The sequence below is a fragment of the Cryobacterium frigoriphilum genome (assembly GCF_004403305.1).
Lineage (GTDB): Bacteria > Actinomycetota > Actinomycetes > Actinomycetales > Microbacteriaceae > Cryobacterium > Cryobacterium frigoriphilum.
In genome coordinates, this window is record NZ_SOHE01000051.1 from 1 (window position 1) to 44,637 (window position 44,637).

The 44,637-nt window shown below is 67.8% G+C and carries 39 protein-coding genes; 13 read left to right on the top strand and 26 right to left on the bottom strand.

Going from position 1 to position 44,637, the window contains the following annotated elements:
• Positions 1 to 678: 678 nt before the first annotated feature.
• Both E3T55_RS11625 and E3T55_RS11630 read right to left on the bottom strand, forming a co-directional pair.
• Positions 679 to 1,071, bottom strand: a complete 393-nt coding sequence (locus E3T55_RS11625) for a DUF1761 domain-containing protein (RefSeq protein ID WP_134519740.1) — start codon at positions 1,069 to 1,071, stop codon at positions 679 to 681.
• 315 nt (positions 1,072 to 1,386) lie between these two features.
• Positions 1,387 to 2,604, bottom strand: coding sequence for an NADP-dependent isocitrate dehydrogenase (locus E3T55_RS11630; protein WP_134519741.1), 1,218 nt, complete (start codon positions 2,602 to 2,604; stop codon positions 1,387 to 1,389).
• 167 nt (positions 2,605 to 2,771) lie between these two features.
• Between E3T55_RS11630 and E3T55_RS11635 the strand changes: the two genes are divergently transcribed.
• Positions 2,772 to 3,224, top strand: a complete 453-nt coding sequence (locus E3T55_RS11635; RefSeq protein WP_134519742.1) for a GNAT family N-acetyltransferase — start codon at positions 2,772 to 2,774, stop codon at positions 3,222 to 3,224.
• Positions 3,225 to 3,245: 21 nt separating this feature from the next.
• A complete protein-coding gene (locus E3T55_RS11640; protein ID WP_134519743.1) occupies positions 3,246 to 3,593 on the top strand; it encodes an MGMT family protein in 348 nt (115 codons plus the stop codon).
• A 137-nt stretch (positions 3,594 to 3,730) separates the two neighbouring features.
• On the opposite strand, the gene E3T55_RS11645 is transcribed toward E3T55_RS11640, so the two are convergent.
• From E3T55_RS11645 to E3T55_RS11660, 4 genes are all read right to left on the bottom strand, one after another.
• Entirely contained in the window at positions 3,731 to 5,536 is a 1,806-nt protein-coding gene (locus E3T55_RS11645; protein WP_134519744.1) for an ABC transporter ATP-binding protein, read from the bottom strand.
• Positions 5,533 to 7,374, bottom strand: coding sequence for an ABC transporter ATP-binding protein (locus tag E3T55_RS11650; protein WP_134519745.1), 1,842 nt, complete (start codon positions 7,372 to 7,374; stop codon positions 5,533 to 5,535). The genes E3T55_RS11645 and E3T55_RS11650 overlap by 4 nt, the downstream gene beginning before the upstream one ends.
• Before the next feature lie 810 nt (positions 7,375 to 8,184).
• Positions 8,185 to 9,264 carry a Glu/Leu/Phe/Val dehydrogenase dimerization domain-containing protein gene (locus E3T55_RS11655; protein ID WP_134519746.1) on the bottom strand — a complete coding sequence of 360 codons (1,080 nt, stop codon included), beginning with the start codon at positions 9,262 to 9,264 and terminating at the stop codon, positions 8,185 to 8,187.
• 78 nt (positions 9,265 to 9,342) lie between these two features.
• Positions 9,343 to 10,581 (bottom strand): mechanosensitive ion channel family protein, encoded by a 1,239-nt coding sequence (locus E3T55_RS11660; RefSeq protein ID WP_241993022.1) that lies wholly within the window; start codon positions 10,579 to 10,581, stop codon positions 9,343 to 9,345.
• A gap of 108 nt (positions 10,582 to 10,689) precedes the next feature.
• Between E3T55_RS11660 and E3T55_RS11665 the strand changes: the two genes are divergently transcribed.
• From E3T55_RS11665 to E3T55_RS11675, 3 genes are all read left to right on the top strand, one after another.
• On the top strand, positions 10,690 to 11,544 hold the full coding sequence (locus tag E3T55_RS11665) for a hypothetical protein (protein WP_134519747.1): 855 nt from the start codon (positions 10,690 to 10,692) through the stop codon (positions 11,542 to 11,544).
• A complete protein-coding gene (locus tag E3T55_RS11670; protein ID WP_134519748.1) occupies positions 11,535 to 12,674 on the top strand; it encodes a hypothetical protein in 1,140 nt (379 codons plus the stop codon). Before E3T55_RS11665 ends, E3T55_RS11670 begins: the two co-directional genes overlap by 10 nt.
• Positions 12,675 to 12,778: 104 nt before the next feature.
• The gene (locus tag E3T55_RS11675; RefSeq protein WP_134519749.1) at positions 12,779 to 13,393 is read left to right on the top strand and encodes a hypothetical protein; all 615 of its coding nucleotides are present in this window, start codon (positions 12,779 to 12,781) and stop codon (positions 13,391 to 13,393) included.
• 70 nt (positions 13,394 to 13,463) lie between these two features.
• On the opposite strand, the gene purH is transcribed toward E3T55_RS11675, so the two are convergent.
• The 5 genes from purH to sucC form a co-directional block, all read right to left on the bottom strand.
• Complete coding sequence (gene purH / locus E3T55_RS11680) at positions 13,464 to 15,233, bottom strand: bifunctional phosphoribosylaminoimidazolecarboxamide formyltransferase/IMP cyclohydrolase (RefSeq protein ID WP_134519750.1); 1,770 nt, start codon at positions 15,231 to 15,233, stop codon at positions 13,464 to 13,466.
• Positions 15,230 to 15,823, bottom strand: coding sequence for a phosphoribosylglycinamide formyltransferase (gene purN / locus E3T55_RS11685; protein WP_134519751.1), 594 nt, complete (start codon positions 15,821 to 15,823; stop codon positions 15,230 to 15,232). The genes purH and purN overlap by 4 nt, the downstream gene beginning before the upstream one ends.
• A gap of 9 nt (positions 15,824 to 15,832) precedes the next feature.
• The gene (locus E3T55_RS11690) at positions 15,833 to 17,401 is read right to left on the bottom strand and encodes a cell division protein PerM (RefSeq protein ID WP_174775464.1); all 1,569 of its coding nucleotides are present in this window, start codon (positions 17,399 to 17,401) and stop codon (positions 15,833 to 15,835) included.
• Between the two features lie 471 nt (positions 17,402 to 17,872).
• The gene (gene sucD / locus E3T55_RS11695) at positions 17,873 to 18,772 is read right to left on the bottom strand and encodes a succinate--CoA ligase subunit alpha (protein WP_134519752.1); all 900 of its coding nucleotides are present in this window, start codon (positions 18,770 to 18,772) and stop codon (positions 17,873 to 17,875) included.
• Between the two features lie 35 nt (positions 18,773 to 18,807).
• Positions 18,808 to 19,977 carry an ADP-forming succinate--CoA ligase subunit beta gene (sucC, locus tag E3T55_RS11700; RefSeq protein WP_134519753.1) on the bottom strand — a complete coding sequence of 390 codons (1,170 nt, stop codon included), beginning with the start codon at positions 19,975 to 19,977 and terminating at the stop codon, positions 18,808 to 18,810.
• Positions 19,978 to 20,175: 198 nt separating this feature from the next.
• Here sucC and E3T55_RS11705 point away from each other — a divergent pair, with 198 nt between their 5' ends.
• From E3T55_RS11705 to E3T55_RS11715, 3 genes are all read left to right on the top strand, one after another.
• Positions 20,176 to 20,898: a VIT1/CCC1 transporter family protein gene (locus tag E3T55_RS11705; RefSeq protein ID WP_134519754.1), complete on the top strand. Its 723-nt coding sequence runs from the start codon at positions 20,176 to 20,178 to the stop codon at positions 20,896 to 20,898.
• 25 nt (positions 20,899 to 20,923) lie between these two features.
• Positions 20,924 to 21,334 (top strand): DUF3054 domain-containing protein, encoded by a 411-nt coding sequence (locus E3T55_RS11710; protein ID WP_134519755.1) that lies wholly within the window; start codon positions 20,924 to 20,926, stop codon positions 21,332 to 21,334.
• Between the two features lie 78 nt (positions 21,335 to 21,412).
• Complete coding sequence (locus E3T55_RS11715) at positions 21,413 to 24,556, top strand: hypothetical protein (protein ID WP_134519756.1); 3,144 nt, start codon at positions 21,413 to 21,415, stop codon at positions 24,554 to 24,556.
• Positions 24,557 to 24,588: 32 nt separating this feature from the next.
• Here E3T55_RS11715 and E3T55_RS11720 read toward each other — a convergent pair whose 3' ends face one another.
• Positions 24,589 to 25,245: an NADPH-dependent F420 reductase gene (locus E3T55_RS11720; RefSeq protein ID WP_134519757.1), complete on the bottom strand. Its 657-nt coding sequence runs from the start codon at positions 25,243 to 25,245 to the stop codon at positions 24,589 to 24,591.
• 92 nt (positions 25,246 to 25,337) lie between these two features.
• On the opposite strand from E3T55_RS11720, the gene E3T55_RS11725 reads away from it, so the two are divergent.
• Positions 25,338 to 25,844 carry a MarR family winged helix-turn-helix transcriptional regulator gene (locus E3T55_RS11725; protein ID WP_134519758.1) on the top strand — a complete coding sequence of 169 codons (507 nt, stop codon included), beginning with the start codon at positions 25,338 to 25,340 and terminating at the stop codon, positions 25,842 to 25,844.
• A gap of 22 nt (positions 25,845 to 25,866) precedes the next feature.
• On the opposite strand, the gene E3T55_RS11730 is transcribed toward E3T55_RS11725, so the two are convergent.
• From E3T55_RS11730 to E3T55_RS11765, 8 genes are all read right to left on the bottom strand, one after another.
• Positions 25,867 to 26,079 carry a hypothetical protein gene (locus tag E3T55_RS11730; RefSeq protein ID WP_134519759.1) on the bottom strand — a complete coding sequence of 71 codons (213 nt, stop codon included), beginning with the start codon at positions 26,077 to 26,079 and terminating at the stop codon, positions 25,867 to 25,869.
• Positions 26,080 to 26,207: 128 nt separating this feature from the next.
• On the bottom strand, positions 26,208 to 27,041 hold the full coding sequence (locus E3T55_RS11735) for an FAD:protein FMN transferase (RefSeq protein WP_241993023.1): 834 nt from the start codon (positions 27,039 to 27,041) through the stop codon (positions 26,208 to 26,210).
• Entirely contained in the window at positions 27,041 to 27,679 is a 639-nt protein-coding gene (locus E3T55_RS11740) for an FMN-binding protein (protein ID WP_134519760.1), read from the bottom strand. The genes E3T55_RS11735 and E3T55_RS11740 overlap by 1 nt, the downstream gene beginning before the upstream one ends.
• Positions 27,676 to 29,100, bottom strand: a complete 1,425-nt coding sequence (locus E3T55_RS11745) for a ferredoxin reductase family protein (RefSeq protein ID WP_241993024.1) — start codon at positions 29,098 to 29,100, stop codon at positions 27,676 to 27,678. The genes E3T55_RS11740 and E3T55_RS11745 overlap by 4 nt, the downstream gene beginning before the upstream one ends.
• Before the next feature lie 142 nt (positions 29,101 to 29,242).
• Positions 29,243 to 30,346 carry an FUSC family protein gene (locus E3T55_RS11750; protein ID WP_241993025.1) on the bottom strand — a complete coding sequence of 368 codons (1,104 nt, stop codon included), beginning with the start codon at positions 30,344 to 30,346 and terminating at the stop codon, positions 29,243 to 29,245.
• A 1-nt stretch (position 30,347) separates the two neighbouring features.
• Entirely contained in the window at positions 30,348 to 32,885 is a 2,538-nt protein-coding gene (locus E3T55_RS11755; RefSeq protein WP_134519761.1) for an ATP-dependent helicase, read from the bottom strand.
• A gap of 49 nt (positions 32,886 to 32,934) precedes the next feature.
• Positions 32,935 to 33,966, bottom strand: coding sequence for a glycerophosphodiester phosphodiesterase family protein (locus E3T55_RS11760; RefSeq protein WP_134519762.1), 1,032 nt, complete (start codon positions 33,964 to 33,966; stop codon positions 32,935 to 32,937).
• 9 nt (positions 33,967 to 33,975) lie between these two features.
• Positions 33,976 to 34,536, bottom strand: a complete 561-nt coding sequence (locus tag E3T55_RS11765; RefSeq protein WP_134519763.1) for an STM3941 family protein — start codon at positions 34,534 to 34,536, stop codon at positions 33,976 to 33,978.
• 196 nt (positions 34,537 to 34,732) lie between these two features.
• Between E3T55_RS11765 and E3T55_RS11770 the strand changes: the two genes are divergently transcribed.
• The 3 genes from E3T55_RS11770 (at position 34,733) to E3T55_RS20290 (ending at position 37,688) form a co-directional block, all read left to right on the top strand.
• The gene (locus tag E3T55_RS11770) at positions 34,733 to 35,506 is read left to right on the top strand and encodes a Bax inhibitor-1/YccA family protein (protein WP_134519764.1); all 774 of its coding nucleotides are present in this window, start codon (positions 34,733 to 34,735) and stop codon (positions 35,504 to 35,506) included.
• A 90-nt stretch (positions 35,507 to 35,596) separates the two neighbouring features.
• The gene (locus E3T55_RS11775) at positions 35,597 to 37,471 is read left to right on the top strand and encodes a pyruvate kinase (protein ID WP_134519765.1); all 1,875 of its coding nucleotides are present in this window, start codon (positions 35,597 to 35,599) and stop codon (positions 37,469 to 37,471) included.
• A gap of 49 nt (positions 37,472 to 37,520) precedes the next feature.
• Complete coding sequence (locus E3T55_RS20290; protein WP_166791769.1) at positions 37,521 to 37,688, top strand: hypothetical protein; 168 nt, start codon at positions 37,521 to 37,523, stop codon at positions 37,686 to 37,688.
• A 378-nt stretch (positions 37,689 to 38,066) separates the two neighbouring features.
• Here E3T55_RS20290 and guaA read toward each other — a convergent pair whose 3' ends face one another.
• The 5 genes from guaA to E3T55_RS11800 are packed head-to-tail and all read right to left on the bottom strand — an operon-like array spanning position 38,067 to position 43,062.
• Positions 38,067 to 39,701, bottom strand: coding sequence for a glutamine-hydrolyzing GMP synthase (guaA, locus tag E3T55_RS11780; RefSeq protein ID WP_134519766.1), 1,635 nt, complete (start codon positions 39,699 to 39,701; stop codon positions 38,067 to 38,069).
• Positions 39,698 to 40,147 (bottom strand): DUF3817 domain-containing protein, encoded by a 450-nt coding sequence (locus tag E3T55_RS11785; protein ID WP_134519767.1) that lies wholly within the window; start codon positions 40,145 to 40,147, stop codon positions 39,698 to 39,700. Before E3T55_RS11785 ends, guaA begins: the two co-directional genes overlap by 4 nt.
• 9 nt (positions 40,148 to 40,156) lie before the next feature.
• Positions 40,157 to 41,008 (bottom strand): SURF1 family cytochrome oxidase biogenesis protein, encoded by an 852-nt coding sequence (locus E3T55_RS11790; RefSeq protein WP_241993026.1) that lies wholly within the window; start codon positions 41,006 to 41,008, stop codon positions 40,157 to 40,159.
• A gap of 5 nt (positions 41,009 to 41,013) precedes the next feature.
• Positions 41,014 to 42,531, bottom strand: coding sequence for a cation:proton antiporter (locus E3T55_RS11795; RefSeq protein ID WP_134519769.1), 1,518 nt, complete (start codon positions 42,529 to 42,531; stop codon positions 41,014 to 41,016).
• Between the two features lie 3 nt (positions 42,532 to 42,534).
• Positions 42,535 to 43,062: a cation:proton antiporter regulatory subunit gene (locus E3T55_RS11800; protein ID WP_134519770.1), complete on the bottom strand. Its 528-nt coding sequence runs from the start codon at positions 43,060 to 43,062 to the stop codon at positions 42,535 to 42,537.
• 274 nt (positions 43,063 to 43,336) lie between these two features.
• Between E3T55_RS11800 and E3T55_RS11805 the strand changes: the two genes are divergently transcribed.
• Positions 43,337 to 44,317, top strand: a complete 981-nt coding sequence (locus tag E3T55_RS11805) for a type IV toxin-antitoxin system AbiEi family antitoxin domain-containing protein (RefSeq protein WP_134519771.1) — start codon at positions 43,337 to 43,339, stop codon at positions 44,315 to 44,317.
• Between the two features lie 132 nt (positions 44,318 to 44,449).
• Here E3T55_RS11805 and E3T55_RS20295 read toward each other — a convergent pair.
• On the bottom strand, positions 44,450 to 44,637 hold a 188-nt coding region (locus E3T55_RS20295), incomplete at its 5' end, for a hypothetical protein (RefSeq protein ID WP_166791770.1).

A 44,637-nucleotide genomic window follows, 5' to 3' on the forward strand; every position in this document is an offset into this window, starting at 1 on the left:
GCCGATCTGTTCAAGACCATCGAGAAGTGCGAGCGATTCATCATCGGCGACCAGCGGGAAGACGAGTCCCTCGAGAGCGTTGGCGAGGAGTTCGTTGATTTGAGCGAGGCGTGAAACCGGATCGTGGTCGGCATCTGTGTCCGACGGGAGTGTCTGTGACATATACTCATTTTACTCCTGAATGGACAAAAATACCAGAGAAACTCAAGAACTTTTTCTGAGTCTGGTATTTATCGACACCCCGAGTAGCGGCCTGTTCGGCTGGCTGAGCGTGCTGCAGAAGCTCCCGCACTCGGAGTCTGAAACGCATCTTTTCAACCCGAGCCTCTCACCACCCACCGACACTCCACACCCATGCTCTGCACTCGACACGTCGCACCTGGCACCCCGCACCCCACACCCCACACCCCACACCCCACACCCCACAACCGGCACCTCGGCAGCCGGTACCCCGGCGGCCAGCGCCGCGGCACGACCGCGCGTTGCTGCATCGCTCACGAAAACCGAGACGGCGGCGACTGCCCACTGCCAGTCATTGAGGCCGCCGAAAAACCGGTTGGTGGCCGCTTCTCGCCATCGGATATCGTGCCTGCCGACACCGGTCTTCGTGTGCGCAAGACGACACGACCAGGAGTCAAGAAACACACCACGGGGCGGCCGAGAACACGCCGCGCGATTTTACTGCAGCAGGCCGATGATCGTGCCCATCACCGTGAACGACACGAGGGAGTACGAGCCATTGATGTAAAACAGCGTGAGGCTGCGCCGCTCGAAGAGGTAGTTCACCCCGAAGGCCGCCGCCACGAACGTGGTGCCGGTCGTAATTCCGGCGAAGACGCCAAACCCGAGGCCACCGTCCCCGATGAATGCCGCGAGGCTCGCCGCCATCACGAACGCGAGCGCGAATGCCGCCCCGAAGATGCGGAAGGCGCCGGTTTGCAGTTGTTCGTCGGTGACTCCGGCCTCGCGCTGCCACGACTTGGCGAACAGCGTCGAATACCAGAGCGCGCCGATAGAAAAGTTGGACAGCGCTGCGATCAGCACCGCGAGCCAGTTGATCGACACGTCCATGACGACTCCTTCGGGTGAGACTCACGCATCGTGCAGCATGCGCACAGAGTAGTCCCGCCGGGTCTTCAGCGCTGCAACCGGGACGCGCACGCGCGGCACCCACACCCGACCATCGCTGCGCTCACGCTCCGACGAGGGTACCCGTCACCACGCGAAGCGTCGCGGATGCCCCCTGCCCCACTTCACTCCCCCCTGGCGCGTTAATCCGCGAAAGCGGGTGAAGCGTCGGTTAGCGAGTGCCTAACTGACGGTTCACCCGCTTTCGCGAGCAGGTGCAGAGCAGGTGCAGAGCAGATGCAGATGCAGGTGGTGTGGCTACTTACCCAGGCGCGCCTGCAGGTTCTCGGCGAGCGAGGCGAGGAACTCCTCGGTCGTCTGGTACGCCTGCTGCGGGCCGACCAGCAGCGCGAGGTCCTTGGTCATCTTGCCGCTCTCGACGGTCTTGATGACGACATCTTCGAGGGTCAGCGCGAACTCGGCCAGGGCCGGGTTGTTGTCGAGCTTGGCGCGGTGGGAGAGGCCCCGGGTCCAGGCGTAGATCGACGCGATCGGGTTCGTCGAGGTGGGCTTGCCGAGCTGGTGCTGGCGGTAGTGACGCGTCACGGTGCCGTGGGCGGCCTCTGCCTCGACGATCTTGCCGTCGGGCGTGGAGAGCACGCTCGTCATCAGGCCGAGCGAGCCGAAGCCCTGCGCGACGGTATCGGACTGCACGTCACCGTCGTAGTTCTTGCAGGCCCACAGGTAGCCACCCTCCCACTTCATGGCCGACGCGACCATGTCGTCGATCAGGCGGTGCTCATAGGTGAGGCCGGCCGCTTCGTAGCCGGCCTTGAACTCGGTGTCGAAGATGTCCTGGAAGATGTCCTTAAAACGACCGTCATAGGCCTTCAGGATGGTGTTCTTGGTCGACAGGTACACCGGAACGTTGCGCTCGAGGCCGTAGGCCAGGGTGGCGCGCGCGAAGTCGGTGATCGACGAGTCGAGGTTGTACATGCCCATTGCGACGCCGTCGCCGGGCGCGTTGAAGACCTCGAAGGTCGACGCCTTGCTGCCGTCTTCCGGGGTGAAGGTCATGCTGAGCGTGCCCTTGCCCTGAAAACGGAAGTTGGTGGCCTTGTACTGGTCGCCGTAGGCGTGGCGGCTGATGATGATCGGCTTGTTCCAGCCGGGCACGAGGCGCGGGATGTTGCTGATGACGATCGGTTCGCGGAAGATGGTGCCGCCGAGAATGTTGCGGATCGTGCCGTTGGGCGAGAGCCACATCTTCTTGAGGCCGAATTCTTCGACGCGGGCCTCGTCGGGGGTGATGGTTGCGCACTTGACGCCGACCCCGTGCTTCTCGATGGCGTGAGCCGCATCGATGGTGATCTGGTCGTTGGTCTCGTCGCGCTTCTGGATCGAGAGGTCGTAATACTCGAGGTCAATGTCGAGGTAGGGGTGGATGAGCGTGTCCTTGATGGCATGCCAAATGATGCGCGTCATCTCGTCGCCGTCAAGTTCAACGACCGTTCCTTCAACCTTAATCTTCGACAATGGCTTCTCCTCCGGGGTTCGACGGCCCACTATGGCCATCTGCAAGCCTACTAGAGAGTAAGAACTATCTTGACATCGAGATACATTCCCCCTTTCGGGGTGGTTCCGACCCCCGGAAGCGCTCCGATCGGGTACCGGCGACCCCGAGCGCGCAGTAGCCTGAACACATGGGTGAGCTGAGACTGGAAGAACTGTCCGCACGTAACATCGTTGCCGCCAACAACCTGAGCCTGAAACCGGGACAGGAAGCGTTCGTGGCGCCCGTCTCCTACTCAGTGGCCGCATCCGTCATTAATCCCGCAACCGCGTGGCAGCGTGTCGTGCTGCTCGACGGCCAGGTCGCCGGATTCATTCACGGCAATTTCGACCCCGAATCCGAGCACGAAGAGTTTCGGGCCTGCATCTGGCGCATCAACGTGGATGCCGGCCTGCAGGGCCAGGGAGTGGGCAAGTTCGCCTCCGACGCCCTCGCCGAAGAGGCCCGCGCCCGTGGCTTCGACCACATCAACGTCATCTGGGAGCCCGGAGAAGACGGCCCCGGCGCCTTCTTCCACCGCATCGGCTTTGTCGACGTGGGCGAGACCCAGTACGGCGAAACCATCGGCGCCCTGCAGCTCTAACCGTTTCGAGAGCGGATGCCCATGGCCGGGTCTTCGGACGTCACCGAGCCGCCGCGCGGCGAGGCCTTCGCCGAGCACGTGCTCGCGATCGTCGAGTCGATCCCGCCCGGGCGAGTGATGACCTACGGCGACATCGCCGCGGTACTGGGCAGCCGTGCGGCACGCACGGTCGGCCAGATCCTCGCTCACAGCGGCGGCAGCGTGCCGTGGTGGCGCGTGGTGCGGCACGGCGGACATCCGCCGCCCGGCCTCGACGGGCGGGCCCGCGCACACTACGGCGCCGAGGGCACTCCTCTCGTCGATGCGACGACGGATGCCGGCTTCCGCGTCGACTACGCCGCCGCCCGTTGGTCCCCCGACCGGTCCTGACCGACTCGCGGCACTCCTGAGCTCTCGCGGCACTCCTTCAGCTCTCGCGGCACTCCTCAGGCTCTCGCGGCACTCGTTCGAACGAGTGCCGGCTCGCGCAACGAGTGCCGCGACGCACCCGCCGGGATTCGAGCGGCCTAGACCAGGGAGTCCCGCCAGGCGGCGTGCAGCTGCGCGAACCGCCCGGTACCGGCGATGAGCTCGTTCGGGGTGCCGTCTTCGACGATCTTGCCGTGTTCCATGACGAGCACCCGATCGGCGATCGCGACCGTCGACAGCCGGTGCGCGATGATCACCGCGGTGCGGTCGCTCAACAGCGTCTGCAGCGCCTCTTGCACGAGCCGTTCGCTGGGAATATCGAGCGACGAGGTGGCCTCGTCGAGGATGAGCACGGCAGGGTCGGCGAGAAAGGCTCGCGCGAACGAGATCAGTTGGCGCTGCCCGGCCGAGACCCGCCCGCCGCGTTTGTTCACGTCGGTGTCGTAGCCGCCCGGCAGCTGCGAGATGAAACCGTCGGCGCCCACGGCACGCGCGGCCGCCCTGATTTCGTCGCGCGAGGCATCCGGTTTGCCGATCGCGATGTTCTCTGCGACGCTGCCGCTGAACAGGTACGCCTCCTGGGTGACCATGACGATCGCCCGGCGCAGGTCTTTGGGGTGCAGGTCGCGCAGGTCGACGCCATCGAGCAGCACGCAGCCCTCGCTCGGGTCGTAGAAACGGCTCATGAGCTTGGCGAGCGTGGACTTACCGGCGCCCGTCGACCCCACCAGAGCGATGGTCTGCCCCGAGGGAATCTCGAGGTCGAAGTGCGGCAGCACCACTCGATCGGTCTTGTAGGCGAACTGCACGTTCTCGAAGGACACCGTGCCCTTCGCCTTCCACAGGTCGACGGGGGTGGTCGGGTCGGGCACGCCCGGGCGCTCTTCGAGCACACCGGAGATCTTCTCGAGCGCGGCCGCGGCCGACTGGTAGGAGTTGTAGAACATCGCCATCTCTTCGACCGGGTCGAAGAAGCGGCGTGTGTAGAGCAGCGTCGCGAGCAGGGCACCGATCAACAGGTCGCCCTCGACCACGCGGAAGCCGCCGACGAGAAGCACAGCGGCGACGGTGACGTTGCCGATCAGCACGAGACCAGGGTCGAAGACACCGAACAGCTGGATCACCCGGGCGTTCACGTCGCGGTAGCTCTCGACGAGGCCCCCGAACTGCTTCTCGTTGCGTTTCTCCTTGCGGAACGCCTTCACGGCGCGGATGCCGGTCATCGTCTCGACGAAGTGCACGATCAGGCTCGCCGAGGCGACCCGCGACTGCCGGAACAGGGTCTGCGAGCGCACCTGGAACCAGCGTGTGAGCACGGCGAGCGGAATCAGCGCGCCGAACAGCACGAGCCCGCTCGTGCCGTCAACGAGAAAGAGCGCGATCGCGGTGAAGAGCATGTAGAGCACGCCCTGCACGAGCTGATTGATGCCCGAGTCGAGCAGCTCACGGATGGCGTCAAGATCGCTGGTCTGCCGGGAGATGATGCGCCCGGAGGTGTAGGACTCGTGAAACTCGAGGCTGAGCTTCTGGGTGTGTAGAAACACCCGTTTGCGCAGGTCGATGAGCACGCTCTGGCTGACCCGCGCGGCGAGCACGGTGTACCAGGCGATCAAAAGCGCACCACAGACACCGGTGACGAGGTAGACCGCGCCGGCCGCGCCGAGCGGAACCCAGTCGTTGTTCAGCAGTGCGGGCAGCCCGCGGTCGATGCCCAGCGCGATGAGCGCCGGGCCGGCGACCTGGGCGGCAGTCGAGACGACCACGACGAGCATCGCGAGGATGACCTGCCCACGCACCGGGCGCAGCAGGGATCCGAGCAGGCGCAGCGAGCGCGCACGAATCTGGCGGCTCTCGGCCTTGGTGAAATCGTGGCGTTCCTCGCCGGCTACTCCGGTGACGCTCACAGCGCCTCCTCCGCTCGTTGGGCCTCGCGTTTGACTTCGTCTTCGAGGCTCGAGATGACGAAGCTGTAGTGCTCGTTGCTGGCCAGCAGCTCGGAGTGGGTTCCGACCGCGGTGATGCGGCCGTTTTCGAGCAGCGCGACCCGGTCGGCGAGCATCACCGTACTGGGTCGGTGCGCCACAATGAGGGTCGTGGTGGACACGAGCACCTCGCGCAGCGCCGCCTCGACCAGCGATTCGGTGTTCACGTCGAGCGCGCTCAGCGGGTCGTCGAGAATCAGCACTGCGGGTTGGGCTGCCACCGCGCGCGCCAACGCGATGCGCTGGCGCTGCCCGCCTGAGAGACTCATGCCCTCCTCACCGACCAGGGTGTCGACGCCATCGGGAAGGTCGTGCACGAAGCCCGCCTGGGCGATGGTCAGCGCGGAAGCGAGTGCGGCATCCGCTGCCTCGCTGGGTTCGCTGATGCCGCTCGCGTCACCGTATTCGGTGCGGCCGAGCAGCACATTGTCGCGCACGGAGGCCGAGAACAGGGTGGCGTCTTCGAAGGCCATCGCGAGGTGGCTGCGCAGTTCTTCTCGGCCGAGGCTGCGCACGTCGACACCGTCGAGGGTGACGGCGCCGCCGGTGACGTCGTAGAGGCGAGTCGTGAGGGCGGTGAGGGTGCTCTTACCGGAACCGGTCAGGCCCACGAGGGCCATGGTCTCGCCCGGTTCGAGCACGAGGTCGATGCCGTCGAGCAGGTCGGGAAAGCGCTCGGGTGAGTCCGCATAGCGAAAGTGCACGTTCTCGAACGCGAGGCGGCCGCGCGGCTGGCTCAGGGTCACCGCGTTCTCGGGGTCGACGATCTCGTTCGGGGTGTCCAAGATGTCGAAGAATCGGTCTGTCGCGGTGCGCGCGTCGAACGTCATCGACAGCAAGAATCCGATGGACTCCACCGGAAACCGCAGCACGGTCGCGGTCGCGAAGAAGGCGGCCAGTTCACCCACGCTGAGGTCACCCTGCGCGGTCAGCCAGACGCCGACAATGAGGCAGATCGCGAACGCCACGTCGGGTACCAGCAGCAGCCAGAGCCAGATCCCGGCGATCGCGCGGGCCTTCTCGATCTCGGTGCCTCGCAGGTCTTCGGCCTGGGTGGCGAAGTTCTTCAGCGCGAAGGAGCCACGACCGAAGGCTTTCAGCACGCGGATGCCGTGCACCGACTCCTCGACGGCCGTCGCGAGGTCGCCGGCCTGGTCCTGGCTGCGCCGCGCGATCACGGAGTACTTCTCTTCGAAGACATAACCGTAGATCCAGATCGGAATCGAGCAGACGATGAAGATGAGGCCGAGCAGCCAGTTCATCGAGAACAGAATCACGACACCGACGATGATGGTGACGAAGTTCACGACGAGCAGCACGAGCCCGAACGACACCCAGCGGCGAATCAGGTTCAGGTCGCTCACGGCGCGGCTGAGCAGCTGGCCGCTCGGCCAGCGGTCGTGGAACGTGACGGGCAGGTCCTGCAGGCGAGCGTAGAGCCCGTTGCGCATGCGCGCCTCGATGTGGGTGCCCGGGGTCAGCACGAACCAGCGGCGCAGGGCGATCATGATGGCCTCGAGGATGCCGAGGCCGAGCACGATCCAGACGGCCGGCCAGATCTCGCTCGGGTCGTTGTTGCCGGTGTTTATTGAACTGAGCGGGCCGTCGACGAGGCCCGCGAGAACCTGCGGGATGGCGAGGGCCACGAGCCCGGCGAGCAGGGCGGCGAGTGCGCCGAGCGCGAGCCGTGGCAGTGCCGGGCGGGCATAGGGATAGAGACGAAGCAGGGTGCGGAACGTATTCCGCCGAGTGCTGGGCATGGTGTGTCCTGAACGACGGCGTTGTGCGGCCCGGTCAGGCAGCCTTTCAGACTATGGCCGAACGGGGCTAGACCGCAAATCCCCCGGGTGCATGCCCGGTTGTCGCCGGTCCCCGATATCTCGGCGCTGTGGATCCACGGCGTGCCGAGGCACCGAACGCCAACAAGCCTTGGCGCAGGCACCGCGCAGCGGCGGAAGTACCGCGCAGCGGCGCAGCTACCGCGCAGCGCACCCTCAGGAGCCTCCCGCGACGGGGGCGGCCGAGCTACGCGGTAGAACCGCCGCTACGCGGTAGGCGTGCCTGCAGCGCAACGGCGCAGGTACCGCGCGGCGCGAGAACGCGGCATCCGCTCACCGCACACCCTGGCGCAGGCACCGCGCAGCGGCGGAAGTACCGCGCAGCGGCGCAGCTACCGCGCAGCGCACCCTCAGGAGCCTCCCGCGACGGGGGCGGCCGAGCTACGCGGTAGAACCGCCGCTACGCGGTAGGCGTGCCTGCAGCGCAACGGCGCAGGTACCGCGCGGCGCGAGAACGCGGCATCCGCTCACCGCACACCCTGGCGCAGGCACCGCGCAGCGGCGGAAGTACCGCGCAGCGGCGCAGCTACCGCGCAGCGCACCCTCAGGAGCCTCCCGCGACGGGGGCGGCCGAGCTACGCGGTAGAACCGCCGCTACGCGGTAGGCGTGCCTGCAGCGCAACGGCGCAGGTACCGCGCGGCGCGAGAACGCGGCATAGGCACCGCGCAGCACCCGCGCAGCACCCGAGCAACAGCAGCGGGCGAGCGGATGCAGCGGGCCGGGCCTGCGGGCTAGGCTGCGGCGTCGAGGCGGGCCGCGGCCAGGCGTTCGGCGGCGGCGAGCGTCGTGATGCCCTCGGTGTGGGCATCCGTGAAGATCTGCCCGAGCACGTCGCCGATGGCGGCGACCCGGGTCGCGATCGCGGCCGCGTCGGCGTCGGGCTCGCTCGCCATCGCGAGGAACACCACGCCGCCGGCGTTCACGACGAAGTCCGGTGCCCAGAGAATGCCGCGGGCGTCGAGTTCGGCGGCTCCCGCGACCTCGGCGAGCTGGTTGTTCGCGGCGCCGCAGACGCCGAGCACGTTGAGTTCGCCGATGACGGTCGCGTCGAGCACCCCGCCCAGGCCGCACGGCACGAACAGGTCGGCCTGGATGCGGTGCGCGCCGGCGACCGGCACCCAGTCGGCGCCGAGCTCGTCGGCGAGTTCGCGCTTGTCGGGGTTGATGTCCGTCACGGTCAGGGTCGCGCCGGCGGCGGCGAGGGCGCGCGCGAGGCGGCCGCCGACCTGACCGAGGCCCGAGATCACGAGGTGGCGTCCGGTGACCTCGCGGCTGCCGAACAGGGCCTCGAGCGTGGCGAGGATGCTCGCGTACACTCCGGCAGCGGTCGCATCGGCCGGTTCGCCGACGCCGCCGGTTGCCGTCGGCAGGCCGCAGACGTGTGCGGTGCGCTCGGCGACGATGGCCATCAGCTCGGCGCTCGTTCCCACGTCTTCGGCGGTCATGTAGGCACCGTTCACGCTCTCGACGGCGTCACCGAGGTCGAGCATGGCGTCGCGCTTCTCGTCATCGCTCAGCACCGTGCCGAGTGGCAGGTAGACGACGGACTTGCCGCCACCGAGGTTCAGGCCGGCAGCCGCGTTCTTGAGGGTCATGGCGGCGGAGAGGCGCAGCGCGTCGGCGACGGCATCGGTCCAGGTGGCGTACTGCCAGACACGGGCGCCGCCGAGGGCCTGTCCGAGGCGGGTGGAGTGCACCGCGACGGTGATCATGAGGCCGGAGCGGGCGCCGGTCGTGATCAGCACCTTTTCGTGCGTGAACGGGATCGCGGCGAGCGCATCGAGCGACGGTGCAGGTTGCGTAAGATTCATGGGATTCTCCGGACTGGGGTCTGCCGGCCGGGTGGGCCGACGTCGAATGGGCGCGGGGTATTGCGCCACCCGAACAGACTAACCGCGTGAGCGCCCAGCGCCCGGTTCCAAGCCCGAATCGGCACCAGGATCGTTGCCCACCGCACTTCGCTCCTGCACCGGGATCGACTCCGTGAACTGGGCGGCGCGCTGTTTGGCCTTGTCGTCACCGGAGAACAGGCCGACGGGTTCGGTGACCGGATGCCGCCGCTCCCGTTTCGCGGGCACCTCCGGCGGCCGCTCCTGCCGCAGTTCCATGCGGCCGACCGGGATCGCTTCCGGGTTCTCGGCGTTCAGCCACGTGATCAGGTTCTCCCGCACGAGGCAGCGCAGGTCGAACAGGGTGGGAGCGTCGTGAGCGGAGACCAGCACCCGCACGCGCACGAAGCCGCCCACGGCATCCGTCACCTGCAGCACCACCACGCGCTCGTCCCAGAGCCCGGTCGCCGCGACGATGCGGTTCAGTTCTTCGCGCATGCCGACGGGGTCGACGCGCCAGTCCAGGTCGAATTCGACCGCGCCGAGCAGTTCGCTCGTGTGACGGGTCCAGTTCTGAAACGGGTTGGTCGTGAAATAGGTCGACGGCAGCACCATGCGGCGGTCGTCCCAGATATGAACGACGACGTAGGTGAGGGTGATCTCCTCGATCTTGCCCCACTCGGTTTCAACGATCACGACGTCGTCGACCCTCAGCGCGTTGTTGAAGGCGAGCTGCATTCCGGCGAAGACGTTCGCGAGGGTGGACTGCGCGGCCAGCCCCGCAACCACGCTCAGCAGCCCGGCCGAGGCGAACAGGCTGGCGCCGGCGGTCGCCGCGCCCGGCACGCTGAGCAGAATCGCGCCGATCGCGCAGATGATGAGAATGACCACGCCGATGCGCCGCAGCATGCGCAGCTGAGTGCGCACCCGGCGGGCGACCCGGTTGTCGCGCACGTCGATGCGGTACCGGGTGGCGGCGATCTCCTCGAGAAAATACAGCAGCGCGCAGAGCAGCCAGGTCGCCGAGCCGGTGAACAGGGTGCGAAAGACGAAGTCAACGGGCTGGGCCAGCGCCGGATCGGTCACGAGATACAGGGTGTCGGCGAGCCAAAGCAGGCCGACGAGCACCGTGATGCGAAACGGGATGCGCGCGAGCCGCAGCAGCGCGCGCGCCCAGGCCTTACGCCGCCCGATCAGGCGAAAGGTGAGCGACATGACCGCCGTCACGGCGACCGCGAGCACGACCGCGGCGAGCACGGCGAACACGATGGGCGGAACGAAGAAATCGAGGATCGTCACGGCACCACCCTAGTTGGCAGGCACGCGGTGCCCGCGGTCTGGCCGGGATCCCCAACTATCCAGTCGGCCGAGTCGGGAATATGATGCCGGAATAAGGCGGAGGCAGGAATGACTTTTCCGGAGAACTTCGACCCCATCTACTTCGACGATTCGACGTGGGACGAACGGGTGCAGGCTTGGCAGCATCACAACGTGTCGCGAGGGTTCTCGGGCGGCAACGCTGAGCTGGTACGAAAACTGCTCACTCACAGCGAAACCGGGCTCCGAGTCGTCATCAACATCACCCCGGCGGCGCTGGAGTCCATGCTGCGCGCGGGTGCCTACCGAAACCTCTACGAGGCTCCCGTCATCGGCGGTCGCGCACGGACGGTTTCCGAGGCTCGCGAAACGGTCGATGACAAACTGTCGCTCGGCTCCGACACCTATTTTGGTGCTCTGGCCGTGGGCGGTTCTGGTGTGCGCTACTACGGTGCCTATTGCCTGGTGCTGTCACCCGAGCTGGTCGAACCCGACACCCAACTCTTCGACCGCGACTCCTACGACATCCTGCTGCCCCCTCTGCTGGGCGCTCCGATGAATTCCGAGAACATCTCGGTACTCACCGGAAAATGGCAGACCGACCGGATCGAGATGGTGATGCTCAAGGTCTTGCCCGAAATGCGCCACGACAGCAGGCTCGTGACCGCCGGAATGATTTCTAGCCTGGTTCTGCGCGACCAGGAGTTTGTCGAGGTCCACCTGCGCCAGAAGTTCGGCCCCGAAGATCTCGAAGAGATACGCGAATCACCCGATGATGCCGCCACCGAGATCGACATTCTGGAACGCCGCCGGGCAGGCCTGCACGTGGCGTCCGAGGAGGGCGAATGGGTTCGCCGTCGGTCGCGTCTGGCCGAGCTGATGGACGACCAGAGGGTCAAGCACCGGGTCGTGACGATGTATGGGAGGGGATACCAGTGGATGTGAGCCAGAGCTGGTTCATCGACGCGTGGGCTGTGCGCGATGGCGCGCTGTTTGCGTCCCAGCGATCACCCGACGGGCTCGACGATGCCTCCAGTACGGTCTTCATGACCGTGCCCGACCTTGAACCCGAGGCCGTCGGCCGCATCAGCACCGCTTTGCGGGCGACCCGCGTTGGCTTTCAGACCGGCTTCTTCGACGAAGACGGTCGGGAAATCCCGTTTGGCAGCCTGCCGCAGCTGCAGGAACTCGCCCGCCGCGCCTATCTGGCGAGCGGCCTGGGCGACGATGGCGTGGCCCAGGCGGCAGGGCCTCACCCCGCCGGCCCACCGACGCAATGGCCGGGTGCACGCTTTCTGGAGCGCTCAGTTCAAGTGCTCGATCTGGACAACGAACCGTGGTCACCATGGACCAGCGCGGCGTCGGCCGAGTTTCTGCCCAAGGATCTGGCCAATGCCACGGCGCAGAAGGGCGTGCTGGCCCTGGTGCGGGCCTATGCTCAGGCCGTCACGATCGACTGGGAAGCCGGAGTCGCCCGCGAACCGGCCGAAGGCGTACCGGATGATCTGCACCGACGGCACGTCGCCGAGTTGGTGCGGTGGTACCTGATCCTGTTGTCCTGCCGCATCTGGCCGGAAGTGGACGACCTCGCGGACTTTCTGCATGAGAACACGTCTCCGGTGGGAGACGAACATCTGGCTCAACCGTGGCTCGGCGTGCTGCGTCAGCCCTTCCTCGACCTGCGCGAACGCTACGGCGACTATCTGCAGGCCGAGGCCCCGGCCAACCTGTCGCTCTACGGCGTGACTCCGTACGCTCGCCCCCTGCGTCTGTGCGACCACCGAATTCTCCTGGAGTGTGACGCCGATCATCCGCACGCCCATGCGAGTTACCTGGAACTGGTTCCGGCGCTTCTCTCCACCCTCGTCGCTGCTCCCAGCCGCTGGGCCGTCGAGGATCTGCAGAAACTGGGCAGCCCCGAAGGTGAACGAATCTTCTCAGCACTGAAACTGCCCTCGGGAAGGCTCCCGTCTGCGGCCGAAGCCGAGCTCACCAAATACACGCGCAACATGATCTCCGGCCACCACCCTGACGACCCGGTGGCCCATGGAAGGGAAGCGGTAGCGTCGTGGTGAGACGATGGGCACTCATCGGGGTCGGCGTCACCGGTCTGGTCCTGCTCGCGATCGGGGTCATTCAAGCGGCCTTTTTCACGGATGCCACCAATCCGGTGGTCCTGGTGATCACCGGAGCGCTCCTGATGGTGAGTCCGTTTCTCATCGATCGCCTCGAAAACCTGACGGTGGGCACGACCGGGGTTGAGCTCAGGCTCAGCGTCACGGTGGCCGAGTTGGGGGCCCCGAAAACCGCGCTCCTGCTGGATCACAGCGATCTGGCCGCCGCGGTGGAGTCATACGCCTTCGTTCGCACGGTACTCACCGATCCGCGGCATCTCAACGCGAAGGTTGTTCTGCAGGACTCGCTGGTCGCCCAGGCCGTCGCGCTGGCCAATCGGGAAAAATTCTCGGCGACCGAGGTGCGCCTGCTGTTTCGCGAGGGACCGCCGATTGTGCGTACGCTGGCGCTCGGCCTCATGCAGGGCAATCCGGACCTGGCCGACGGCACGTCGATCTTCACGGCGGTGAGCAGGTCCCAGACCGGCAACGAGCAGTACCACGCGCTTGTTCTGGCCAGACTCTGCTGGCGCGACCTCAGCCCGGCCGACCGGGGTGCGATTCTCGCTGCGGTCGACGCCGATCCCTTTATCGCCGGGGACGCCGACCGGCGCGAGGCGGCAAACCAGCTCCGAGCACTGGATCGCAAGTTCAGGCGGACGTCCGCCGACGACGAGTGAGTCGGGCTAGCCCCTCAGGACTCAGGAGTCCCCCGGTGCCGACCCGACTCATCCCTCGCGTCGAGAGCGCCTAGTGGAAGAAGTGACGCTCTCCGGTGAAGTACATCGAGACGCCGGCCGCGGTGGCCGCGGCGATGACCTCGGGGTCGCGCACCGAACCGCCCGGCTGCACGACCGCGGTGACGCCGGCCTCGAGCAGCACCTGCAGGCCATCGGCGAAGGGGAAGAACGCGTCGGAGGCGGCGACGCTGCCCTCGGCACGGTCGCCGGCGCGGCTGACCGCGAGGTGGCAGCTGTCGACCCGGTTGACCTGGCCCATTCCGACGCCGACGGATGCTCCGTTACGGGCCAGCAGAATGGCGTTCGACTTCACGGAACGGCACGACTTCCACGCAAACTCGAGGTCGGCGCGGGTGGCGGCGTCGACCTCGGGGCCGGCGACGAGCTGCCACTGGTCAGAGGAGAACTCCTCGAAGCTGTCGGTCTGCTGCACGAGCAGGCCGCCGGAGATCTGACGCAGTTCGAGCGAGGAACGGGCGTAGTCCTCGGGAAGCTCGAGCAAGCGGATGTTCTTCTTCTTGGTCAGCAGTTCGACCGCGGCCGGCTCGAACCCGGGGGCGATCAGCACCTCGGTGAAGATCTGGCTGATCGTCTCGGCCATGCCGAGCGTCACCGGGCGGTTGGCGGCGATGACTCCGCCGAAGGCCGAGACCGGGTCGCAGTCGTGGGCGCGCTTGTGGGCGCTCGCGATGGCATCCGGTGCCTTGGGGTTGGCGACGGCAATGCCGCACGGGTTGGCGTGCTTGACGATCGCGACGGCCGGTTCGCTGAAATCGAAGGCGGCGCGCACGGCGGCGTCACCGTCGACGTAGTTGTTGTAGGACATCTCCTTGCCGTGCAGCTGCACGGCCTGGGCGATGCCACGCCCGCCTTCACCGACGTAGAGCGCGGCGGCCTGGTGCGAGTTCTCGCCGTAGCGCAGCACGGCGTTGCGGCTGGCCTCGATCACGAGGGTGTCGGGAAACGGCGACTCGGGGTCGTCGGAGTTGTCGAGGGTCTCGTCGAAGGGGGCGTCGAAGACCGAGCCGGCCACGGTGGGGTCGTCGCCGATGGCGCTGTCGTCTGCTCCGAGCGAGTTGGCCAGCGCCGCGGCGCCCTCGGCGTCGGCGGCCAGAGCGTCAACGGCGTCGTCATCTTCGGCCCACTGGTCGTAGACGTTGGCGGTGAACCACTCGGAGACGGCGAAGTCATAGTCGGCGGTGTGCTCGAAGGCGAGTGAGGCGAACTTCTGGCGCAGGCGCAGCGTCGTGCCGCCGGCTTCGACCGCGGCGACGAGCTCGCCGTAGTTCTCGGGGTCGACGACGATCGCGACGTTGGCGTGGTTCTTGGCCGAGGCGCGCACGAGGGCGGGGCCGCCGATGTCAATCTGCTCGATGACCTCGGCGTCGGCCGCGCCGCTCTCGACGGTTTCGACGAAGGGGTACAGGTTGACCACGACGAGCTGGAACGGCGCAATGCTCAGGTCGGCGAGCTGGTTCTCGTGCGCCTCGAGGCGCAGGTCGGCGAGGATGCCGGCGTGCACGCTCGGGTGTAGCGTCTTCACGCGGCCGTCGAGGGACTCCGGGAATCCGGTGACCGTGGCGACATCCGTCACCGCGTGTCCGGCGGCGCGAATCGCAGCGGCCGTGGATCCGGTGGAGACGATCTCGACGCCGGAGGCGGCGAGCACCGCGGCGAGTTCGAGCAGGCCGGTCTTGTCGCTGACGGAGATGAGGGCGCGTTCGATTTTGATCGAATCACGGTCGCGGTAGAGGCTCTGCGCCAGGGTGGGTGCGCTCATGCGGGGGAATGCTCCTTGAGATTGACGTGGCCGTTGGCGATGTCGAGCACGGCCTGCACGAGCAGCCGCCGTTCGACAAGTTTGATGCGCTCGTGCAGGGCGGCTTCGCTGTCCCCCGCCTCGATCGCGACGCGTTCCTGGGCGATGATCGGGCCGGCATCGACTCCGCCATCGACGACGATGATGCTCGCGCCGGTCTGGGTGGCCCCGGCAGCGAGGGCATCACGCACCCCATGGGCACCGGGAAATTCGGGCAGGTACGCCGGATGCGTGTTGATCAGGTTGGGCGACAGGGCCGCGACCACGCGGGGCGGCAGCAATCGCATGAGTCCGCTGAGAATGACGAGGTCGGGCTGCCAGATACGGATCTGCTCGAGCAGGGCATCGCCCCAGGCGGCACGATCGGGGTAGGACCCGTAATTCACGGCGAAGGTCGGGATGCCGAACTCCTCGCCGAGGCCCAGACCGTCGGCGTCGCGGTCCGCGCCGATGGCCACCACCCGGGCCGGATACTCGGCGTCTTCCGACGCCTCAAGCAGGGAGCGGAGGTTGGATCCCCCGCCGGAGATCAGTACGAGCAGTGACAGCACCACTCGAGCTTACCGTTTCGCGGGCGGCGGGCCCGATCGGTCGGTGCCGGGGCCGGAGTCGGGGCCGGTGTCGTCGTCTTCCTCGGCGCGCAGAAAGCGGCTGAGGCGCTCCCGGCGAGTGCCGGTGGCGGCGGCCTTGGGTGCCCGCACGGGCTTCGGTTTCGGCTTGGGTTTGGCCTGCCCGGTCCGTGCCGGCTTAACGTCGGCACTCTGCGCGCCGCCAGCCTGGGAGCGGCGCCGCCCCAGGCGCGGCCACCGTCGCCGGGCAGCGGATGCCGCGGCCTGCGTGCCCGAGGCGGTCGTGCGGGGGCGTGTGGCCGGTCGGGCCCGGCGCTGCGGCAGCACGACGTGACCGCCGACGAGCATGCCGAGCACGGCGGCCACACCGACCTCTGCGGCGGCGAGGGCGCCCACGAGCAGTGGGTTCGGGCCGACCTCGGTCAGGCGTCCCGGTCCGATCGCGCCGCCCGACCACCAGGCGAGCAGGCCGAGCAGCAGGCCGGCGAGCAGCCCGATACCGACCCCGGCGAGCACCTGCGCGAGGCGACCGGGGTCGGGGATGCCGGGCTGGCGCATCCGCTGCCGCGAGATGACGGCGGCGACGAAGCCGATGAGAATGGGCACGAGCAGTCCCAGAAAGCCCCACTCGAGGGTGCCCTGCGGCAGAGCGCCGAGAATCGGCAGGCCGGGAATCGGCCCGAGCACGGTACCGGCGGGCGAGACGCTGCTGCCCACGCCCACGGCGACACCGGGGCCGACGAACCAGGCGGCGGCCCAGGTGACGAAGTTGGGAATGAGCGCGAGCTGCATGAGCGTGAGCGTGGCGCCGCCGAGTACCCCTGCCTGCACGGCTTCGTAGAGCCCGATGATGGTCGTGTAGTTGAGCCCCACGAGCACGGCGACGGCGATTGCCGCGACGCCCATGATGCCCGCTGTCGTCGCTGTGCCGCCGCGCAGAACCGCGATCACGACGGTGCGGGCCGTCTGGGGCAGGGCGAGGTAACGTTCACGAATGCTGCGGGCGACCGGGTCGAGTTGCACGATTCCGGTCGCGCCGGGCAGTCCGCGGCCCTCGCGGGCACCGAGTTCGGAGCCGAGCAGCACGCCCGCGGCGTAGATCAGCGGCGGCAGCACGAATCCCTGCCACAGAATCGGGCTGACCATGGCCGTCTGCGCCGACACGGTCGCGAGGCTGGCAAACAGTGCATAGCTCAGAACGGATGCCGCCACCCCCACCCAGCGATGCGGCGTCTCGGCCGCACGGCGGCCGGTGCGCACGCCCAGAAGCACCGCCGTGAGAGCGAACCCGAGCGGCGCGAGGGTCAGCAGAAACGGGGTGTCGGCACCGGCGAAAGCGAAGGCCAGGGCAATTTCGGGGTCGAGCTGCACGAGCAGGTCGACGCCGTTGCCGATCAGCCAGATGTCGACGGCGGCACGCCAGAAGACGAACCACTCCACGGCGAGGCCGAAGTGCGCGGCCCAGAGCACGGTCAGCGGCACGAGCGCGATCCCGATGCCGATAGCGACGACAAGGAGCGCCTCGAGAGCTGCTAGCAGGGCTGTCGTTATGCGATTCATCCGGCTTGAGCCTACCCGCCCTAGGCGACGCATCCGCTCTAAGGACACGGCATCTCGCCCGACAGAGCACCGTGACGCCGTAGCCGGGCGGTCGGGGCACTCCCCCAGCGAGCGGGCACTCCTTGCAACACGTGCCCGCTCGCCGGGCGAGTGCCGCGAGGGTCGGGCACAGTCGCGGCACTTCTTGCGGCACTCTTCCCGCACGCGGGCACTCACCCCACAAGCAGGCACTCTTCCGGCGGGAGACGGACCCGTCGCGGCACTCGTTGCGCAAGCGGGCACTCATCCGCCCGGAGACGGACCCGTCGCGGCACTCACACCGCAAGCGGGCACTCCTTGCAACACGTGCCCGCTCGCCGGGCGAGTGCCGCGAGGGGAAAGGCGCGCGGCGCATCCGCTCACGGCGCCCGAAACGCGAGCAGGGCCCGCCAAATGGCGGGCCCTGCGGGTTGTGCGTGGTGCGGCTGGTGGCTAGACGGCCACTTCGAGCTCGGCCAGGGCCGCGCGCAGCAGGGTGGCTGCCTCGCTCGGCGTCTTGCCGACCTTGACTCCGGCGGCCTCGAGGGCCTCCTTCTTGCCCTGGGCGGTTCCGGCTCCGTCGGAGACGATGGCGCCGGCGTGGCCCATGGTCTTGCCTTCGGGGGCGGTGAAGCCGGCCACGTAGCCGATGACCGGCTTCGTGACGTGCGCCTTGATGTACTCGGCGGCCTTCTCCTCGGCGTCGCCGCCGATTTCACCGATCATGACGATCGCGAGGGTCTCCGGGTCGTTCTCGAAGGCCTCGAGGGCGTCGATGTGCGTGGTGCCGATGATGGGGTCGCCACCGATACCGATCGCGGTCGAGAAGCCGAGGTCGCGCAGTTCGTACATCATCTGGTACGTGAGCGTGCCCGACTTGGAAACGAGGCCGACCGGGCCCTTGCCGGTGATGTTCGCCGGCGTGATGCCGACGAGCGCTTCACCGGGCGTGATGATGCCGGGGCAGTTCGGGCCGATGATACGGGTCTTGTTGCCCTTGGCCTTGGCGTACGCCCAGAACTCGGCGGAGTCCTGAACCGGCACACCCTCGGTGATGATGACGAGCAGCGGAATCTCGGCGTCGATCGCTTCGATGACGGCGTCCTTGGTGAACACCGGCGGAACGAAGACGATGGAGACGTCGGCGCCGGTCTTCTCGACGGCCTCTTTGACCGTGCCGAAGACGGGGAGTTCCACGTCGCCGTGCGTGACGGAGGTGCCGGCCTTGCGGGCGTTGACGCCACCGACGACCTGGGTGCCGGCCTTCAGCATGAGGGCGGTGTGCTTGGTGCCCTCACCTCCGGTGATGCCCTGAACGATGACCTTGGAGTCCTTGTTGAGGAAAATAGACATATTTTGTTCCTAGTCCTTGATCTCGACAGGCTCGATCAGCGGGCCGCGTTGGCGAGTTCGGCGGCCTTGGCGGCGCCCTCGTCCATGCTGGCGGCCAGAGTGACGAGCGGGTGGTTGGCCTCGGCCAGAATGCGGCGGCCTTCCTCGACGTTGTTGCCGTCGAGGCGCACGACGAGCGGCTTGTTCGCGGCCGTGCCGAGGGTCTCGAGCGCTCCGACGATGCCGGAGGCAACGGCGTCACACGCGGTGATGCCACCGAAGACGTTGACGAAGACGCTCTTGACCTGGGGGTCGCCCAGAATGACGTCGAGTCCGGCTGCCATGACGGCGGCGGATGCTCCGCCCCCGATGTCGAGGAAGTTGGCCGGCTTCACGCCGCCGAAGTCTTCGCCGGCGTAGGCGACGACGTCGAGGGTCGACATGACGAGCCCCGCGCCGTTTCCGATGATGCCGACCTCACCGTCGAGCTTGACGTAGTTGAGTCCGGCGGCCTTGGCCTTGGCCTCGAGCGGGTCGGCGGCGGCAGCGTCTTCGAGAAGCGCGTGCTTCGGGTGACGGAAGTCGGCGTTCTCGTCGATCGTGACCTTGCCGTCGAGGGCGATGATGTCGCCCTCTTCGGTCAGAACGAGGGGGTTGACCTCGACGAGCGTCGCGTCTTCACCCTTGAACACGTCGTAGAGCTTGACGAAGACCGGAGCGACCTTGTCAACGAGCTCGGCGGGGAACTTCGCGTCGATGGCGATCTGCTTCGCAACGGCGAGGTCGATGCCGACCGAGGGGTCGACGGCCGTGTAGGCCAGCGCTTCGGGCTTCTCAACGGCGAGTACTTCGATCTCCACGCCGCCCTCGTAGCTCGCGAGCGAGAGGTAGGACCGGTTCGACCGGTCCAGCAGCACGGAGAAGTAGAACTCCTGCTTGATGCGGGCTCCGCCGGCGACCATGACGCGGTGCACGGTGTGGCCCTTGATGTCGAGGCCCAGGATGTCGCGGCCTGCGGCCTCGGCGTCGTCCGGAGTCTTGGCTACCTTGACGCCGCCGGCCTTGCCGCGGCCGCCAACCTTGACCTGCGCCTTGACGACGACAACGCCGCCGAGCTTCTCGGCCGCGGCACGCACCTCTTCGGGGGTGTCCGCGATAATGCCCGGTAGTACGGGAACGCCGTACTCCTCAAAGAGGTCTCTGGCTTGGTATTCGTAAAGATCCACGCTGCTCTTCCAATCCGCATCTGAGCGCTCACGCTGCTTTTGGGGGTGATGGTGGGCAGCCATTGCCGTAAAGTAGCTCGACATCAAGACATACCGACCCTTAGAGACTCTATCGGGTCACGGTGGCGTGTTGGGTCACCGGTGCAGGCTAGCCACACCTTGCTGGAATCCGACGGGCACAAGTGCTTATCTAGGTTTATGAATTCTGTAGACGACGCCACTGAAACGCAGTCCGTCGAACCCCATGCTGCGGGCCTGGCCTCCCGGTTGAACTGGCTGCGCGCCGGGGTGCTCGGCGCCAACGACGGCATCGTGTCGGTGGCCGCGCTCGTGGTGGGCGTGGCGGCGGCAACGACCGACGCATCCGTCATCTTGATCGCCGGCGTGGCCGCCCTGCTCGCCGGCGCGATCTCAATGGCCCTCGGCGAATACGTGTCGGTGAGCAGCCAGCGCGACTCCGAGCGTGCCCTGATCGCCAAGGAGACCTGGGAACTCGAAAACGAGCCGGAAGAAGAGCTCGCCGAGCTGGCCGGTTTCTACGAACAGAAGGGGCTGACCCCCGAGACCGCACGGCAGGTCGCGATCGAGCTCACCGACCATGACGCCCTCGCCGCGCACCTCGAGGTGGAGCTGCACATCACCGCGGAAGACGTCTCGAACCCCTGGACGGCTGCGTACGCGTCCGCGATCGCCTTCACCGTCGGTGCGGCCCTGCCGCTGCTCGCGGTGCTGCTGCCGCCGGCCGAATGGCGCGTTCCGGCGACGTTCGTGGCCGTGCTGGTCGCTCTCGTGATCACCGGCTGGCTCAGCGCCTACCTCGGCAACAGTCCGAAACCACGCGCGATCGCCCGCATCGTGATCGGCGGACTGCTCGCCCTCGCCGTGACCTACCTCATCGGCGGGCTGCTGGGCGGCGCATAGGGTGACGCGGCGTAGGGTGAGCGCTATGACCACACCTCGTCTGCCCGCGCTCGCCCTGCTGACCGACGCGGTGCTCGTGACCGCGTTCGTACTGATCGGGCGGGCGAGCCACAGCGAAGGACTGCTCGGCACCCTCGTCACCCTCTGGCCTTTTCTCGTCGCCCTCCTCGGCGGCTGGCTGATGACCCGCGCCTGGCGGGCGCCGCTCAGCATTGTCTGGACCGGCCTCGGCGTCTGGGCGGCCACGGTCGTGCTGGGCCTTGTGCTGCGGGTCGCGAATGGCCAGGGTGTGCAGCTCTCGTTCATGATCGTGACGACGATCGTGCTCGGCGTGTTTCTGCTCGGCTGGCGCGGTGTCGTGCTGCTCATCGCCCGCGCGCGCACCCGCCGCGCCGGTCTGCTGGCCGCAGCGAAGCGGATGTCCACCGCCGGCTGATCGCGCCACCCACCCTAGACGGTCCCCAACGCCGGGAGTATTCTCAGCGCATCCGCAGGCCGTCGACAGGTGGTTCTCATGAACGCGTCAGTTCCCTCTGCAGCTCAGCCCTCCGCAGCTCAGCCCTCAGAACCGCAGGGCCCGGCACCCGAAATTCTCGAGTTGCGCATCCACGGCATCAAGAACACCACTCCGGCCGAGATGCTCGGGGTCGAACAGGTCGACCAGGTCGAACGCGCGACCGGCGACGACCTCGGTGCCTTTTGGGTCGAGAAGTCACCACCAGCGCAGCGCCGCACCCGCCGGGAGGCCTACTCGTGGGGCAACATGGCCCGCTCGGGTGGCGGTCCGCTGGCGATGATCGGCACCCTGTTCGTGCACATCGGCTGGTTACTGATCCTGCCGTTCGGCCTGTGCAACGTCGCCTACTGGACCCGCCGCATCCCGAGAACTCAGCCGGCGACGAGCTGGAACGGCGGTCGCGGAGCACCGACCCTGCGGCTGTTTGCTCTCGGCCTGACCCTCATCTACGTGACGGCCCTCGCCTCCGTGAGCCTCGACCTGATCGGCGTGCAGTGTTATCCGCAGGCCGGATCCGTCTGCAGCCAGCTGCCCGCGGTCTTCGACGCGCTCGCGGACCTGTCGCGCGGCCAACGGCTGGCGCTGCTCACGCTCATCCCGCTCGGCATCATGCTGTTGCTCTACGCGGTCTCGCACCGTGCCCGGGTGGAATACGAGCCCAATATTGCACGACTGGCAGAACCACTCACGGGTGGCGCGTCGGCCGAGGGAACCCCCGTCGCCCCGGTACTTCCTGACACGACGGTGCTGCCGGGTGCGACGGTGCTGCCGGGTGCGACGGTGCTTCCTGATACGACGGTGCTGCCGGATGCTTCGGCCGACGCGGCGCCGGAACCCTCGGCCGGGGATGCGCCGTCGGGCACGCCCCTGCTGGCTCGGGCCGAATTCTGGGTGCAGGCCCGCGTCGCCGCGACGACGGAACGACTGCACCTCGCCGCGGTGCTGCTGCTGCTCGCATTGCTGCTGGCGAGTGACCGCGTTTACGTGAGCATCGAGCAGCGACAGCTGCCCCAATTCGATCCGGTCGCGGCCCTCGTCACCGCGCCCATCGGATCGGTCTGCCTCGGACTGGCCGTGGTCGGCCTCGCCCTGGTGATCATCCTCACGGGGCGGGCCTCCACGACGGAGCCTGACCGAGTGCTCGTGCGACGCCGCATAGCCGGCTGGCTCCTGGCGGGCTCGGCGGTTCTGCTGCTCGCCACCGGTCTCTCCAGCATTGCCGATCCGGCAGCGTTGATGCCGCTCGCCGCGGACGCTGCGCAGCCGGTTCGCGTCGTCGGGCTCGAGGCCGCTCCCACCCTTCTCGCGGGGGTGCTGCTCGGACTGAGTGTCGCAGCACTCGGCTGGCGCCGGGGCGTTCCCATGCGACTCTCGCTCCTGGTTCTGCTGATCGCCCTCGGTTTCATGGTCGTGGGTCGCACGCTGAGCGAGGGTCAGCAGATCATCGCCCCCGCGGCGGTTCCGTATTACGTCGCGGCGGCCGCTCTGGTGGTGGTGGAGCTGGTACTGGTGCTGGTGTATCCGCTCGGCCCGAACCGTGCCGCCCGACGCGCCCGGTTCGCCTATCAGGGCTGGCTCGGCATGGGCCCGGGCGTGGTCATGCTGCTCGCGCTCGGCGTCGCGATGACGCTCGCCAGCCTCGTCGTGGTGGGCTTCGCGGCCTACCTCGCGATTCCGTTCACACCCGCCCCGACGGGGGGACTGCGCAGCGTCGAAGACTTTCCACTGATCGTGCCACCGGCCTACGTCGAGTTCGGCGTCGTTCTGCTCGGCATCCTGTTGGTCTTTCTCGTCTTCACGGCGGCGACACTCGTGCCGCAGATGACCCGGCTGTTCCGGCTCAGTACGCCTCGGCTCATCCGTGACGGCAACGTCACGGACCCCGGCGAGCAGATTGCTCCGCTGCCGGGCTATGGTCAGGCTGGTGGTCCCCCGGTCGAACATTCGACCGACCGTATCAATCTGCGAGCACTCAAGGCGCGCCGTTTAGCGGCCCTCACCCAACGCGGAGAGCCGCTGCTCGGTTTTCTGGCGGCGACCATCGGCGTGGGACTCGCGGTGACCGTGGTTCTGCGAATCCCCGAGGCGTCGGCTCTTGCGACGGCCTCGACTGCGCCGCCCGAATGGATCACCGCCTTCACGCTCGCCGCACCGACCATTGCGATCGGCATCCTGTCGGCGAGCGCGCTGACCGCCGTCGGCCTGATCGCACTCAACGCGCTGACCAAGACGGAGCGGCCGCTGGGCCTGCTCTGGGATCTGATCTGTTTTCTGCCGCGGGCGGGGCATCCGTTTGGGCCGCCCTGCTATTCCGACCGCGTGGTACCCGAGCTGAACTCGCGGGTGCGGGCCTGGCTCGAACCCGAGGGAACACCGCGACCGCAGCGCCGCGTCATTCTGTCGGCGCACAGCCTCGGGGCCGTGCTCGCGGTGTCGACGGTCTTCGCACACGTCGCCCGCACAGCCGCCGACCAGCCGATCGCTGGCGCTGCCGACGGTGATACCGACTCCGCGCCTCGCATCGGACTGGTGACCTACGGCACGCAGTTGCGTGCCTATTTCGGCCGGTTCTTTCCCGAGCTGCTGGGCCCCGACGTGCTCGGCACCCGACCCTGCCGGGCGCCGCGCCTGTTTGGCGGCGACCCGTGGCTGCGTCAGGTGCTCGCCGATGAACAGGATGAGGGCACGACGGCACCGCAGAGCCCCGGCAGCCTGCGAGCGGTGCTCACTCCACCGCAAGCGGATGCTGTGCCGCCGGCTCCGTTCTGGATCAGCCTCTGGCGCCGCACCGATTTTCTCGGTTTTCCGGTCAACAGCTACGCGGCCAATGTCATTGACCGCGGGGCAAGCGAGATCGAGCCGAAGACCTACCTGTTCGCCATCGCGACCCACGGCAGATATCCCGACGTCGCCCAGTACAGCGGCGCAGTCGACGATCTGCTCGGCCGGATGCTGCCCGAAACCGTCTCAGTGCCGCCGACGGCGCCCGCGGCCACCGTGTCCACGACGTCTTCTGCGACCGTCGCAGAAACTGTCGCAGAAACTGTCGCTGAGACGGAGGCCGGGACAGTCACCGTCACCGTCACGGTCACCGAGACAGTCACCGAGACGGTGACGAGAAAGTACGGCTACACAGACTGAGCGGCGGCGGGAGGCGGCATCCGCCTGGCGAACTAGACGAGAACGTTGACGGCGGTGTTCCAGTTGAACGAGGCGTGGGCCGGGTTGACCTGCAGGGTCATGATGAGCAGCTGGAAGCCCTCGAGTTCGCGGGCGCGGCGCAGCGGGCCGACGTCGAGGGGGCGCAGGGCAGCATCCGTCACGAACGAGGCGACAGCGTCCTTGGCGCTCTGCGACTCGCCGGCGATGAAGACGTCGAGCGGCGTGCCATCAACGGCGCCGGCGGCGAGCGGGCCCGCGAAGGTCGTGTTGAACGCCTTGACGATGTTCACGCCGGGGGCGGCGAGCTCGGCGAGTTCCTCGGCGGCGGAGGTACCCGGCGCGACCGTGAGGGAGTCGAAGGTGGCAAAGTCGATGGGGTTGCTGATGTCGATCACGGTCTTGCCGACGAGGGCCGATCCGAGACCGACAACCAGTTCGCGGGCGGCGTCGTACGGCACCGCGAGCACGACGATGTCGCCAGCCAGCTCGCCGGCGAACGGCAGGGCGATCGCTGCGCTGGTGACGGATGCACCGAGCTCTGTCGCGAGCGCGGCCGCCGTGGTCTCATCCCGGCTCAGAATCTGCACGGCGCGACCGGCTGCGACGGCGCGGGTTGCAATGCCGCGGGCCATGTTGCCGCTGCCGATGATGGTGATGGTGTCAGTCATGGGATTCTCTTTTCCTCGGAATTTGGTTGAAGCAACAACTAAAACCTAGAGCACTTTGGTTGAAGCGTCAAGTTACCGGGTAGAATTCGTGAATGGACGACACCTCGACCCCCGAACCGCGCTGGCTCAACGACGAGGAGCGCACCGCCTGGCTCCGACTGATCGCGGTCACGATGTTGCTGCCGAGCCGACTCGAATCCGAACTCAAGCGCGACGCCGGACTCAGTCACTTCGAGTACTACGTGCTCGCGATGATCTCCGAGACCCCCGAGCGCGCCCTGCTGCTGACCGAGGTCGCGGCCCGCACCAACGCCTCCCTCTCACGCCTGTCCCACGTGGTCGGGCGGCTCGAGACACAGGGATTTCTCTCGCGCTGCACCTCCCCCACCGACGGCCGGGCCTCGCTGGCCCGCCTCACCGAGGCCGGCTGGGCGAAGGTCGTGGCGAGCGCTCCCGGCCACGTCGAGGAGGTGCGCACGGTCGTCTTCGACTCCCTGCACGACGGCCAGGTCGAACAGCTCAGCGCAATCTGCGCTCAACTGCTTGGCGCCCTCGACCCGCAGCACGTGCTGCTCGGACTCGGCGAGCGCCTGCCCTAAACGATCTCCGCCGTACGATCCCTTACAGATCGTCGCGGTAGAAGCCCCTGTTGTCTTCCTCTTCGTCGCCATCGCCGCCACCATCGACCGCGCGCTCGTCAGCGTCGCTTCCCCAGTCGTCGAGGTCGACGTCGTCATCGTCGTCGTCGAGCACGAGCTCCTCGTCAGTGCCCGTTTCGATCTGGGTCACATCGCGGTCGTCGTCGGTCCAAAATCCATCGGGTTCGGGTGACATGGTCAGCCTCCAGCGGCAATCTGAGTGGTGGTGTGCCTGAAAAGTGTCGATCACATGGTGACGGTGAAGTTGAATCGGGGGCCACGGTACCCCTCTCGTCCGACACGATCAAGCACCCTCAGCATCCGTTACCGGCGCAGGCCCGGAGTGGCCAGCAGCCCGCCGCCCTGCAGCACGGCAAGCACCTCGATCTCGTAGGTGGCCGCGCACTGGTTGAGCATCGGCTCGCCGCCGGCCACAATCGCCGTGGCGAGCACATCCGCGGTCACGATGTCGGCCGCGAGCACGCTGACCTGCCGAAATGGCGAGCGAATGCCGGGGGCCGGCGTCCAGATATGGTCACCGCGCTCCGCGCTGCCCGAGGTCGCGACGGCTCGCAGCGGCGCCCGAAGCGGCACGGTCGCGAGCAGGTCAAGCCGGTCGAGCGGATTCACGAGGGCGACGACCCAGTCCGGGTCGACGTTCGGGTCGAGGCGGCGCGCGAAGGTGACGTTGGGGCATCCACTCACGAGGATGTCACCGCCCGCGTTGATCGACCAGGCCTTCTGCCCGAGCGATTCGAGTGCGGATCCGGCCTCGACGATCGCCAGCGCCTTCACGATGCCGGAGAGATCGATCACGCCGTCACCCCGGTGCGGAGTGAACACCCCGTCGGTGCGATCGCGCCAGTCGAGCGCGAGGGCGTAACAGTCACGCAGCTCACGGCTGGCATTGGGCAGACGGATGGCCCCACTCGCCACCCGACTCAGCTCCGATCCGGGGCGGTACAGGCTGAAGCGGTCGTCCCAGCGGTCGAAGACCCCGGCCACGGCGGCGCGAGCGGCGTGCCGCAGCACCGGACCGCCGGCATCGGTCAGCCCACCGTTCAGCCGCACGCTCACAACCGTGCCCATGCTCTGCAGGGTGATCGCGGTCACGCCGACCAGGCCGGCGGTCTCGATCGCCGCGTGATGCAGCGCCATCAGAAGCCGGCCGCGTCGAGGGCGGACTGCAGGGACTGCAGGTAGGCGTCGGTCGTGTAGGTGGCGCCGCTGACGTTCTGCACGTTCGCGGACTGGGCGGCAATCACCTCCGAGCGCAGAATCGGTGCGGCACGGGCGCTGATCTGCACGGACTTGCGGTCGTCTGCGGTCAGCTGCAGGGCCGTGACGTCGGTGATCGCACCGCTCGCGATCGTGACCGACACCTGCACGTTGCCGAAACGCGTGCCGACGACTGAGCCCGTGAAGGTTCCGTCCTGGCCCGCCGTCGACGATGCTGCTGCGGCGGCCGCATCGGCAGCCACCTGGGCGTCCGCCGCGACTACGGCAGCCGCCTGGGCGTCCGCGGCGGCCTGCGCTGCCGCTGCGGTGTCGGATGAGGCAGCCGCGACAGCCGCCGCCTCCGCGGCCTGGGCCGTGGCAGCCGTGGCCGCCGCGGCCTCAGCGGCCTGAGCTGCGGCATCCGTCGCCGCCGTCGACCCGGTCCCGGCCGTCGAGGCGGTGTTTCCGGAGGCGGTCAGGCTCTGGGATGCCTCGATCGACTGGGTGCCGAGCTGCCATCCGATGCCCAACACCGAGACGGACGCCACGGTGGCCAGTAGTACAGCGCGTGTTCTCACCAGTCGAACCTTTCGTAGTGAATCTGTCGGGTGGGGAGGCCGGCCGAGCGAGCGTCGCGCACGACGGCGTCGGTAAAGCGGCGCGGGCCGCAGACATACACATCGGAGTACCGCAGCTGCGGCACCAGGGTCGCCAGGGTGATGCGGGCGGCCGCGGCATCCGCCGGCAGCCAACTGCCGCCGCGCGGTGGCCGCTGTCCGGCGAGGATACGCAGTTCAGCACCGCGGCGCTGGCAGAGCTCGATGATCTCGGTGCTGAGGTAGCTGTCGCCGACGCTGTGCGAGCGCAGCAGCACGGTCGCGCCGCCGGGCGCGAAGTCGGCACTTTCGAGCAGTGACCGAATCGGTGCGACCCCGATTCCGGCGGCGACGAGCACGAGGTGCGGGGCGGTGCGGGCCCGATCGGTGAAGATGCCATAGGGACCCTCGAAGCTCACCCGGGTGCCGCGGGCCACGCTCGGCAGGTCGGCCGAGGCGTCGCCGAGCGCCCTCACGGTGATGCGCAGGCTGTCGTTGGTCGGCGCCGCCGACAGCGAGAACGGATGCGCCTGCCACCACAGTCCGTGGCTCCAGAATCGCCAGATGAAGAACTGCCCGCCGTCGGCGCGAAGCCTGTTCAGCGCGCGACCCGTGAGGGTGAGGGACGCCACGCCCGGGGCGATCCGCTCGACGCGGTCAACGACGAGGCGGTGACGCAGCGAGCGCACGATCGGCACCACGAAGCGGTAGGTCACGATGGCAGCAGCGACGCCGAGGTAGAGCGCGAGCCAGTAGTAGCGGGCGATAGTGCCCTCGGCCAGCAGTCCGCCGACACTCAGCTGATGAGGGATCGACACCAGCACGGCGAGGTATCCGAGCAGGTGCACGGCGTGCCAGGCCTCATAGCGAAACCGGCGGCGCACGACGACGAGCGAGGTGACGACGACCGCCATCAGCAGGGCCAGCCCGAGAAAGGCGAGCGGCATGTCGGGTAAGGAACCGAACATGCTCCAGGTCTCGGCGAAGACGTTCACGTTTTCGGCCGCCGCGTAGCCACCGATCAGAAAGACGGCGTGACCCAGCAGCAGGTAGAGGGCCGGTTTGCCGAGTTGTTGGTGCAGCGCCATCGCGCTGTCGTGGCCGAAGGCCCGGTCGATGGGCGGCAGTCGCGCGGCGAGGAGCATCATCACGAGCAGCAGGTCACTGCCGACGAGGCCGGTCACAATGCCGATCGAGGTGAGGGTATCGGCGGCGGTGCCGAAGTCGGCGGCGCCGCCGTCGGCGAGGAAGAGCGCGATGACGAGGGCGACCGAGGTGACGCAGAGGGTCTGCAGGGTGTCGGCGAGGCGCATCCGCTTCTTGTAGGCGGGGCGAACGGGGGTGGGGACGCGAGTGGCCGCTGGCGTCGGGCCGGGCCGGGTACTGCGCGTGTCGAGGGTCATGAGGAGAGCATCGCGGCCGACCTCATCGAACAGCTATCGGGAGGCTGAGAAAAACCTGTGAGGCTGCACTGCGGTTCCACCGTGTCCGCCGGGGCGTGGCGAAAGCAGGACGCGACCGCGAAAACGAGCCATATCGTCCTGCCTACGACGACACACGCGCAATTCGTCCTGCATTCGCCACGCGGCGGCGCTGAGTGGCCTGCACGAGCAGCACGATCACGAGTGCGACCACCCCACCGAGGGTCGTCTCGAGCACCCGGTCGACGAGCAGCGTCGCGACCGGCTCGGGGCTCACCAGATGCACGACCGTGAGCGCCAGCGGCGTCACAAACAGCAGCGCCGCGCCATAGTGCCGACCGATGAACAGTTCGGCGCCGAACTGGGCGACCGCGATGACCAGAATGAGCACCCAGATTGGGGGGCCCGGCAGCAACACGAGCCCGGCGACGCCGACGCCAAGCACGGTACCGATGATGCGGTGAAACGCCCGCGAGACCGAGTGGGCGGCATGCGGCGGCGGCAGTACTGCCACGACCGCGATAACCGCCCAGTAGGCATGCCCGAGGCCGAACGACATCGCGATCGCGCCGGCCATCAGCGCACCGATCACGTTCTGTGCCACGTTCAGCCAGACCAGCCCGTCGGCGACGGCCCGGGGCTGCAGGGGCGCGGAACGCGACAGGTCCTTGAACAGGGCGGGTTCGCGACGCCCGGCGAGGCGACGCAGCAGCCATCCCGACATCGTCAGCGCCCAGGCGACGGATGCTCCCGCCACCGCCACGAGCAACCGCGGCCCGAACTCCCCCGCCGGAACGGCGATCTCGGCGACGACGGCGTAGCCGAAGACGAAGAAGATCGGAGTGCCGGGGAACAGCCCGAGGGTGCGGCAGAGCACAATGGTCAGCCCGAGCACGAGCACCAGTCCGCCCGTGAGGGCGAGCAGCCCCGCACCCAGATTCGCCAGGGTCAGGGCGAACGCGATGACCGCGAGCATGAGCAGCGCGGCGGCAGTGACGGTGCGCATCCGCTGCCGGTAGGGCTCATTGCGTCCGTAGAGGCTCGTCATCGCGCCGAAAGCGGCATATGCCGCCCAATCGAGCCGGTCGAGTGAGGCGAGCACCATCAGCGGAACGGCCACGGCGACCGCCGCCCGCGTGGCGACCTCGAACTGCCAGCCGCGCAGCGAGCGCAGAAACTGCAGCAGGGTTTCCGGCCGCCGCCCGGCGCCGGAACTCGATGAAACCAAGCTAGATCTTTTCGATCGGTGCGACCTTGATCAGCAGTTTCTTCGACCCGGAGGTGTCGAACTGCACGTGCGCGATGCGTTTTGTGCCCTCGCCGGTGACCTGGTTGACGAGTCCGTCGCCGAAATCGACGTGACGGATGCGGTCCCCCGCCTCGAGCGTGAGGCTGCCGTTGTCGCGCACGGTTCCGGTGATGCGGTTCGCCCATTCCGTCTTCGTCTTGGGCGGCGCCGGCGGCAGTCCCGCGAGCTCTTTGCTGCGGCCGTTGAAGCCGCCGCCGTAGCCGTCGCGGCGCACGTTGAGAGCGCGCGGCTGGGTGCCGCCGCGGGAATTCGCCATGCCCGGCGATTGCCGCCAGTCGATGAGGTCGGTCGGGATCTCCTGCAGGTACCGGCTCGGCATGGCCACGTTGATGTCACCGAACTGGGCGCGCGTCATGGCCAGCGACAGGTAGAGCCGCTGCCGGGCCCTGGTGATGCCCACGTAAAACAGGCGGCGCTCCTCGGCCGGGCCGCCTGGCTCATTGGCGGACATCTGGTGCGGCAGCAGGCCTTCCTCGATGCCGGTCAAAAACACGGCCTCGTATTCGAGGCCCTTCGCGGTGTGCAACGTCATGAGCGACACCGTTCCGGAGGCGTCGTCGAGGTCGTCGGCGGCCGCGACGAGCGACACCTGGGTGAGAAAGTCGACGAGACCGCCGTCGGGGTTCTCCTTGTTGAAGTCCTTGGTCTGAGCGACGAGTTCTTCGATGTTCTCGGCGCGGGCCTCGTCTTGCGGGTCGCGGCTGCCGCGCAGCACGGCGAGCAGGCCGCTGCCCTCGAGCAGAAACTCGAGCACCTCGCTGACGTTGGAGCCGCCGCTCCCGGTGCCGTCTTCAGCGACGACCGTGGGCACGAGCATGAGCGCGGCGGCGTCGAGCAGTTCGGCGAGCTTGAGAATGGCGCCGGTGACCTTCGGGCCGAGGCCGAGCGCACTCGAGTTACGCATCGCCTGGCGAAAGGTGAAGTCGTTATCGTCGGCGAAGCTCGCGAGTGCGGTCTCGGTCGCGGGGCCGATGCCGCGCTTGGGGGTGTTCAGAATGCGCCGCAGGGCGAGTTCGTCGACCGGGTTGGCGACCGCGATCAGGTAGGCGAGGGCATCCTTGATCTCGGCACGTTCGTAGAATTTGGTGCCGCCGACCACGCGGTACGGCGTGGCGGAGCGTACCAGGATTTCTTCGAGCGCGCGGGTCTGCGCGTTGGTGCGGTAAAACACCGCCATGTCGCGGTAGGCCATGCCGGCCCGGTGCAGCACGTCGATCTCGTCGGAGACGAACTGGGCCTCGTCGTGGCCGGAGTAGGCGGTGAAGCCCACGATCTTCTCACCGTCGCCGCCGGCGCTCCAGAGTTTCTTGTCTTTGCGGTCGAAGTTGTGGCCGATCACGGCGTTCGCCGCCGAGAGGATGTTCTGCGTCGACCGGTAGTTCTGCTCGAGCAGAATCACCTTCGCACCCGGGTAGTCCCGTTCGAACTCGGTGATGTTGCGGGTGTCGGCGCCGCGGAAGGCGTAGATCGACTGGTCGGAGTCGCCGACCACGGTCAACGAGGCGCCCGGGATGCCGCCGGTCGCGTCGCGCAGGTTGCGCACGTGAACGCCGTCGCGGTCCATCTGCTCGGCCAGGGCGGTCGTGACCGGGCGGGTCAGCTCGTGCACGAAGGCGTACTGGGCGTGGTTGGTGTCCTGGTATTCGTCGACCAGCAGGTGCCGAAACCGGCGCCGGTAGAGGGCGGCGACATCGGGGAAAGCCCGGAACAGGTAGACCGTCTCGCCGATCAGGTCGTCGAAGTCGAGGGCACTCGCGGCGCGCAGGCGAGCCGTGTACTGGCGGAAGATCTCGACGAACATGACCTCCTGCGGGTCGCTCATGTTCGCGTTGCGGGCGTAGGAGTCGACATCGGCGAGCTCGTTCTTGAGCTTGGAGATCTTCGCGCCGGCCGATCCGGGCGTGAACCCGTAGGTGTCGGCGTCGAGGCTCTTGATGATGCGCTTCAGGGTGACCTTGGTATCGGCCGAGTCGTAGATGCTGAAGCTCGACGACAGGCCGATCTTCTCGGCCTCTCGGCGCAGAATGCGCACGCACGAGGAGTGGAACGTGCTGATCCACATGCCGGATGCCCCGTCACCGAGAATCGCCTGCACCCGTTCGCGCATCTCGGCGGCGGCCTTGTTGGTGAAGGTGATCGCGAGAATCTGGCTCGGCCAGGCATCCCGGGTCTCCAGCAGGCTCGCGACGCGACGGGTGAGCACACTCGTCTTGCCCGAGCCGGCGCCGGCGATGATCAGCAGCGCCTGCCCGCGATACTCAACCGCTTCACGCTGCTGCGGGTTGAGTCCGTCGAGCAGGCGGCCGCGGTGCTCGCCGCCGGCTTCGCCCCCGACGCTGCCGACCGGGCCGCCGTGCCCGTCGAGGATGATCGGGGTCGCGCTTGCGGACGGCACCGAACCTCCCGTCTGGGCGGGGCGCGCAGGCGGCTGGTATTCCGGAGCAGAAGAGGGTGTCATATCGGGTTCAATTCTAGGCGAGGCGTCTGACACCCACCGGGGACCGCGGTCAGCCGAGCAACAGGTCCTCTTCGCGCTGCAGCTCGGCGCGCACCATCACGGCGAGGTCGGGGTGATCCACGAACACGCCATCGACGCCCGAGCCCATGATCGTGCGGAACTCCGCCGACCAGTTGCCGAACTGGGCCTTGTAGCGGCCGCGGCGAAAGCTCGGCGCGAGAAAGCGGTTCTCCGGCCGCAGGGTCCAGCAGTAGATGTAGAGGCCGGCGGCGTGGGCCGCGTCGACGAGGGGGCTCGCCCCCGTGACGGTACCGTCGGCATCCGTTTCAAGAATCAGCGACTTGGGCACGCTGACGCCATCGACGGTGCCGCGCAGGTCGTAGAGGCCGGCATCGGTCAGGTAGTGGGCGTAGCGGGGGGCGTCGGCGCCGAGCTGGGCGACCAGGTCGGCCGGCTTGCCCCGCGCCTCGAGCAGCAAAATGCGCTTGCCGTACACGCCGCGATCATGCAGTTGAGCGAGCACGGTCGGTTCGAAGCTTTCGATGATCAGCCGGCCGTCACCCGCGTTCCAGCCGGCCCGGTTGATCTCGGCGGCGAACAGTTCGTCGAGCGGCAGCCCGATCGAGGCGAAATAGGACGGATGCTTCAACTCGGCCACCATGCTGCGGGGCGCGCGGGCGATCTCGGCGGCTCGGTCCACGATCTTCATGACGTCGCGCAGCCGCAGCATGCCAAACTGCCCGTCGAAACTCGCACTGTTCTTACGCAGCGCGGGCAGGCGTTCGCGCATGCCGAGGGTGCGCAGCTCGGCCCAGGTGAAGTCCTCGGTGAACCAGCCGGTCAGCACCTTGCCGTCGACGGTTTTCGTCGTGTGGCGGGCGGCGAATTCGGGGTGATCGGCGACATCCGTCGTCTCGGATATCTCGTTTTCGTGGCGCACGACGAGCACGCCGTCTTTCGAGGCGACGACGTCGGGTTCGACGGCGTCGGCGCCGAGGGCGAAGGCGAGTTCGTAGGCGGAGCGGGTGTGTTCGGGGCGGTAACCGCTGGCGCCGCGGTGACCGATGACTAACGGATGCATCCGCTCAGGCTAGTCCTCCGGCCGCCGTTCGCCGTGATCGTCGGCCTGCGCCGCCCATGCGGCGTAATACTCCTCGACCGCCGTGACCACCCTGCTGGCGGGGCGGTCGAAGAGCAGGGCGGGCAGGGTCAGGTCGTATCCGCCCGTGTGCTGCCGCGCCCAGGCGAGCTGGCCTGCCGTGACCCTGCCGGTCAACGATGCGATGTAGGAGTCATAACTTCGCAGCCGAAAACCCACGACCTTCGCCCTCGACGCACGTGCGATTCCGACACTTTCGAGGTCGACCCACGGAACGAATCCACCGGACCACACCGTGAAACCGTCCAGAGTCATGACCAGAACAGCCCCGGCGCGCGGTGCCTTGATGAGAAAGAAGATGCCGCCGCCGCCAAAGAAGACGATGGCGGCGACAGCGATGACCGCTTCGTACAGGTTCGGATCGGAGGCCAGCATGAACGCACCGACGACCGCGAAGGCGGCACACCCCAGCACGACCAGCGTCAGCTTGCGCTTCGACGCGGTGAGGCTCACGACGGGCAGACCCGCCGGGGATGGTGTGGGCGAACGCATGGTTAACCCTATTCCGCCGCCGAGCAGCCGGGCAGGCCGGGCGGATGCCGATGGCCGGCATCCGCTCACAGCGAACCGTTCTCAGGCTGTAAATCCACTGATGGCCACTGCAATCGGAGGGGGTCTTCGGTACAATCGGAACACTGCCCGTAACGGGTGTCCCGCCTCCCACAGCTGATTGAGAGCATCGATTTACATGGCAACCTCCAACCCCGCGTTCTCCCGAAACGCCGCGTTCGGCGCCCCCGGCGCGCTGGCGGCTTCCCGCACTTTGTCTGACAACGACCTGCAGGACATGTACAATAAGCCCTCCGCGGGCTCGCAGGACACCGGTCACATGACCTACGAAGACACGATCACCAAGACCGGCATCGCATTCGCCGTTCTGCTCGTGGCCGCAGCTGTCGGCTGGATGATCCCGATCCTCGCGATTCCGGGCGCCATTGCCGGCCTCGTGCTCGGCCTCGTCAACACGTTCAAAAAAGAGCCCTCGGTTCCGCTGATCCTGCTCTTCTCGGTGGCCCAGGGACTGTTCGTCGGTGGCATCTCGGTGTTGTTCGACGCGATGTCCGAGGGCATCGTCACTCAGGCCATCCTCGCGACCCTCGTCGTGGTCGGTGTGACCCTCGCCCTGTTCCGCAGCGGCAAGATTCGCGCCTCGAAGAAGGCCACCAAGATCTTCCTGATCGCCATGGTCGGCTACGCCGCCTTCTCGCTGATCAACTTCGGCCTCGTCGCCTTCACCGGCGCCGATAGCATGCGCTCCGGCACCCTCGGCGTCGTCATCGGTCTGCTCGCAGTCCTCATGGCCGCGTATTCGCTCGTGCTCGACTTCGACTTCGTACAGAAGGGCGTGCAGAACCGCGCTCCCCGCAAGTACGGCTGGTCCGCGGCCTTCGGAATCGTGCTGACCGTCGTCTGGCTCTACATGGAGCTGCTGCGCATCTTCGCGATTCTGCGCGGCGAATAACCCGCACGAGTTTCACGACACTGGGCCGGCCCTTCGGGGCCGGCCCTTTTTCTCTGCCCGGTGGCAAGCGCGGCGCACCATACTGGGGGTATGTGCTCGCCGGAACGCGCCGACCTTCTCGCCCTGCAGATCGACGTTCAGGCCCTGCGCCGCGACATTGTGCTCGCCGCGCACCGGCAGGCCGCCGAGATCGCCGCCGTGCAGCCGCGCCACACGTTCAGCGCCACCAACCTCGTGCACTACACCGAGCTGCGCGCCCACGATGTGCGCGACCTGCAGGCCCGCCTCGCCCGCTACGGGCTGACCTCGCTCGGGCGAACCGAGTCCCACGTGCTCGCCAGTGTGGACGGGCTGCTGCGCACCCTGGCTCGGCTCACCGGTTCGGCGACGGATGCCACGGATGCGGCCATGGCTGCGGCCGCGGCCGCCGCGATGCCCCCAACGCCCGCTCTCCCGACCGACACGCCGCCGGGCGGCGCAGCCCTGCTCACCCGCAACACCGCGCTGCTGCTCGGCGCCCAGCCCGCGCACCGCTCGACCCGCATCATGGTGACGCTGCCGAGCGAGACGGCGGCAGACCCCGATCTGGTCGCCAGCATGCTGTCGGCCGGTATGGACCTGGCCCGCATCAACTGTGCCCACGATGACGCGAGCGGATGGGCCGCGATGATCGCGAACATCCGCTCTGCCGAAGCCAGCACCGGCGGCCGCTGCCTCGTCGCGATGGACCTCGGCGGTCCCAAGCTGCGCACCGGCCCGATCGAGGCCGGCCCCGAGGTCGTGAGGGTGAAGCCACGGCGTTCGGCGACCGGGACCGTGCTCGAACCGGCGCTGGTCTGGCTCGGCGGCCGGCCCGTGCAGCACGACGCGGCCGGGACATCCGTCGTGCCGGTGGTCGAGGCCGGCTGGGCCGCACGCCGACGCGTCGGCGACGACATCACCCTCGTCGACGCCCGCGGCTCGCACCGCACGCTCACCGTCGAAGGCATCGCCGGCGACGGATGCCTCGCCGCGCTGACGCAGACCACGTACTTCGTTCCCGGCCTCGACCTCGCTGCGGGCGACGACCACGCGCACGTCGGCTCGCTGCCGGCCACCGCGCAGGCCCTGCTCGTGCACCGCGGCGACACACTCGTGCTCACCGCCGACCTCGCGCCGGCACCGGTCGCCGTGAGCACGGACGGCAGCGCGGTTCACCGTATCGGCTGCACCCTGCCCGCCGCATTCCGCGACGCCCAGGTCGGCGAGCGGGTCATGCTCGACGACGGCAAGATCGGCGGAGTCATCACCGCCGTCGCGACGCGCGAGGTGACCGTTGATGTCACGAGCGCCGGCGTTGACGGAACCAAGCTGCGGGCCGAGAAGGGCATCAATCTGCCCGATACCCGGCTCGCCATCTCGGCCCTCACCGAGCACGACGTGGCCGATCTCGACTTCGTGCGCCGGCACGCCGACATCGTCAACATGTCCTTTGTGCGCAGCGCCGACGACGTGCGTGACCTGCTCGACCGACTGCAGGGCAGTCCCGAAGTCGGCGTGGTGCTCAAGATCGAGACCGTGGCGGCCTTCGAGGCGCTGCCGCAGATTCTGCTCGAGGCCATGCGCTGGCAGAACGTGGGCGTCATGATCGCCCGTGGCGACCTCGCCGTCGAGGCCGGATTTGAGCGGCTCGCCGAGGTGCAGGAGGAGATCCTCTGGCTCTGTGAGGCCGCCCACGTGCCGGTGATCTGGGCGACGCAGGTGCTCGACACCCTCGCCCGCACCGGGCTGCCGTCGCGGGCCGAGGTGACGGATGCCGCGATGGCCGAACGCGCCGAGTGTGTGATGCTCAACAAGGGCCCGTTCATCGGCGAGGCCATCACGATGCTTGCCGGAATCCTCGGTCGCATGCAGGGCCACACCGACAAGAAGCGCAGCCTGCTGCGGCGCCTGCGCGCATGGGACCTCGATACCCCGGAGCCGTAAGGCAACTCATCGGCACCCCGGCGCCGGCGGAATGTGGTTGGCTTGAGACATGCATGTGATCGAACTGAGCCTCATCGCCGCGCCCGGGCTGCTGCCCGCCGAAATTGAAGGCAACGTGGCCCCGCTCGGCTATGTCTCCGGGGCCGTCATTCTGCTCGGGCTGCTCGGCGTCGTGATCATCGCCATCCGTCGCTGGCTGAAGGCCCCCAAAGACTAGTGCCGTGGGCCGTCCCGCCGGATTTCGACCGCGCGGGGGTCCCGCCCCGGCGGCGCGGTCGCGGGTGCGAATCGCAGGGAGTGCGCCGTGTCCGAGGATCGGCTTGCGGGGCCTCGACCGGCGGGAAGTACGCCCGCCGGCTCGACCAGCGAAATTTGTCACCCGCTGGTTGAGCCGCGAGCTTGCGAGCGGTCGAAACCCGGCGAGTCAATCCTCGGACTGTAGCTCCGCTGACGCAAGAAGTGCCGCGACGCGGCGCTGCAGCACCTGTGGACGGTGCCCACGGAATTGAGCCCCAACGGCAGCCCGACACCACCGCCACCACCACGAAGGGCCGACTCTGTGCGAGCCGGCCCTTGCTGTCACGCTAGCGCGGGATCACTCCCACTCAATGGTTCCCGGCGGCTTCGACGTGACGTCGAGAACTACACGGTTGACCCCGTCGACCTCGTTCGTGATGCGGTTGCTGATCTTGGCCAGCAGGTCGTACGGCAGGCGGGTCCAGTCGGCGGTCATGGCGTCTTCAGAAGACACCGGACGCAGCACGATCGGGTGACCGTAGGTACGGCCGTCGCCCTGCACGCCCACCGAGCGCACGTCGGCGAGCAGCACGACCGGGCACTGCCAGATTTCGCGGTCGAGGCCCGCGGCGGTCAGCTCGAAGCGTACGATCGCATCCGCTTTACGCAGCAGGTCGAGGCGGTCCTGCGTGATCGATCCGACGATACGGATGCCCAGGCCGGGCCCGGGGAACGGCTGGCGCTGCACGATCTCCGCCGGCAGACCCAGTTCCATGCCGATGGCACGAACCTCGTCCTTGAACAGAGTGCGCAGCGGTTCGACGAGTTCGAACTTGAGGTCGTCGGGCAGGCCGCCCACGTTGTGGTGGCTCTTGATGTTCGCGGTGCCGCTGCCGCCGCCGGATTCGACGACGTCGGGGTACAGGGTGCCCTGCACGAGGAAGCGGATCGGATCGCCGTCGATTTCCTTGGCCTCTTCGATGAGCTCGGCCTGGGCCTGCTCGAAGGTGCGGATGAACTCGCGGCCGATGATCTTGCGCTTGGTCTCGGGGTCGCTCACGCCCTCGAGGGCGGTGAGAAACTGCTCGCGCACATCGACGGTGACCAGGCGGATGCCGGTGGCGGCCACGTAGTCCTCTTCGACCTGGCGACGCTCGTCTTCACGCAGCAGTCCGTGGTCGACGAAGACGCAGACCAGCTGGTCGCCGATGGCCTTGTGCACGAGCGCGGCAGCGACGGCGGAGTCGACCCCGCCGGAGAGGCCGCAGATGACCTTGCCGGTGCCGACCTGGGCGCGAATCTTGGCAACCTGTTCGGCGATGACGTTGCCGCTGTTCCAGTCGGCGGCGATGCCGGCGGCGCGGTGCAGAAAGTTCTCGAGCACGTGCTGGCCGTTTTCGGAGTGCTTGACCTCGGGGTGCCACTGCACGCCATAGAGGCGACGTTCGTCGTTGGCGAAGGCCGCGACCGGGGTCGAGACCGAGGAGGCGAGCACGGTGAAACCGTCGGGGGCGGTGGCGACCGAGTCGCCGTGGCTCATCCAGACGTTCTGCGCGTCGGGCTGATCGGCGAGCAGCACGTTGTCGCCGTTGCTGACGGTGACCGGGGTGGAGCCGTATTCGCGGGCACCGGTCTGCGCGACGGTGCCGCCGAGGGCGGTCGCCATGACCTGGAAGCCGTAGCAGATGCCGAGCACGGGAATGCCGAGGTCGAAGATCGCGGCGTCGAACGCCGGTGCGCCCTCGGCGTAGACGCTCGACGGGCCACCGCTCAGCACGATGCCGAGCGGGTTCTTGGCCTGAACCTCGGCGGCGGTGATCGTGTGCGCGACGATCTCACTGTAGACGGATGCCTCGCGCACGCGTCGGGCGATCAGCTGCGCGTACTGCGCACCGAAGTCGACGACGAGTACCGGGCGGTCGAGCCCGGAGAGGTCACCGGCGAGCAGCGCTGCGTCAGCGGTGTTTTCGGAGGTGGGGGTGGTGCCGGTCATGAATGGGCCTCGGCCTTCTCGGCTTGTGCCGCGGTTGTGTCAGCGTTCTCGGCGATGAAGCGCTTCACCGTGCGGGCCACGGGGACCTCGACGATGAAGGACAGGGTGGGCACGACGCCGCCCAGGGCGATGAGCACGAAGCGCCAGAACGGCCAGCGCATGAGGCTCCAGAGGCGGAAGTCGGCGAACAGGTACAGCACATAGAACCAGCCGTGGGCGATCAGGATGCCGGTGCTGAGGTTGATGGCCGTGACCGTGTCGGTCGGCACGAGGGCGAGGAACCCCTGCGGGCCGCCCATTTCGATTTCGTGGCCGAAGGAGTACTTGATGACCATTTCGATGCACAGCAGCAGCAGGAAGACGCCGGTGATGGTCGATGAGACCTGGTACAGCCGGAGCGCACCGGGGATTCTGGGCAGATCGGCGAGCTTGGGTTGACGAGGCATGGCTTAATTCTACGGGGCCGGGGCGTGGGAAACGGCAGGGTGCCCGGTCGAGGGCTCTTCGTCGGCGGCGGCTTCGGCGAGCGCCGCGTCCGCGGCATCCTCTTCTTCGCGTTCGACCGCGTCGCGTACCAGGCGGTACCAGATGTACACCGCGAAGCCCGCGAACACGGCCCACTCGATCGCGTAGAAGATGTTGAGCCAGTTGAGCTCTTTCTCCACCACCGGGATTGGGGAGTCGATGACGGCCAATCCCGGTGCGGCTTCGGTATCGACGACGTAGCCGAAGTACACGGACTGGTCGGTGAAATCCGCCCACAGGTTAATGAGCGTCGCCGGGGCGACGGTGTTCATCGCGTACGGATCGCCCTGCTCGTCGGGCAGTTCCGGGGCCTCACCCGGCAGAAACCGGCCCGTCAGGGTACTGGGCGCGTAGTTCTCCGGGGCGTTCAGCAGGCCAGCGGTGTTGTCGGCATCCGTCGCCAGGGCGGCAAGGGCGGCGCGGGCATCGCCCTCGTGCTCGGCCCAGCCGCGGGCAACCGCGATGCTCGAGCCCTGGGCGGTGACGAAGTGGCTGACGACCCAGTAACCGAGGGTGTCGCCGTTGAAGCGCTGACCGACGAGTTCTTCATCGCCGGCCACGTAATAGCCCGAGGCCGTGATCATCTGCCCGGTCGCGACCTGCTCCACCGGGCCGTCAGGCTGCACGACATCGCCCAGCGGGGTCACGAGCTCGGTCGTGCGCTCCACGACGACACCGGATGCGATCGCGCGCTCCAGCTGCCAGTGGCCCAGCACCGCAAACGCGGCGGCAATGGCGAGGGCGAGAAGCAGGGCGAGCACCCAGCGGGGGCGCACCATCATTCTGATCACGAATAGTCTCCTGGCCGGGCATTACGGTCCGGCTTGTCGGCGGGGGCGGTGGGGTTCTGCGTGGGTTTGTGCGTGGGGTCGAGACGGTCGGTGACGAAATCGAGCATGGAATCACCCGAGCGGGCGGATTCGGCGGGGGCAGCATCCGTCGCCGTATCCGTCGTCGCGGTATCCGTCGTCGCGGTATCCGTCGTTTCGGCAGCGGCCGGGTCGTCTGCGTGGACCCGGGCCTCGGTGACGCGTTTCACGGCACGTTTGGTGTCGTCTCCGCTCGGGTTGGCGGTCGCCGCTTCAACGAGGGCGATCTCCTCCTCGAGCATGACATTGCGCGGTTTACGCCCGACGACCGGCACAGTGCCGCGCAGGTAGGTGCCGATCTTCTCCGAGTTGGCGGTGAAGAGCGGGCCGAGAATCGCCATCGAGAGCACGTAGAGACCCGCGAAGGGCTGCAGCCGCGGGTCGAGGCCGGCGCCGATCGAGAGCGTCGCGAGAATCAGGGTGAACTCGCCGCGATTCACGAAGATCGCGGCCGTGTTGAGTGCCTCCCGGCGCCCCATTTTGTGCAGATAGGCCAGCAGCGCCCCGGAACCGAGGCTCAGCACGAAGGTCATCACGATCGCGAGCAGCACGATGCCGATCACGGGCGGAAACTCGGCCACGTCGAGGGCGAGGCCGAAGTTGAGAAAGAAGAACGCCGCGAAGACATCGCGCAGCGGCACCGCAACACGCTCGATCTTGGCCCGGTACGTGGATGCGCCCAGCACGACGCCGATCAGAAAGGCGCCGATCGCATCCGTCACGCCGATGATCTCGCCAATGCCGGCGAACAGCACGACGAGGCCGAAGAACAGGATCGTGAAGAGTTCATCGTCTTTGGTACGGATGAGGCGCGACACCACGCGGCCACCCCAGCGGGCGAGCGAGAACATGACGACCAGAAAGAGGAACGCGATCGACAGCTGCAGCACGATCGGCCAGATCTCGGTCTCGCCGCTGAGCACGACCGAGACGATCGAGAGGTAGATGGCGATGAAGATGTCGCCGACGACGGTGACGCCGAGGATCATCGGGGTCTCTTTGTTGGCCAGGCGGCGCAGCTCGATGAGCAGCTTGGTGATGATCGCGCTCGAGGAGGTGCCGGTCATGCCGGCGATCACGAGCGCCTCGCGGGCACCCCAGCCCACCATGATGCCGAAGATGAAGCCGGCGCCCATGTTGATGAGAATCCACGAGCCACCGGAGATGAGCAGGGTCTTGGCGTTGCCGAAGAATTCCTCCTGATCGAACTCGAGGCCGAGGCTGAACAGCAGCAGCACGAGCCCGAAGACCGCGATCAACTCGATGTCCCCGGAGGCGAAGTCGAGGGGAAACCATTCCGTGTGCGGGCTCGCCAAAACGCCGACGATCATGTAGATCGGGATGGTCGGCAGGCCGATGAGCTTGCCGAGACGCCCGAGCACATACGCCACGACAAAGAGGATGCCGAGCACGAGAAGGTCTTCGCCCAAATGCATTGGCTAGCCTCCGGGCGGCGCGTCGACGGACTTCGCCTTCACTTCACCGGTGCGAAAGAAGGAGAAGGCCTTCACGACCTTCTCGGGCGAGCCGGCGACGACGAGCGTGTCGCCGGGAAAGACCTTGAAGTCCGCGGCCGGAGCAGGGTTGGCGGATTCGCCGCGCACGACGGCGACCACGGTGAGGCCGGCGATGCCGCGCTCGGCCGGGTTGCCGAGGGCCTGGCCGGCGATGTAGTCCTCGTAGTCCACGGTGAACCAGTCGATGCTGAGGCCGGGGATCTGGTCGAGCGCGGTGAGTGACTCGGTGATCTGGGTGCCGCCGAGCAACTCGGCGAGGGTGTGGGCTTCGTCCTCGCTCAGGCGCAGGGACACCTTGCTCGCGTCGGGGCCACCCTCATCGTCCGCGAAGGTGATGAGGTCGCTGTGGCCGGAGCGGTGGGCGATGACGCCGACCTTGCCGCCGTCATCCGTGATGAAGGTGTGCAGCACACCGACTCCGGGGAGTTTGACCCGCCGAACATCAACCATGGTTACGACTCCCGGGGGTTATGGGCAGGGGCTAGGGGCACTGTCCCCATTCTACCGGAGCGCGCATGCGCGTCAGCCGGGCCGGGCGTCGGATCGCGCGCACCCCGCCGTGCGGGCATGAGCGCCCCCGATACGGGTGCCCGCTACGGCGGTTACCGTAGCGGGCACCCGTATCGGGCGCGGCCGCACTATCCACAGCCCGGAGATCACGGAAGTTGTCCACAGATTGCCGCTCACCGCCGCTGCAGCGCTCGGCGGGTGCCAGTCTCGGGGCATGACCCAGACATCCGCAGAATCGACAGCGCTCATGGCCATTACCCGCGCTCACGGCCTCATCGTGCGCTCCGACGCGATGGCCTTCGGCCTTGAGCAGGAGCTGCGGCGCGAGTTCGAGCGGGGCCGCATTGTTCGTCTGCGACATGGCGTCTACCTGAGCACCACGCTCTGGTCCGCGCTCGACCAGAACGAGCGCTATCTCTGCCGCATTCGAGCCTATGCGGCGATCAGCCCCGAGCCGCCGCTGTTCTCGCACTATTCAGCCGCCGCAATCTGGGGTTTGCCGCGGCCCACGAGCTGGCCGACGGATGTGCACATCACCGTGCCCGAGGCATCTGGCGGCCGGTCACGGCACGGCGTGGTGCGGCATACCGGGGAGACCGAGCCGGTCTGGGTCGAACGGGGAGGGCTCCGCGTCACGACGGTCACGGACACGGCGGTGCAGTTGGCGCGGGTGCTTGCCTTCCCCGAAGCCGTGGCCATGCTCGATCGGGCCATTCATATTCCGCGGCGCGGTGTGAGCCTGGCCACCCGCGACGAACTGGAAACCTCGCTCGAAGCGCTCCGCACCCCCGCCCGGCTGAAGGGACGTGACGCGGCGCTACGGGCGGGCGCCTTCGCCACCACGCAGTCAGGCTCGGGCGGCGAATCGACCAGTCGCTCGAACATCTTTCTGCTCGGCTTTGTGGTCCCCGAGCTGCAGGTGCGCTTCGACGACGCGCTCGGCTTCATCGCCTTCGTCGACTTCTTCTGGCGCATGATCAACAAGGTCGGCGAGTTCGACGGTCTCGGCAAATACGTCACAGAGGAGTACACCCGCGGCCGCACTACAGCACAGGTCGTCATGGAGGAGAAGGCCCGTGAAGATCGCGTGCGCGCGCTCGGCCCGACATTCGCGCGGTGGGACTGGCCGATCGCCCGTGATCTCACCGTTTTCGGCCGATTCCTGACCGGTCATGGCATTCCCCGCGCGCGGTGAGAGCCCCCGGAGTCCCGGCCAGGTCGGCCGTGCGGCGGCACCATCATGGCCGCGCCCGAAACGGGTAGCCGCTACGGCCGTTACCGTAGCGCTCACCCGTATCGGGCGCACCCACATCTGCCCGGGGCCGGGTCAGCCGGGCAACTCGCACGGCCGCGCCCGAAACGGGTAGCCGCTACGGCCGTTACCGTAGCGCTCACCCGTATCGGGCGCACCCACATCTGCCCGGGACCGGGTCAGCCGGGCAACGCGCACGGCCGCGCGGGCGCCGTCGGCAGCGGATGCCACGGGCCCGGCCACCGCGGGCGGACCCCGCACCG

Coding starts and splice junctions, on each gene's coding strand:
- E3T55_RS11725 (WP_134519758.1), top strand. CDS start 25,338: ATGGACGACACCTCGACCCCCGAACCGCGCTGGCTCAACGACGAGGAG.
- E3T55_RS11720 (WP_134519757.1), bottom strand. CDS start 25,245: ATGACTGACACCATCACCATCATCGGCAGCGGCAACATGGCCCGCGGC.
- E3T55_RS11730 (WP_134519759.1), bottom strand. CDS start 26,079: ATGTCACCCGAACCCGATGGATTTTGGACCGACGACGACCGCGATGTG.
- E3T55_RS11690 (WP_174775464.1), bottom strand. CDS start 17,401: ATGAATCGCATAACGACAGCCCTGCTAGCAGCTCTCGAGGCGCTCCTT.
- E3T55_RS11775 (WP_134519765.1), top strand. CDS start 35,597: ATGTGCTCGCCGGAACGCGCCGACCTTCTCGCCCTGCAGATCGACGTT.
- guaA (WP_134519766.1), bottom strand. CDS start 39,701: ATGACCGGCACCACCCCCACCTCCGAAAACACCGCTGACGCAGCGCTG.
- E3T55_RS11800 (WP_134519770.1), bottom strand. CDS start 43,062: ATGGTTGATGTTCGGCGGGTCAAACTCCCCGGAGTCGGTGTGCTGCAC.
- E3T55_RS11625 (WP_134519740.1), bottom strand. CDS start 1,071: ATGGACGTGTCGATCAACTGGCTCGCGGTGCTGATCGCAGCGCTGTCC.
- purH (WP_134519750.1), bottom strand. CDS start 15,233: ATGAGCGCACCCACCCTGGCGCAGAGCCTCTACCGCGACCGTGATTCG.
- E3T55_RS11805 (WP_134519771.1), top strand. CDS start 43,337: ATGACCCAGACATCCGCAGAATCGACAGCGCTCATGGCCATTACCCGC.
- E3T55_RS11665 (WP_134519747.1), top strand. CDS start 10,690: ATGACTTTTCCGGAGAACTTCGACCCCATCTACTTCGACGATTCGACG.
- E3T55_RS11790 (WP_241993026.1), bottom strand. CDS start 41,008: ATGATGGTGCGCCCCCGCTGGGTGCTCGCCCTGCTTCTCGCCCTCGCC.
- E3T55_RS11705 (WP_134519754.1), top strand. CDS start 20,176: ATGAATTCTGTAGACGACGCCACTGAAACGCAGTCCGTCGAACCCCAT.
- E3T55_RS11770 (WP_134519764.1), top strand. CDS start 34,733: ATGGCAACCTCCAACCCCGCGTTCTCCCGAAACGCCGCGTTCGGCGCC.
- E3T55_RS11710 (WP_134519755.1), top strand. CDS start 20,924: ATGACCACACCTCGTCTGCCCGCGCTCGCCCTGCTGACCGACGCGGTG.
- E3T55_RS11760 (WP_134519762.1), bottom strand. CDS start 33,966: ATGCATCCGTTAGTCATCGGTCACCGCGGCGCCAGCGGTTACCGCCCC.
- E3T55_RS11735 (WP_241993023.1), bottom strand. CDS start 27,041: ATGGCGCTGCATCACGCGGCGATCGAGACCGCCGGCCTGGTCGGCGTG.
- E3T55_RS11745 (WP_241993024.1), bottom strand. CDS start 29,100: ATGACCCTCGACACGCGCAGTACCCGGCCCGGCCCGACGCCAGCGGCC.
- E3T55_RS11795 (WP_134519769.1), bottom strand. CDS start 42,531: ATGCATTTGGGCGAAGACCTTCTCGTGCTCGGCATCCTCTTTGTCGTG.
- E3T55_RS11755 (WP_134519761.1), bottom strand. CDS start 32,885: ATGACACCCTCTTCTGCTCCGGAATACCAGCCGCCTGCGCGCCCCGCC.
- E3T55_RS11655 (WP_134519746.1), bottom strand. CDS start 9,264: ATGAATCTTACGCAACCTGCACCGTCGCTCGATGCGCTCGCCGCGATC.
- E3T55_RS11765 (WP_134519763.1), bottom strand. CDS start 34,536: ATGCGTTCGCCCACACCATCCCCGGCGGGTCTGCCCGTCGTGAGCCTC.
- E3T55_RS20290 (WP_166791769.1), top strand. CDS start 37,521: ATGCATGTGATCGAACTGAGCCTCATCGCCGCGCCCGGGCTGCTGCCC.
- E3T55_RS11715 (WP_134519756.1), top strand. CDS start 21,413: ATGAACGCGTCAGTTCCCTCTGCAGCTCAGCCCTCCGCAGCTCAGCCC.
- E3T55_RS11785 (WP_134519767.1), bottom strand. CDS start 40,147: ATGCCTCGTCAACCCAAGCTCGCCGATCTGCCCAGAATCCCCGGTGCG.
- E3T55_RS11640 (WP_134519743.1), top strand. CDS start 3,246: ATGGCCGGGTCTTCGGACGTCACCGAGCCGCCGCGCGGCGAGGCCTTC.
- sucD (WP_134519752.1), bottom strand. CDS start 18,772: ATGTCTATTTTCCTCAACAAGGACTCCAAGGTCATCGTTCAGGGCATC.
- E3T55_RS11650 (WP_134519745.1), bottom strand. CDS start 7,374: ATGCCCAGCACTCGGCGGAATACGTTCCGCACCCTGCTTCGTCTCTAT.
- E3T55_RS11635 (WP_134519742.1), top strand. CDS start 2,772: ATGGGTGAGCTGAGACTGGAAGAACTGTCCGCACGTAACATCGTTGCC.